Source organism: Pseudoalteromonas luteoviolacea, from assembly GCF_021654285.1.
Classification (GTDB): Bacteria; Pseudomonadota; Gammaproteobacteria; order Enterobacterales; family Alteromonadaceae; genus Pseudoalteromonas; species Pseudoalteromonas luteoviolacea_J.
In genome coordinates this window covers 1-57,671 of the sequence record NZ_JAKFZS010000024.1, presented here as the reverse complement: position 1 = coordinate 57,671, position 57,671 = coordinate 1, and the positions used below count along the sequence as shown (strand labels likewise).

Annotated in this window: 44 protein-coding genes and 1 other RNA gene (1 of these 45 running past the window's edge); 17 read left to right on the top strand and 28 right to left on the bottom strand. The window is 42.3% G+C overall.

Annotated elements, in window-relative coordinates; translation table 11 throughout:
- From L1077_RS19960 to L1077_RS19945, 4 genes are all read left to right on the top strand, one after another.
- Positions 1–364: the 3' end of a serine hydrolase domain-containing protein gene (locus L1077_RS19960; protein ID WP_237138668.1), read on the top strand. Its footprint begins 1,460 nt before the window's first position; the window shows 364 of its 1,824 coding nt (coding positions 1,461–1,824); its start codon lies beyond the left edge, outside the window; it ends in the stop codon at positions 362–364.
- 342 nt (positions 365–706) lie between these two features.
- A complete protein-coding gene (locus tag L1077_RS19955; RefSeq protein WP_237138667.1) occupies positions 707–1,567 on the top strand; it encodes a hypothetical protein in 861 nt (286 codons plus the stop codon).
- Positions 1,568–2,082: 515 nt separating this feature from the next.
- Positions 2,083–2,631: a hypothetical protein gene (locus L1077_RS19950; RefSeq protein ID WP_237138666.1), complete on the top strand. Its 549-nt coding sequence runs from the start codon at positions 2,083–2,085 to the stop codon at positions 2,629–2,631.
- Positions 2,632–2,888: 257 nt separating this feature from the next.
- On the top strand, positions 2,889–3,203 hold the full coding sequence (locus L1077_RS19945; protein WP_237138665.1) for a hypothetical protein: 315 nt from the start codon (positions 2,889–2,891) through the stop codon (positions 3,201–3,203).
- Between the two features lie 353 nt (positions 3,204–3,556).
- Here L1077_RS19945 and L1077_RS19940 read toward each other — a convergent pair whose 3' ends face one another.
- Positions 3,557–5,092 carry a serine hydrolase domain-containing protein gene (locus L1077_RS19940; RefSeq protein ID WP_237138664.1) on the bottom strand — a complete coding sequence of 512 codons (1,536 nt, stop codon included), beginning with the start codon at positions 5,090–5,092 and terminating at the stop codon, positions 3,557–3,559.
- A gap of 67 nt (positions 5,093–5,159) precedes the next feature.
- Positions 5,160–5,936, bottom strand: a complete 777-nt coding sequence (locus L1077_RS19935; protein ID WP_237138663.1) for a helix-turn-helix transcriptional regulator — start codon at positions 5,934–5,936, stop codon at positions 5,160–5,162.
- Between the two features lie 442 nt (positions 5,937–6,378).
- On the opposite strand from L1077_RS19935, the gene L1077_RS19930 reads away from it, so the two are divergent.
- The 3 genes from L1077_RS19930 (at position 6,379) to L1077_RS19920 (ending at position 10,746) form a co-directional block, all read left to right on the top strand.
- Positions 6,379–7,146: a S1 family peptidase gene (locus L1077_RS19930; RefSeq protein WP_237138662.1), complete on the top strand. Its 768-nt coding sequence runs from the start codon at positions 6,379–6,381 to the stop codon at positions 7,144–7,146.
- A 61-nt stretch (positions 7,147–7,207) separates the two neighbouring features.
- The gene (locus L1077_RS19925) at positions 7,208–9,298 is read left to right on the top strand and encodes a S8 family serine peptidase (protein WP_237138661.1); all 2,091 of its coding nucleotides are present in this window, start codon (positions 7,208–7,210) and stop codon (positions 9,296–9,298) included.
- A gap of 329 nt (positions 9,299–9,627) precedes the next feature.
- Positions 9,628–10,746: an MBL fold metallo-hydrolase gene (locus L1077_RS19920; RefSeq protein WP_237138660.1), complete on the top strand. Its 1,119-nt coding sequence runs from the start codon at positions 9,628–9,630 to the stop codon at positions 10,744–10,746.
- Between the two features lie 25 nt (positions 10,747–10,771).
- Here L1077_RS19920 and L1077_RS19915 read toward each other — a convergent pair whose 3' ends face one another.
- The 10 genes from L1077_RS19915 to L1077_RS19870 all read right to left on the bottom strand — a co-directional run bounded on the left by L1077_RS19915 (position 10,772) and on the right by L1077_RS19870 (position 24,448).
- Positions 10,772–12,619, bottom strand: coding sequence for a winged helix-turn-helix domain-containing protein (locus L1077_RS19915; protein WP_237138659.1), 1,848 nt, complete (start codon positions 12,617–12,619; stop codon positions 10,772–10,774).
- Positions 12,620–12,849: 230 nt separating this feature from the next.
- On the bottom strand, positions 12,850–13,275 hold the full coding sequence (locus L1077_RS19910) for an acyl-CoA thioesterase (protein WP_237138658.1): 426 nt from the start codon (positions 13,273–13,275) through the stop codon (positions 12,850–12,852).
- A gap of 159 nt (positions 13,276–13,434) precedes the next feature.
- On the bottom strand, positions 13,435–14,430 hold the full coding sequence (locus L1077_RS19905; protein WP_237138657.1) for a fatty acid desaturase: 996 nt from the start codon (positions 14,428–14,430) through the stop codon (positions 13,435–13,437).
- Positions 14,431–14,594: 164 nt separating this feature from the next.
- Positions 14,595–16,580, bottom strand: coding sequence for a hypothetical protein (locus L1077_RS19900; RefSeq protein WP_237138656.1), 1,986 nt, complete (start codon positions 16,578–16,580; stop codon positions 14,595–14,597).
- The gene (locus tag L1077_RS19895) at positions 16,577–17,089 is read right to left on the bottom strand and encodes an ABC-three component system middle component 4 (RefSeq protein WP_237138655.1); all 513 of its coding nucleotides are present in this window, start codon (positions 17,087–17,089) and stop codon (positions 16,577–16,579) included. The genes L1077_RS19900 and L1077_RS19895 overlap by 4 nt, the downstream gene beginning before the upstream one ends.
- On the bottom strand, positions 17,082–18,317 hold the full coding sequence (locus tag L1077_RS19890) for an ABC-three component system protein (RefSeq protein WP_237138654.1): 1,236 nt from the start codon (positions 18,315–18,317) through the stop codon (positions 17,082–17,084). Before L1077_RS19890 ends, L1077_RS19895 begins: the two co-directional genes overlap by 8 nt.
- 832 nt (positions 18,318–19,149) lie before the next feature.
- Positions 19,150–22,047 carry an aminomethyl-transferring glycine dehydrogenase gene (gene gcvP / locus L1077_RS19885; protein WP_237138653.1) on the bottom strand — a complete coding sequence of 966 codons (2,898 nt, stop codon included), beginning with the start codon at positions 22,045–22,047 and terminating at the stop codon, positions 19,150–19,152.
- A gap of 179 nt (positions 22,048–22,226) precedes the next feature.
- A complete protein-coding gene (gene gcvH, locus L1077_RS19880) occupies positions 22,227–22,616 on the bottom strand; it encodes a glycine cleavage system protein GcvH (RefSeq protein WP_046355903.1) in 390 nt (129 codons plus the stop codon).
- A 62-nt stretch (positions 22,617–22,678) separates the two neighbouring features.
- Positions 22,679–23,761, bottom strand: coding sequence for a glycine cleavage system aminomethyltransferase GcvT (gcvT, locus tag L1077_RS19875; protein ID WP_237138652.1), 1,083 nt, complete (start codon positions 23,759–23,761; stop codon positions 22,679–22,681).
- 114 nt (positions 23,762–23,875) lie between these two features.
- Positions 23,876–24,448: a hypothetical protein gene (locus L1077_RS19870; RefSeq protein ID WP_063362522.1), complete on the bottom strand. Its 573-nt coding sequence runs from the start codon at positions 24,446–24,448 to the stop codon at positions 23,876–23,878.
- Between the two features lie 129 nt (positions 24,449–24,577).
- Here L1077_RS19870 and L1077_RS19865 point away from each other — a divergent pair, with 129 nt between their 5' ends.
- Entirely contained in the window at positions 24,578–25,423 is an 846-nt protein-coding gene (locus L1077_RS19865; RefSeq protein ID WP_063362521.1) for a LysR family transcriptional regulator, read from the top strand.
- A 2-nt stretch (positions 25,424–25,425) separates the two neighbouring features.
- On the opposite strand, the gene L1077_RS19860 is transcribed toward L1077_RS19865, so the two are convergent.
- Genes L1077_RS19860 through L1077_RS19845 form a run of 4 tightly spaced genes read right to left on the bottom strand, consistent with a single transcriptional unit; the run spans position 25,426 to position 29,686 of the window.
- Positions 25,426–26,592, bottom strand: coding sequence for an FAD-dependent monooxygenase (locus L1077_RS19860; protein ID WP_237138651.1), 1,167 nt, complete (start codon positions 26,590–26,592; stop codon positions 25,426–25,428).
- An 11-nt stretch (positions 26,593–26,603) separates the two neighbouring features.
- A complete protein-coding gene (ubiH, locus tag L1077_RS19855) occupies positions 26,604–27,782 on the bottom strand; it encodes a 2-octaprenyl-6-methoxyphenyl hydroxylase (RefSeq protein WP_237138650.1) in 1,179 nt (392 codons plus the stop codon).
- 24 nt (positions 27,783–27,806) lie between these two features.
- The gene (gene pepP / locus L1077_RS19850; protein ID WP_237138649.1) at positions 27,807–29,120 is read right to left on the bottom strand and encodes a Xaa-Pro aminopeptidase; all 1,314 of its coding nucleotides are present in this window, start codon (positions 29,118–29,120) and stop codon (positions 27,807–27,809) included.
- Positions 29,121–29,122: 2 nt separating this feature from the next.
- The gene (locus L1077_RS19845) at positions 29,123–29,686 is read right to left on the bottom strand and encodes a UPF0149 family protein (protein ID WP_046355896.1); all 564 of its coding nucleotides are present in this window, start codon (positions 29,684–29,686) and stop codon (positions 29,123–29,125) included.
- A gap of 272 nt (positions 29,687–29,958) precedes the next feature.
- On the opposite strand from L1077_RS19845, the gene ssrS reads away from it, so the two are divergent.
- A non-coding RNA gene (ssrS, locus tag L1077_RS19840) (6S RNA) lies at positions 29,959–30,141 on the top strand.
- Between the two features lie 110 nt (positions 30,142–30,251).
- Here ssrS and L1077_RS19835 read toward each other — a convergent pair.
- From L1077_RS19835 to zntR, 3 genes are all read right to left on the bottom strand, one after another.
- A complete protein-coding gene (locus L1077_RS19835; RefSeq protein WP_237138648.1) occupies positions 30,252–31,349 on the bottom strand; it encodes a 1-acyl-sn-glycerol-3-phosphate acyltransferase in 1,098 nt (365 codons plus the stop codon).
- A gap of 94 nt (positions 31,350–31,443) precedes the next feature.
- The gene (locus L1077_RS19830) at positions 31,444–32,925 is read right to left on the bottom strand and encodes an SO_0444 family Cu/Zn efflux transporter (RefSeq protein ID WP_237138647.1); all 1,482 of its coding nucleotides are present in this window, start codon (positions 32,923–32,925) and stop codon (positions 31,444–31,446) included.
- Positions 32,909–33,325, bottom strand: a complete 417-nt coding sequence (gene zntR / locus L1077_RS19825) for a Zn(2+)-responsive transcriptional regulator (RefSeq protein WP_063362582.1) — start codon at positions 33,323–33,325, stop codon at positions 32,909–32,911. Before zntR ends, L1077_RS19830 begins: the two co-directional genes overlap by 17 nt.
- 289 nt (positions 33,326–33,614) lie before the next feature.
- Here zntR and L1077_RS19820 point away from each other — a divergent pair, with 289 nt between their 5' ends.
- The gene (locus L1077_RS19820; protein WP_237138646.1) at positions 33,615–34,562 is read left to right on the top strand and encodes a D-2-hydroxyacid dehydrogenase; all 948 of its coding nucleotides are present in this window, start codon (positions 33,615–33,617) and stop codon (positions 34,560–34,562) included.
- 234 nt (positions 34,563–34,796) lie between these two features.
- Positions 34,797–35,159, top strand: a complete 363-nt coding sequence (locus tag L1077_RS19815; RefSeq protein WP_237138645.1) for a DUF3192 domain-containing protein — start codon at positions 34,797–34,799, stop codon at positions 35,157–35,159.
- Positions 35,160–35,213: 54 nt separating this feature from the next.
- On the opposite strand, the gene L1077_RS19810 is transcribed toward L1077_RS19815, so the two are convergent.
- From L1077_RS19810 to L1077_RS19800, 3 genes are all read right to left on the bottom strand, one after another.
- A complete protein-coding gene (locus L1077_RS19810) occupies positions 35,214–36,116 on the bottom strand; it encodes a diguanylate cyclase domain-containing protein (RefSeq protein WP_211035705.1) in 903 nt (300 codons plus the stop codon).
- Positions 36,117–39,857, bottom strand: a complete 3,741-nt coding sequence (locus tag L1077_RS19805; RefSeq protein WP_237138644.1) for a hybrid sensor histidine kinase/response regulator — start codon at positions 39,855–39,857, stop codon at positions 36,117–36,119.
- Between the two features lie 150 nt (positions 39,858–40,007).
- Positions 40,008–41,408: a PhoH family protein gene (locus L1077_RS19800; RefSeq protein WP_237138643.1), complete on the bottom strand. Its 1,401-nt coding sequence runs from the start codon at positions 41,406–41,408 to the stop codon at positions 40,008–40,010.
- 411 nt (positions 41,409–41,819) lie between these two features.
- On the opposite strand from L1077_RS19800, the gene rapA reads away from it, so the two are divergent.
- Both rapA and L1077_RS19790 read left to right on the top strand, forming a co-directional pair.
- Positions 41,820–44,717, top strand: a complete 2,898-nt coding sequence (gene rapA / locus L1077_RS19795; RefSeq protein WP_237138642.1) for an RNA polymerase-associated protein RapA — start codon at positions 41,820–41,822, stop codon at positions 44,715–44,717.
- Positions 44,718–44,888: 171 nt separating this feature from the next.
- The gene (locus tag L1077_RS19790) at positions 44,889–46,370 is read left to right on the top strand and encodes a hypothetical protein (protein ID WP_237138641.1); all 1,482 of its coding nucleotides are present in this window, start codon (positions 44,889–44,891) and stop codon (positions 46,368–46,370) included.
- 30 nt (positions 46,371–46,400) lie between these two features.
- Here L1077_RS19790 and L1077_RS19785 read toward each other — a convergent pair whose 3' ends face one another.
- Positions 46,401–46,688, bottom strand: a complete 288-nt coding sequence (locus tag L1077_RS19785; protein WP_237138640.1) for a hypothetical protein — start codon at positions 46,686–46,688, stop codon at positions 46,401–46,403.
- A complete protein-coding gene (locus L1077_RS19780) occupies positions 46,682–47,335 on the bottom strand; it encodes an HAD-IA family hydrolase (protein WP_237138639.1) in 654 nt (217 codons plus the stop codon). Before L1077_RS19780 ends, L1077_RS19785 begins: the two co-directional genes overlap by 7 nt.
- Before the next feature lie 139 nt (positions 47,336–47,474).
- Between L1077_RS19780 and L1077_RS19775 the strand changes: the two genes are divergently transcribed.
- Complete coding sequence (locus tag L1077_RS19775; protein ID WP_237138638.1) at positions 47,475–48,239, top strand: DeoR/GlpR family DNA-binding transcription regulator; 765 nt, start codon at positions 47,475–47,477, stop codon at positions 48,237–48,239.
- 69 nt (positions 48,240–48,308) lie between these two features.
- Positions 48,309–48,962: a bifunctional tRNA pseudouridine(32) synthase/23S rRNA pseudouridine(746) synthase RluA gene (rluA, locus tag L1077_RS19770; protein ID WP_237138637.1), complete on the top strand. Its 654-nt coding sequence runs from the start codon at positions 48,309–48,311 to the stop codon at positions 48,960–48,962.
- Between the two features lie 16 nt (positions 48,963–48,978).
- Here the strand turns inward: rluA and L1077_RS19765 are convergent, their stop codons facing one another.
- Positions 48,979–50,271 (bottom strand): amidohydrolase, encoded by a 1,293-nt coding sequence (locus L1077_RS19765; protein ID WP_440589554.1) that lies wholly within the window; start codon positions 50,269–50,271, stop codon positions 48,979–48,981.
- Positions 50,272–50,466: 195 nt separating this feature from the next.
- Here L1077_RS19765 and L1077_RS19760 point away from each other — a divergent pair, with 195 nt between their 5' ends.
- A complete protein-coding gene (locus tag L1077_RS19760; protein WP_237138635.1) occupies positions 50,467–51,660 on the top strand; it encodes an HD domain-containing phosphohydrolase in 1,194 nt (397 codons plus the stop codon).
- Between the two features lie 31 nt (positions 51,661–51,691).
- Here L1077_RS19760 and L1077_RS19755 read toward each other — a convergent pair whose 3' ends face one another.
- Positions 51,692–52,792: a general secretion pathway protein GspB gene (locus tag L1077_RS19755; RefSeq protein ID WP_237138634.1), complete on the bottom strand. Its 1,101-nt coding sequence runs from the start codon at positions 52,790–52,792 to the stop codon at positions 51,692–51,694.
- Positions 52,793–52,801: 9 nt separating this feature from the next.
- Positions 52,802–53,716 carry an ExeA family protein gene (locus tag L1077_RS19750; protein WP_063362504.1) on the bottom strand — a complete coding sequence of 305 codons (915 nt, stop codon included), beginning with the start codon at positions 53,714–53,716 and terminating at the stop codon, positions 52,802–52,804.
- Between the two features lie 172 nt (positions 53,717–53,888).
- On the opposite strand from L1077_RS19750, the gene L1077_RS19745 reads away from it, so the two are divergent.
- A complete protein-coding gene (locus L1077_RS19745) occupies positions 53,889–54,992 on the top strand; it encodes a tRNA nucleotidyltransferase (protein ID WP_237138633.1) in 1,104 nt (367 codons plus the stop codon).
- A gap of 205 nt (positions 54,993–55,197) precedes the next feature.
- On the opposite strand, the gene L1077_RS19740 is transcribed toward L1077_RS19745, so the two are convergent.
- Positions 55,198–57,549 (bottom strand): hypothetical protein, encoded by a 2,352-nt coding sequence (locus tag L1077_RS19740; RefSeq protein WP_237138632.1) that lies wholly within the window; start codon positions 57,547–57,549, stop codon positions 55,198–55,200.
- Positions 57,550–57,671 lie beyond the last annotated feature (122 nt).

Genomic DNA, 57,671 nt, shown 5'->3' with positions numbered 1-57,671 from the left:
ACTCGGCCTCATAGGCTTAATGGGCTTATTACTCGTGGGCATCGCCACCTTGATTAGAGATAAACATAGTAGGTATGCCAATTTAAAACTGAGCTTTTATAACCTAATCATGTTTGCTATACCTATCACTTTATATACACAGCAAAACTTTATGCAATTTGGAGAACTGACAGTAGCATCATTCTGCCTTGCGCTAATATCTGGGTTATTACCTGTAAGCCTTACTTGGTCTGCTTACAAAACAAAACCATTTCTAAACCAAAGTAAAGTCTACTGGCTTGATATGGCATGCTTGCTCTGTGCTTTACAATTTTGCCTTGTATTATTGATTAATAAGCAATTACCTATTATTTTTTGGCAATGACGAACACTGTAAGTGCGTGTCTAATTACAACTTATCACGACTATAGACAACAATAGCAAATTACTTAAAACCCCGATTAAATCGGGGTGCTTATTCATAATTACCTGTACGTCTTCAATCTACTCAATAAACACATCCACTAACTAGGGGCCAAAGTGCCTCTACCTCTTTTCTAACAACAGGCCAAGACTTTATCCAGAGTCCGCACACCTTTTTAACATTGCATGAACAAAGAATCGTCAAAGCCCTCTCTCGTGATCAAGAGTAAAAAACCAGATGAACACCACGCATGTCAAAAGATGCACTACGCTCGTAGTATTGGGCAACAATGATGAGAGACCAATGTACAAGCTCATACTTATTTGGCTTTTACTTATAAGCCACACGTCCATTGCCACTGAGGCAATTCGCGTTCGAGGCAGTCAATCAGAGCATGATAGTACACACAATTACTATGTTGGGCTCATAGAGCTGGCTTTCGATAAAATCAACAAACCAATTAGAATTCAATTTGCACCTTATATGGTGCAAGAGAGAGCGCTACTAGAACTGCAGTCTAATCGTTTAATTGACTTGTACTGGGCAGGTACCGATCAGCAAAGAGAGTCTGAGTTAGGGGTGGTGCCTATTCCACTGATAAAAGGGCTACTCGGCTATCGCGTTTTTACCATTCATCAAGATAAAGAACCGCTATTCTCTCAAATCAAGTCTTTAAAATCGCTAAAAAATATCACTTTATGTCAGGGACAGCACTGGCCTGATACAGACATCATGCTAGCCGCTGGCCTTAGCGTGATCACCAACGTCGTCTATGAAAACATGTTTAAGCAAGTTTATGTCGATAGGTGTAGAGCTTTTCCCAGAGGGATTAATGAGGCCTTCTCCGAAGTAGAGAGCAGAAAGCAAATCATGCCTAAGTTACAGGTATTTGATGATGTGATTTTGCACTATCACTTCCCAATGTACTTTTTTACCCATAAAGACAATTCACAGCTCATTGATGATCTGGAGTCGGGTTTAATGCTGGCAATCAAAGATGGTAGCTTTGATGAATATATGCAAACGCACCCTACAACTAAGCACTTGTTTCCTCTGAGCAAGTGGGACAATAAAACGATATTAACCATAGATAATCCGTTTTTGCCTCAGTCGACACCAATTGAAGATAAAGAGCTATGGATAACACTTGGTAATAACAAGTAACGGCCAGTTGTATGAGTCTTTGAGATAAGAGTTGGGGTGAATACAGATGAGCTTAAGCATACTAAATCGGTATTTAGTTTAGCATACATTACTGAGCAACAGTGTCATACGATCACGCCAGAAACGCGCTGCACACTTCTCAAAAGTAAAGCGCTCATATACCCATATAAATAAGAAATAACATGCTCAAACATCCAATATGACAGTAACTGGAGCGCCCTAAAAAACTAAAATCATGGTTTTGTAATAGCATGCCTTTAGTTCACACCATGAACAGATATGCTATGGCCAAGCTCACGAAAAGCGAGGATATTATTGCAAGCTGGTCTTACGTGAACCAGCGCCAACGGCCACTGTTTATTACCACCACTTATTCATTAAAATCACTAATAATTAGTATCAAAATTCCCTCACCTTGATTTAAAAACAAATAAAACATTGAAAAATAACGCTTTTATTTTGTGGCTTGCTAATTACTGAATAAGGTCATACTCTACAAGATAAGGAACTGTATTTTGGATATCAAAAAAATAAGAAACTACTTAATGATCGCGGTTGTCGCATGTCAAATTGCCCTACTCACTTGGGAGAGCTTAAATGGCGGTGTTGTTACACATCACTTTTTAGCGCAAGAGGACATGCCCGGTTTATCCAATTGGTGGGGACTATTAATATTACCTACGTTAGTGTGGCTTACCGCTTATAGTATTGAACACAGAAGTAATCAGATAGAAGATGAGCAGAGCCGCTTAGCTTTTCGCACCGTAGCCGCACGCAGCTTTGTCGGCATGTTACTGATAAGTTTGATTCAATCGACCATATTTAGTCTAGGCTACCCTTCCATTGCGGCCTCTTTATTGCTGGTCATTACTTTTATAGCGCTGTTTTTGCCTTTATATCGTATTGAAGCCATCGTCGGCTATGTTTTGGGCGGTGCCTATTTTACCGGTCCGATGATCCCATTTGTTGGCGTAGTGGTGTTTGTATTGGCATCGGTGGTCGCACATTTTGCTATCAAACCTCTGATAGTGCGCTTAAAAAACCCAAAAATCATCAGCGAATAGTTGACTTCAAAGACGCCAGAGCAATTGGTCACAAGGTAAACGTTGGCCTTTAAGAGCAATTGCTCAGCCCCCTCTACTAGAGAAAATACATCTAGCAAAAAATTGACACCTTAGGTGCCACTCACCTCGAATTAAAATATTTTACCCACTACTTTCAAGGCCTAGCAAAGTAACCTTGTGCAACTTAGAAAGTTTGGTTTGAAAAATGCATTAGAAATTCACTTGGAACAAAACTACAATTTAGTGGTGTCACAACTATGAATGAAAGCACAAATACAGTGTATGTACTGAGCGGTTACGCAAAATGCTCGACCACAGACCAAGACAAATACAAACTTGGCAACAAACACTCTATCGGCTTATTAACGACCGATAAAAATTACAAAGAGAATATCAACAACCTTAAAACCTTTATCAAAGATTTAGGCTGGGACTCCATCACTTTTTGCATGGTTGAAGAAGTTGACGACATCAATGTTTTGTCTAATGACGTGTTAATATCCAGCTTTCTGCGCGCCCAAAAAAATGGCCAATCTTTAGTCGTCAATGACCACCCGATCACTGTGCATTAGAGTGCAAAGGGTTAATGACTGCGAGCGCAGCGAGGACATTCTCTTTGCGCAAGGTGAGTTCGTGCAAAATACATCTTGCGGAGCAAGATTACTTTTGCGCAAGGTGAAATGAGCTATTTTAACCACTTTCACTACTGAGTTGGTCTTAATAAAAAAGTAATAATGACCACAAGCGCAGCGAGGACATTCTCTTCGCGCAAGGTGAGTTCGTGCAAAATACATCTTGCAGAGCAAGATTACTTTTGCGCAAGGTGAAATGAGCCATTTTAACCACCCCCACTACAACCCCAATAACCACATCAAATGATTTATTGCTATGCCCAACACATCACGCTTAACCCGCTTGGTGCGTTTTAGTCGCTAATTTTCACATACTCTGTACCAAACCAAGTCAAGCTCTTCACTTGTTTTGAGTTGTTATCAAACTTAATCTTAATCGGCCTTATCGTGCTAAATGGACTGCTTCGCTCTGCAAATAAGTCCATAGATATAGGCTGAATAGTAAACTCATAATCGTATATCTGCCCGGTTAAAACACCGTGTGAAGTCATGGATATGGCCAATTTACTGTACTTGTCTTCACCTTGATAATTGCCAACAAGCTTAACCAACTCAGCTTTGGTAGGCTGGTAATCATCTACACCTGACTGCTTTACTAACGCATTTATCCCATCAGCTTGTCTTTGCTGCCTTCTATCTAACAGCCACTGCACTCGCTCAGGGTAATCACCTTGACGCTGTTCAGCCATCTCATCGGCTCTTTCATGTGCTGTTAAATACTGAAAAAACTGCACCATGGTTTTTCTGCTCAGCCAACCTGTCATGTTATCCGAATTAGAAAAAACACCGATCCCCACACCTAAATCAGGCGAAAAGGCCATCACAGTGCGTGCACCTGTATAGCCACCACCATGGGTATACACGGTATGACCATCAATATCACACACAGTCCAGCCTAATGCATATCCATGACAGGGAAGCTCGTAAGGGTTTCTTGCTGTGGGGTCAAGCTGAGCAACTGATGTATGAGCTAACTTCATCATGTCATCACTAAACCCTGATTTACGCGCAAGTTCTTGGTTTAATTGTAACTGCAACCACTTACCCATATCTCGGGGTGATACCACTAAGCCACCTGCAGATTGCATTTTTCCATCGGTTTTTGGCGGCACGATATGCCAACCTTTCTCCTCGCCTTGCCAGATATGATTCCAAGATAAGTGCTTCATTGAAAAGTCAGATGTGCGGGCCGACGTGTTTACCATTGCCATGGGTGTAAAGATTTCATCCTGCAACCAATCTTGCCATGCTTTACCTGTTACCTTGTGTAAAACAGCGCCATAAATGTTATAGCCGAGATTGGTGTAGTCGAAACCTTCATCACGCTTAACGCTATGTTTAGCCAATAACGCTGGATAGTCTTTATGATCGACCTCCGTCATATAAGCTTCTAGTGTTGTAATGCGCTCAGCCTCGACGGGAAACTGATGCGTAAGCAAATCACTCAGCGTCCATTGATTAGAGTCAACGCCTTCAGGTAGTTTTATATGCGGCCAGTGCTTAGCAATTGTATCATCCAGCTTAAGTATGCCCTGTTGATCTAACTTCGCTGCAAGTAGTCCCATGTAAGCTTTAGTTTGAGAGGCAATATATATGGGTGTATCCAGCGTCAGTGGCAACTGAGTATCGATATTGCGAATGCCCTGCACATGATTTAAAAGCACCTCATTTTTAGTCACAGCAACAACGGCGTAGCCTGGTTCTAGACCTGGCACATCCTCGATAAATTGCTTTAATTTTGCAGCGGCCTGTTGCGGTGTTACCGCATAGCTTAGCTGACTCACACCGATTAAAGAGAGAAATAAAATCGCCTGCACTTTTTTGCCCATAACTGGCTCCTAACTGTAAAAATAAGCAATAGCATAGCCACACACCAAGCTATTTTATTGTATGGATTTAACCTGTAATGAATTGCTTGAGTTGGCGCGGTGTAAAGCCAATTTCTTGCTTAAACAATCGTGTTAAATGGCTTTGATCGCTAAACCCGCTGTCGTTTGCCACCTCTACTAGCATTTTGTTTTTTGAGAGTAGCTGCATCGCGCGCGAGACCTTGCAACGCTGTTGATATAAGCTGGGCGCACAGCCAAAGTGCTTATGAAAACTTCGCGAGAAATAAACAGGATGCACACCAAGTTCTACTGCCAGTTGCGTTAAATTAAGATTATCGGGGGAGCATTCAATAGACTGCTTAGCTTTTAATAGCCAAGCTACTTTTTGCCGCTCAGTTGTGACGGTACTACCTTGTCTAATGGCGAGTAAATCCCACAAAAACTGCTGTTGGAATGGATCATTATTTATCATTATCCCTTTGACTGATTGCTTGATCATTTGCAGTAAAGGTTTGGTTGTGAGCGGTTGCCAGTGCCAATCTAGCGCAACACCCTCAGCATATTCATCAAAAGCTTGTTTGCTAAAGTTTAATGCAAATATCAGAGTGCCCTGCTTGCCATATTGGTTAGCATGGCCAAATTCAGCCGGCTTGGTACAAAGACTAGGTGTGTACACTTGCTGCTGCACGCCGCTGCTAGACTCAGCCAAAGCGCCTGACAGCACAATAGACAACTGATGTCCCTCATGCTCATGCATCGCCATCGTGCTATTCGCAGGGTAGTAAGTTAAACACGCATTTAGCCCAGACGAGATATCTACCCGCCTTTGCTTTATATCACTCATTATTGTTTTTATTAGTGTATATATGATTGCCCTAGCCTAATCAAAAACACATTGAGCGACAACCTCAACTAGACCAAAAGGCTAACAATCAATTAATTTTCATACACTTGAATCTCTTATCACCAAAAGCACTTTGCTCTTGGTCAGGCTAAAAGTTAATAAAAGTGAGGTCGATTTACCCCGCCCTCTTTGATTATTTTTTAAAACAAACCTTTCCCTTTGTTTTACATACCTTTACCAACATAAAAAAAACAAAAAAAACACAAAAATAAAACATTTTCAACCCCGATTGTTATTTTAATTTTTTTTGTTCGTTCTTTTATATGTGCAAAAAAATAATTTTATAAATGGTTATAAACACATTTTAATTTTAAAAAAATAAAACTTTAAAATTAAAAATAACTTCATTTAAATTAATACAAAACACAAAAAAGGATACAACATGAAAAGAAATATTTTAACTTCAATAATTTCAAGCACCATTCTATTTAGTAGCGTTGCAAGCGCAGATATATCTAACAACAACGCTCAAACTAATTCAATCTATGACGGTTTGATTACTAATAGTATTGAAATCAGTAATAACGTGTACCCTGAAATAGTAATGTTTGGATTTAATGGCTATATTTGTACAGGTACATTCGTTGATTCAAACACTATTCTTACGGCAGGCCACTGTGCTGCCTCGTCAGAATATAACCCAAATAACATAGAAGTATTAACTGGGGAAGCTAAAGGTCAAAGCCCTTCAAATGTCTATGTGCACCCTAATTATAATGATTCAAATTGGCATGGTACTTATCAATATGACTTAGCTGTTCTGAAGTTTGATTCGCCTGTTTCTTCAAGCTACAGAGCATTAGCACCGCAATCAGCCAGAGCAGTAGCACAACAAAGGGCTGCAATCATTGGCTTTGGGAATAATAACCAAGTAACGAAAACAGGTGCAGGCGTAAAGCGCCTTGGTATTGCTACCGTGAGCTATGTTGATGGCGCAATGATATATGCGTACGGACATGATGGTAACAGTGGCTCAAATCAAGATTGGACAAGAGGTACATCCTTAACGGGTGGTGGTGACTCTGGTGGTCCTATTTTTGCTGCTCAGGGAATTTTAGGCGTAACCAGTGGTGGCTCTGTCGGTAGTGCATTTTGGGTCGATATTCATTCTAACGCCTCAAAAGCATTCTTAAATCAATATATTCAATAACAAACAGCCCCCAAATGGGGGCTTTTTAATTATACCAATATAAAATATAGGAGGGTTAGTTTTGAAAACGTTAAAATTTATAACCTTTATCTTGTCACTATCTTGTATATTTGATGCAAGCTCCATGACCGACAGGAATTACAAGGATCGCTGGATTAATCCAAAAGGCGACCCTCTTTTAAAACACCAATGGAACTTACTAAATCAAAACTTCTCGCAATATAATAATTCACCTAGCGACTTAAACCTTTGGCAAACACATATATGGGGACATAAAGGAAAGGATATAAAAATTGCAGTCATCGACTCTGGTGTTGACGTTAAACACCCAGAGTTAGTTGATAACTTAATTATTTTTAGTGATATTAATTCGTCGGCTACTAATGACGCTCATGGTACCAAGATGGCAGGAATTATCGCTGCTGCAGAAAATGACATTGGAATTCGTGGCGTAGCGCCACAGAGTCAAATAGTTTCGTTTTCTGGTATTAATGACTTAGACGATTTTATGGTAAGTCATGGTCTGCATGAAAGCTCATACGATGTTCAAGTGTTCAATCAAAGTTATGGTTTAGCATGGTCACATAGTGTGCCATATACGTTAAGCACACCTGAGTTAAATTATATCGAAATGCAATCCGTGTTAAAAAAAGTCTCTCTTGAAAACCCAACAGACAAACGGAGCGCGCTATTTGTAAAGTCAGCGGGCAATGGGTATTTACAAAGCAGTGTTTTTTATCTTGATGCGAATGACAATAGAGTCAAAAAATATCCAAAAAACAGTAAACCCATTGACGATAATTATTTTTTACCTTGGCAAAATGCTAATTCAGACCATGAAAATGCCAACTATTGGAATATGGTTATTGGCGCCGTCAATGCTTTTGGTGAAAGAACGTCTTATTCAACACCTGGCAGCAGTGTATTTATTTCAGCGCCAGGCGGAGATTCATTTAACACAGGTGTTAAAAATCTTTCAACGACCTTTACCTGCGAACACTTGGAAAAACAAGGCCTTCTAGAACCTAGCATGTTTATCGGTGATCTAAGGAATGCGCCATTTATCTCATGTACTCATAGTAGCCTACTATTAAAGCTACTTGATGTTGAGCAAATTTATATGCAGCGAACTGGCGCAAAAAGCATTGATTTAGGGCTGATCTACACATTACCAGAGTTTAAGTCGATTGAAGCGACATTAACTGCTCAAGAACACCAAGTGATTGAACAGTTGATTTTGATGCAAATAATAAATCAGCAATTTAGCAGTGTGCAAGGTCGTAGATCACTGCTGTCATATATCGCCGAACAGTCAGATTTTAGCTATGCAATAGATGGGACTTCTTCAGCTGCTGCTAATGCAACTGGTGCGGTTGCTTTGTTAATGTCAGCAGCGAATATGCAAAATCATCAGTTATCATCTCGTGATATACGCCATTTATTAGCAAATACAGCTACAAGAATAGACCCTAATCAGAGTGCTATTTCGGTTAACGGTATTGTTGGATTAGAAGGTTGGTCTAAAAATGCTGCTGGTCATTGGTATAGCCCTCATTATGGATTTGGGTTAATTGATGTCGATAAGGCTGTGGAATTAATTAGACGATATACCATCGAAAATTTACCCAGTGACTTAGTTGAATCGAGTTGGGCCGCTTCAGCCTTGAACGGATCAGAGATTAAAATACCGGATTCTGGAAAGGCGGTGACATCGGTCATTACTGTAAATGATGAACTGTTTATTGAAGCGGTGCAGGTTAGGTTAGATATTGCCCACAGCCGTATATCAGATTTGAAAATAGAGCTGGAATCGCCCAGTGGAACCCGCAGTATTTTAATGTCGCCCTTTGGTAATTTAAACGGTCAAGCTTTGAGCTCTGCCATTAATGGCATGCAAAGTACGCAGGGCTATGACGATCATTTGATGCTGAGCTACAAGTTCTGGAATGAGAAGGCCAATGCCGAACATGGTCAGTGGAAGTTGCATGTGACGGATATGAGCGCTGCGCATCGCAATTTTCAATTATCAGGTCGCCATGGCATTGAGGATGTCGTTATGGATAATAATGAGCAAGCAGGCAGCTTAAACAACTGGTCAATTCGCATCATAGGCCATCAAGAAAAGATCAGTAAAAATAAAAGATTAGATTAACTATCTTAGGTTAACCTTAATCAGTAAGAGCACCTTATCAGCACGTTGGCGGTTTGAGTTATTCTACCGCCAACTTTTTGTATATCTACCTGAATTGATGCCTGTAATCATGATGAACAGAGCGAATGATTTTCTATATGCACTGCGCTCTATCCGCCAATAACGCTTTGCCCTAGATTAAGAAAAAGTGCACAGCCACCCTCTTAACTGTTGATTTTTAAGGATAAATTTTCTATCCATTTTCTATTTAGCTAAAAATAGGTTTTAAATAAGACCCAATTGGCACTGGCATTTAAGATGCTGCAAAACTAAAACAGGGCCTCTTATTTATGAAACTTAAAACACTAACACATGTTATTTCTCTTATGTTGATAACAGGTTGCACAACACAAATAGAACGTATAGAAAACCCTGAACTTCAAAAGAATAAAAAAGGCGCTTATACCAACTTATTCCCAAGTCATTTTACCGATAATGGCCCCCACCATATCAATGATGATTTAGACCTCCTTAAGCCTGAAGAAAAAAAGGTGATTGAAAGAGCATTTTTAGACCCAGTCCCTTCGCATAAATACAGTAAGAGCTATGGTTACAGCTACAATGATTTAGTTTATTCAAATATTGAAATTAGCCCAGATAGAAGGGGTGAATTAACCTGGTTAGGCCATGCCAGCTTTTTAATCCAACAAATGAATAATGACGCCTTAGTTACCGACCCTGTATTTCATGAATTCGATGGCTTTTTAGGTTGGTTAGGACAGCAATTGAGCACCTCATTTGTTCGATTGGGAGAAGCCCCTGTCAACGCTAAAGAGCTGGACTTTGTATCTGGCGTACTGATCTCTCATGACCATTTTGATCACTTAAGTAACACCACGCTTAATGAATTTAGTAAAAATACACAATTATATTTGCCTTTGGACAGTGCCAGCGATATTGACTACGAAAATGGGCCAATAACCGAAATGGACTGGTACACTCATACTCAGCACAATAAAACACAAGTACACTTTTTACCAAGTAACCATAACTCCTCTAGAGGAATGTTTGATACCGATCACAGCTTATGGGGCAGCTGGATGCTAGATGATGGGAAATACAAAGTATATTTTGCTGGTGATACCGGTTACAGCGACGTATTCAAAGATATTCGAAAAAAAATGGGCCCAATGGACGTTTGCTTGATGCCAATCGTCGCCTATCATGAAAGTAAAAGGCGGGTACACATGTCACCAGAAGATGCTATAAAAGCTGCCGATGATTTAGGCTGTAAGGTATTTATTCCATGGGGCTATGGCACATGGACTTTAGGGTGTGAACATGTCCATGAACCTCTTAGACGACTCTCGTTGGCAGCAGAGCAAACGCCACCCAACTTCATTATAAAAACGCTAAAAATGGGAGAAAGCTTTAACTACCACACCCTACTTAACACAACCAAAAATTAATTAAAAACCGTCATACTTTGATGACTTAGTTAACCTCTAAGTCATCAAAATATCCAACTTCACTCAGCTCAATACGGTGTTTCTCAATCCAAAATTTTGAGGCATGTATTTTAATGTAATTTTGATATTCAATGACTTTAAGTTCATTCATATACGGCTTCATTTGATAAAGTAACAGCGCACTATGTAGGGCGTTATTATGCTCATAGCTTAATCTCGCACTATCAAATGCCTGCTTCGCAGCTTGTATTGCTCCGCTGAAATCTTGCTGAGCACGTAATACCCTCGCTTTTTGATTAAGGTTAAAACTACTTTCTGGCTGCGTTTTGAAAAGACCAATAGCCTCTTTCCACTTCTTTTGTTCAATATACCAAGACAGTAAATCTTCAATACTGCTCTCATAAATCCACTGATATTTGGCAAGTTTTTTTAGACCAAGTAATTTTAAAAAATAAGATTCAGCTTCAACCTCATTCGGTGAAAATAACGCCAAGTGATAATGAATAACCGCAAAGTGTGCTTGTTCAATTTCATGCGCAATCAACAGCGATTTGGCAGTATTTAAGTATTGATAACGATTTACCAAGTCGCCTAGTTTATGAGATAAAATCGACCCCGTCGTTTGTGCTTTTACCTCCGACAATACATCACCACTTTGCCTCGCATGCTCACTCGCGTTACTAATATGATGTTGTAGCTGGCTAGTATTATGCTGCGCATAAGCCAACCACGCCAAGGCTAACTCTATATTATGAGCAACCTTTGAATAGGGCGTTTCAGCTAATAATGCCAATGCTTGTTTATAGTATCGTTCGGCATGCAGGTAAGCCTGTTGCTGATGAAAAATGCCACCTTTAAGGTATAAAGCTAATGCAGTATAAGGGGAGTTTTTTTGCAGCTTGGATTCAATAAGCAGCTTTTCAATCAATGCCCTAGCAACATCAAAGTTTTGATGGGTTATTTCTTGCTTTATCAAATGGTAAATAACTGATAAATCATCTGGTTGACGCTCTAAAAGCAACTGTAGTTTTGCAGCCAATAATGCTGAGTTGGGCTCGTTTAGGTATCCCGATTTTTGTACATTATCAATGGTTTTATCAAGCGCATTCGTCATTAACGCTTCATTTTTTGCAAAAATATAACCGTGCCACTCACGCTCTGCACCCAGCAACTTATATTCAACCACCATGTGCTCATCTAATTGTGATACATATCCGGATAGTAATATTGATGTATTATTGAGCTGGGTCTGCTCTCTAACCTTATCTGAATAGCGAAATACAGCGTCTGTATCTATGGTAGCTAAATCATGATCATCGCTTTGAAAGGCCTTATTGCGCGTGAGCAAAGTGTCAATACGATCAACTTGTAACTCATCCAAAGCATCTGAAAATGAAAAGGGAATAACGTAAACCTGCCCCTTCAATTGTTTACTAGAAAGAGAACCGTCAGAAGACAATCCAAAAAATAAAACAAAAATAATAACTAAGAGCAACGTAATAACAGAATAAAGATAATATGACGATGTATACCATTTATTCATTAACTGAACTGGGGCTTTTTCTTCATTTTTCAGTTCTTTGGGCTCAAATGACAACTGCCACACGTAACCCTTTTTTGAAAATGTTGTTATCGCACCATTTCCAAAAACACGGCGAAGATGACTAATATTTTGAAAAACAACCTGTTCAGAAACAACCTGCTCGCCCCAAACCTCATCGAGGATCCTGTCTTTACTTAAAATTTTATCTTTATTGTTAATAAATAAAGCTAATAACTTAGCTTCATTACTTTTTAAATCTATCGGCTTATCGTTGTGGTAGAGCGTAAAAGTATCATCATCAAAATAGTACTTTTCAAAATAATAGTGCATAAGTAATCATTATTTTTATCGTATATGACTTATCACAAAGGCAGGAAGTACCCTGTGGACTCCGCATTATCAACAATTAAACAATAAATTACTAGGATAACTATTAAGCTAGTGGTGATTATTAAATGAGTGGTAGAGAGAAGAGCAAGCCTTAAAAACAAGGATCCTGATCTGCGTCAGGATGACAAATTATGAATGCACAACCTATAAGGGGCGTCTGTCCCCTTTGCTCACATCTCGTATTGCTTCAAAATCGCGAGCATATCACCTGGAATGGCCGCTTTTTGCCCTGTTTTCATATTAAACATCACCACAGTGGCATACCCCGTTGTACAAACTGCTTGCTGCGACTCACTAAATGCCTCATAGCGCATAGTGAAACGATCTTCTTTGATGTCGGTAATGTATGAGCCAATATACAGAGTGTCAGGGAAGGTAACGGGTCGTTTATATTGCGCGTAGGTATCACGCAGCACAGGACTATGACTGGGCTCAGATAAAATAGAGAGCAACCCGGTTTGCTTTAAAAAATCAATTCGCGCGGTTTCAAAATAACGGAAATACGACACGTTATTCACATGCCCCAACGCATCCATTTCGCCCCAAACCACATTAATTTTGGTGTTAATTGCAAACTTTTCGAAAAACTCCTGCATAATCTTGCCTCAAATTATGATTATTTAATTCGAGAGTAGCAACTCATCGTACCAGCTGCAAGGTGGGCTCGTGCAAAATACATCTTGCGAAGCAAGATTACTTTTGCGCAAGGTGAAATGAGCCATTTTAACCGTTGCCCACCTGAACTCCCACCCCCCTCACTCTCCCTTCTCCAAATACCTATTTGCATGCCTTAAACTATGTAAATCATCAAAGCGAACGCCATGTTTTGCCATCACTGGACGTATTTTGTGGCTGATCACTTGTCGAATATAAAAGGGCTGATTTGGCACAAAATGATGGATGGTATGTGTGCGACCAAAATCAAAGCAAAATAATTGAAAAGGTAAAAACCAACGGCTGGTGATCACATGGGTTTGCTCTAATACATTCGTCACACCACCATAATAATGCATTGAAGAAGTGATCAAATTCAGCGACGCTGAGCGGAGCATATTCGGTAATATCAGTACCACCATTAAAAACTCAGCCACCGCCAGTAACTCAGCCCCCCATGTTGGTAATGTGAATGACATCACAAATTGCAGCGCATAATAAGCTATCACCCCATACAAAATCCCAAAGTAAGCCGTTGCTAGCGGCGCGCCTGCATTAAAGACTCGAAAAAACTTAAAGCCACGAATTTCTTTACTAAAGCGCTTTGAATTAATAAGTAGCCCTAACAGGCCATCGAGGATCACCACAGCCCGTAAAAAAGGCGATTGAATGCCATTGCCCACTAAACGCTCTTCTAAATCCTGCGAAGTCCCCGACACTTTATGATGGTGCAGGTGTATCTTCCTACGATACCAAGGGTTCACCGTATTTGGCCGCATCAACCATACGCTTAACATCATAAAATTATGCACAAACGGGCGCTGGCTAAAATACTGTTTGTGGAGCAAGTCATGCTCAAGCTCATGGGCAATAGAGGTGATCAAAGCCACTAAAATTATACACACCCACGCAGGTACCACCGCAACATAATACAGCGCCGCAACGCCAATGAATGCACACAATGACAACATCAAAATGACCATGGCAATACCGTTTTGCCATTTAAGAATAGGGTAACGCGCCCTAAGCGATGCCTCTTCGGCTTTTATCGCCGTCACGATTGCATTGATGTTCTGCTTCGCAGTTAATTTTGACATGGATAGCTGTGCTAAATAGTTGATATCAGGATGATACATGAAATGGGGGGTGGTGGGGTCAGAGTGAGTGGATGAGTATGTGTGGTGTTTTTCAAGGGCAGTGTTGGGAGAGTAGGTTTTTTAGAAAAGAGAGCAGATGACTCTGCTCTCCTTGGTCAGCCTTCTTACTTTTTATCTTGTTCCCAATCATCAATTAACCCAATCGGCAGATTATTTACTCCATTAGAACGGTAATGAGCTATTTCAAACCCACTGTGTTTTTTAGCTACTTCTGGTGGTAAGTCATTATCAACCAATATTATTTGGCAAAGCTTTCCATTTTCTTCAAATCGCTCAGCTAAATCTAAAAGAGATTCAAATAAATTCTTATATTTGTCTGGATCAGAAACACCTTCTCTTTCATCTGCCTTTAAATCTGTATCTACAGCTCCATCCTCAGGTGTTTTTCCTAAAAACTTTCCGACAGTATCAATCATCATCAAGCTAGGTAAATTTGTATTGGTATTTAATTTAGCTCCCATGATTGAAGCTAAATAGCCTATTGATGTAATAGTTCTTAAACCACCAGAGTTAATATTCCTGTACTCAATATTTCTTACTATTGGTAAAAAGCTCTTTTCACTAACTGATACACCAAATTGATTATTAATTTTAACGTTTTGTAAGAACAAATCTAAAGACGTTGCCAAACCAGATAGAACTGAAGACATAGAAGGGGAATTCATCAACATTTCCTCCAACCTTCCCTTTAATTGAGTAATGTTGGATTCAAGACGACCGATATGCTCAGCAATACTTCGCTGTCTGTTTCTTACTTTTAAGGCATTTAAGTATTTCTCTCTTCTCTCGCCAAGTTTTGCGTTTTCCTTTACTAGTACATCTCTCTCAGCTAAAAATGGGGTAACTGAACTTGCTAACTCCTCATCTATATATTCTTTCGCTTTAAACTGTTCTTTATAAAGCTCGCTCAAGGTTTTATTCGTTTCTTCCAATTCCTTTCTATTGTCAGCAATTAAAACTGTTAAGTCTTTAGAACGTCTAACTATAGAGTTTAACTCTTGCTTTAGTTTATTTTCTTGAGAAATATCAAACTCTTCTGACACATCACTTAGGTCTATTGTGTTATCACAAATAGGGCAATTTGAAGTAGTATGTTTTTGCTTCCCGATAGCAACTTTTGCTTGTGCAGCTGCTTTCAATTTTTGAATATCATTTAGATAATCGTTACTTAAGCGAGAAAACCTTTCTATGTTTCTCTCGGCATTACTCTTAACACTTTCAAACCTCTTGATATCCAGATTAATAGTATCTAAGGCTTCTTTAAGACCGCTATATAACTTATTGTTGGAAACCATTTTATTGTTTAAGTCTTTAAGCTGCCTTTCTAAATCTTCTTTTAACTCATCAATCAAAGTTATCTCCTCATCTATAGCAGAGGTTTGATCGAACTCTATTTCGGATAAGAATTTTGAAATAACTCTATATTGACTCTCCAAATCCGATTTTTCCTTTACCCTCGTAGATATATCAACTTCAAGATCTGAAATATTTGTGTCGAGAACATTAAATATATACTTCAATACCTCTCTATTCTTTACTTCGACAACGGGATTGCCAATGTTAAGCATGTGAGTACTGCCTACATCATCCTGATTTAAATACATATACTTAAACAAATCTAAAAAGCTCAATCTAGCAGTTTCTGAGTTATCTTTTGTAGGCGCTTGCTTTAATTTAACTATTGGAAAATTAAGCTCTTCTAGAAGAAAGTCAGACAGGCTTTTCTTTTCATTTGTACTCTTTGTAACTGACGATGCATACTTTTCAGGAAAGTTCTCTTCTAATTTGGCGTAAGGACACGAATACACATCTACATCCTTAGAGGAATTATATAAATCTCTAATAATACAGTATGGTGCTGAGTTAATTTCTATTTCTAATACGGCGTACTTTACAGATGAAGTAATTTCATGATCTAACTTACTCGTCTTTCCGCCTAACAAATAATAAACAACTCTGAGGATACTAGATTTACCAGTGTCAGCATCCCCATAAATTATATTAACCCCCTGATTAAAAGTAACTGTATAATCTTTTCTGTGTCCAACTAAAACCAGCTGCTTAAGTAATAATCCTTGCTGAGTAATCATGCCTCTCCTTGTTTCAAAATTGAGTTAATATAGGTACTGATCTTTGACGAGTTTTCTGATTGCAGTTTAGCTAAACTATCAACAAAATCTTTAATCTTTCTGTAATAACCATCACTTAATTCTTCAAGCACTGAGAGGCCACTTTCGTTTAACTCGAACAAAAAACCATCTTTCTCATTAAACGAAGCTTGAATATAACCTTTAACCGACAACGCCTTTATTAACTCAGTAACTTTATCTCGGTTGAATAACTCATCAACATTTAGTGCTATTGTATCTACAGTAAAATAGTCTGTTTGATCAATTAAAAATTGTTTTTTCCCAGCTTTTGAAAGCACTTTATTTAGAAATACTGGTCGAGTAACTAAGAAGTAGAATGTCTGAATTTTATCAAGCGTTAAAACTGCTTTCCCACGCTTAGTTCGAGCTAACTTACCGATAATCAGCATTAGAATTCCAGCATTGTAATAAAAGTCTCGCTCTGGCTGTAAATAAGGTAGGCTACTCATAGCCTTTTTCCTTTAAGTTCTCTTTCATAGACTCAAAATTTGCATCTTTATCCCACCAAATGGTTTCAGCTTCACTGTTGGCTAATTGATGCAGCATTCCTTGTTTATGAATTGCATTTAAAAATGGAATCAGAGTTTTTAAAAACTCTTTATCTTCTTTCATTATTTGCTCGTGAACATCAGCTAATAACAGTCCAGAGTTAGTAATACCATCATGAATATATTTGGTATAACTGCCTTGATAAACTTTCTTAATTTTCTTGTAGAGTTCGGCCAGTCGTTTTTGATCTGAGGCACTACTAAAAATTTTTCTAATATACTCAGCGTTTAAGAATACTTCTTTTGCATCACGTATTGATGTTCTATGGACGTCAGCGGCCAATAACTTCAATACAAAAAGTTCATCACTATAATCATCTTCATTGGCTAAACACTGAATAGCAAAGTCACTGATTGCTGGGTCACCATTTCGATAGTCTAAAATCAGTTTTTTAACAGCTACAACAATCGTAGAGTTTTCATTCTCTGGTTTAGTAATACTAGAATGATTTTCATCTACACTAATTACATCTGATACTTCTTTATCTGCTGGAACAGCACTAGTTTTATCTACTATTTTGTCGCTTGTTCCATAGAAATACTTTGTTGTTGGCCTTAATGAGGTTTTTAACCAGTAATCATTTAGTTTATGAATAAACCCATTCAATGGTTCTAATCCTTCTATTTGTAAATTACTACTAATTAAACTCCCATATGTAGCTAACTTAGCTCCTTGATGGGGTACAGCCAATGACAAGAACATTTTAACCTTTGAAACTGACTTCTCTTCGAGGTCTTTAGTTATTAAGCTTTTAGTAACAAGCCCTCCCATACTGTGAGCAATAACAAAGACGGAGTCATATTTTTCTAACCTAAACCTAAACTCAGTACGTAACAGATTAGAAATTTCTTCTATGCTGGAATTGTTTCTTAATTTTCCATGTGATGTACCGAAAAGCATTTTCAATAGCCTAGCAGTATTGCTTGCTTTAGCGAAAAGGTTCGTTAATTTAGTGAAATAAGTGAACTGTGCAACATCAAAATGCTTTGATATTTCTTTATCTTTAAGTAGTAATTCTGGAAAAGATACATCACAGTCAAAGCTCCAAGTATCAGAGCCTCCAGTGAATCCGTGTATAAATAATATTAGATTTGTACCATTACTCTTTTCGGAAATGAACTCGATCATCTTCACTTTCCTTAGTATTTAGTTGGTACTCCAATTCCCAACACTGTAATTTTTTAACTTACCCGTAACAATATCAACTTTTTCCAATAATTGATACAACATGTCTTGACCTAGTGAAAAAGTGAGTAAAAAGCTTACCTCTTAAATTTTTGCGAATAAAAAAGTTCAAAATCAATAGTACTCCAATCTTTATAAACAACCCCAAAGACAGCTCCACTCCCCCTTCTATCGCGCCTGAAAATAAGCAATTGATGAGTAATGTGCTCGCATGGATGCGAGCCAAGCCATGACTTCGCCAAGGATGGCGAATACATGGCGGTTACGTTCACATCAATGGCTTATTTGAAGATGAACGTGATAGCGGGGCGCCGAGGGGTTCCAAGGGGAGGCCGGCGTCAGCCGCCCCTTGGTTGTCGTCGCCAACGCGACAAAATGTTTAGTTGAAAGCTGCTGTCGATATCTTAACTGTTGTTAAACTGATAACCCTAATAAAAATGGATCCTGACCTTCATCAGGATGACGAAGGCGAGATTGCAGCTGAACCTAATACCTTTGCAAAATGGGTCCTGACGTTCGTCAGGATGACAAACGCGAGATTGCAGCTGAACCTAATACCTCTGCAAAATGGATCCTGACCTTCGTCAGGACGACGAAGGTCAGATTACACCTGAACCCAGCACCTCTGCAAAGTAGATCCTGACCTCCGTCAGGATGACAAGGGCGAGATTACAACTAACCCCAAGACCCACTCACAAAAAAACCGCCTTAATCTCTTAAGGCGGTTTTCAAATCAAAATCCATGTCAGGACTTCTCCCGACAATCAGATATCAATTACTCTGCATACGTCTCAACAGCTGGACATGAACAGATCAGGTTACGGTCACCGTATACGTCATCGATACGCGTTACCGTTGGCCAGAACTTGTCTTTTGCGACCGCAGGTACAGGGAATGCCGCGTAGAAGCGATCATATGCACGCTCCCACTCATTACCTAGCACATCAGCTTGTGTGTGCGGTGCAAATACAAGTGGGTTGTTCTCAACAGACCACTCACCAGACTCAACCTTTGCAATCTCTTTACGGATTGAGATCATCGCTTCGATAAAGCGGTCGATTTCAACCTTAGACTCAGATTCAGTCGGCTCAATCATCAGTGTGCCAGCAACTGGGAATGACATTGTTGGTGCGTGGAAACCGTAGTCCATAAGACGCTTAGCTACATCCATTTCAGTGATGCCAGACGCGTCTTTAAGTGGACGTAAGTCAACGATACACTCGTGCGCAACACGGTCGTTACGGCCGCGATATAGCACTGGGTAGTGGTCCGCAAGTTTTGCCGTTAGGTAGTTCGCATTAACAATCGCAATTTCAGTCGCTTGTTTAAGGCCTTCACTGCCCATCATCGCGATGTATGCCCATGAGATAGGTAAAATCGCCGCTGAACCGTAAGGTGCAGCAGATACCGCGCCGTTACCTTCTGTTGTGCCAGCAACATTGATAACGCTGTGGTTAGGCATAAATGGTGCAAGGTGCGATTTAACACCGATAGGACCAACACCAGGACCGCCACCACCGTGTGGGATACAGAATGTTTTGTGTAGGTTTAAGTGCGATACGTCAGAGCCGATGAAGCCTGGGCTTGTTACACCTACTTGCGCGTTCATGTTCGCGCCGTCCATGTATACTTGACCGCCGTGCTGGTGAACGATGTCACATACTTCACGGATAGTCTCTTCGTATACACCGTGTGTAGACGGGTAAGTAACCATGATACAAGATAGGTTCTCAGACACTTCTTCCGCTTTAGTGCGTAAGTCGTCAAGGTCGATGTTACCTTTATCATCACAACCAACAACCACAACTTTCATGCTTGCCATTTGCGCAGACGCAGGGTTAGTACCGTGCGCAGAGCTTGGGATCAAACAGACGTTACGGTGCGCGTCGCCACGTGATTCATGGTATTTACGAATCGCGATAAGACCCGCGTATTCGCCTTGTGCACCTGAGTTTGGCTGTAGTGATACGGCATCGTAGCCTGTGATATCTACAAGCCAGTCGTGCAGCTCAGTCATCATAGTTTGATAACCTTGTGCTTGCTCAAGTGGACAGAATGGGTGAAGCTCAGCGAATTCAGGCCAAGTTACTGGGATCATCTCCGCTGTCGCGTTTAGCTTCATAGTACAAGAGCCCAAAGAGATCATTGAGTGGTTCAATGCTAAATCTTTGTTCTCTAAACGCTTGATGTAACGCAGCATTTCAGTTTCGCTGTGATACTCATTAAAGTTTGGATGGGTTAGGATCTCGTCATCACGTACCAAGCTTGCTGGGATACCTGTGATGTCGTTTGCCGCAACCTCTGCGTCAAGCGCAGCCACATCAAGACCGTGGCCTTCGCCAAGGATGATGTCGAATAATTCTGTGATGTCAGCGCGTGTGGTTGTCTCATTCAGTGCGATTGAGTACTCACCTGCGTGGTTAATTGCAAAGTTCACTTCGTTTGCAACAGCACGTGCAACGACCGCGTTTTTGTCTGCGTCTTCAGCCACAACCGTGATGGTATCAAACCAAGTGTCGTGCTTCAGTGCAACGCCTTTTGACTTAAGGCCAGTCGCCAAGATGCTTGCAAAGCGGTTGATGCGCTGTGCAATAGTTTTAAGACCTTGAGGACCGTGGTACACCGCGTAGAATGCAGCCATGTTAGCTAGCAATACCTGCGCTGTACAAATGTTTGAGTTCGCTTTTTCACGACGGATGTGCTGCTCACGCGTCTGCATCGCCATACGCAGTGCATCGTTACCTAAACGGTCTTTAGATACACCAATGATACGACCAGGTAATGAACGCTTGTACTTGTCGCGTGTTGCGAAGAAGGCTGCGTGTGGACCACCGTAACCCATAGGTACACCAAAGCGCTGTGCCGAACCAAGTACCACGTCTGCACCTAGTTTACCCGGTGCTTTCAATAGCATTAAGCTCATGATGTCTGCGGCAACACAGGCAATCGCTTTTTTGTCTTGTACTTGTGCGATTAGGTCAGTGACGTCAACCACTTCACCTGATGTTGACGGGTACTGGAATAGTGCACCGAAGATCTCGTGATTTACCACATCACTTGCAGGCGCGACAACTACGTCAAAACCAAACTGTTCAGCACGAGTGCTTACTACGTCAATTGTTTGAGTATGTACGTCATCTGCAATGAAGAATGTATTTGCTTTTTTCGCTTTTGCTACACGCTTAGCTAGGGCCATAGCCTCTGCCGCTGCGGTAGACTCATCAAGCAAAGATGCACTTGCCAAGTCTAGGCCTGTGACATCCATAGTTAGTGTTTGGAAGTTAAGAAGAGACTCCAAACGCCCCTGTGCGATCTCTGGCTGGTATGGCGTATACGCTGTGTACCAACCTGGGTTTTCTAACACGTTACGTAAAATAACATTAGGTACGTGTGTTGGGTGATAACCTTGGCCAATGTATGATTTAAATACTTTGTTTTGACCCGCTACTGACTTTAGGTAGCTCAGCGTTTCAACTTCTGTACGGCTTTCACCAATCTTAAGACCTGTTTCTAAACGAATAGAGTCAGGTACCGTTTGACCGATCAGCTCTTCAACACTTGATACTCCAAGCTCAGCAAGCATTTCGCTTACTTGTGCGGCATTCGGGCCGATATGGCGACGAATAAAGTCTTGCTTTTGCTCTAACTGTTCAAGAGATTTGGCGTTTGACATTAGTCCAGATTCCTATGATCCAAATAAAATGGGTGTTCCTGCATTGATGCCTAGCAATGTTGCCAGACAAAGGCCTTGGTAACGCAGTCACAAATAATGCTTTGAGAGTAAACCAAACCAAAGCGGTTTGATTTAACAACAAAAGCCCCAAAAAATGGGGCTTTTAGTCATTCAACGAATTAGTCTTCGTCGATTGAATTTGAATAACCTTCAGCGTCAAGTAGGTTTTCAAGCTCAGACTCGTCAGACGCCTTCACTTTGAATAACCAACCGTCACCGTATGGGTCGTTGTTTACAGACTCAGGAGAGTCTTCTAGCTCTTCGTTGATTTCAACGATAGTACCAGTGATTGGTGCGTAGATATCAGAAGCCGCTTTTACAGACTCAGCAACTGCACAGTCTTCGCCAGCATCTACTTCGTCATCCACATCAGGTAGGTCAACAAATACCATGTCGCCTAGAAGTTCTTGTGCATGCTCAGTGATACCTACAGTGAATACACCGTCGCCTTCAGCGCGAACCCATTCGTGTGAAGATGCGTATTTTAACTCGCTAGGAATGTTGCTCATTTTTTGTTCCTTTGGTCGTTTTAATTGGGCAACCGCCCATTATTCTACTCGTTACAATGATTTTAGATCACTGACTTACCGTTGCGTACGAAGCAAGGCTTCACTACTTTAACGTCTACCAGCTTTTTGCGCATTTCAACTTGTGCCGTTTCCCCAGTTGAACGAGGTACACGTGCCAATGCTACGCTGAAACCTAAAGTCGGAGAGAATGTACCAGAAGTGATAACACCTTCGCCACCTTCTACGATAACTTTAGAGCCACCGCGTAAAACGCCTTTGCTCTCAAGCACCAAGCCAACTAGCTTATCAGTGCTCTTGTCAGCACGTTGTTGCTCAACCACTTTACGACCGATGAAATCACGATCTTCTGGTTCCCAAGCAATGGTCCAAGCCATGTTAGCAGCCAGTGGAGATACAGTTTCATCCATATCAGAGCCGTACAAGTTCATGCCTGCTTCTAAACGTAGCGTATCACGTGCACCTAAGCCAGCCGGACGCACGCCCGCGTCTAGCAGTTGCTGCCAAAGCTCAGCAGCATCGTCGTTATGCACAACAATCTCGTAGCCAGCTTCGCCAGTGTAACCTGTTGTTGCAATAAATAGTTTTCCAGCTTGCGCACCAAAGAATGGCTTCATACCTTCAACCGCAGCACGCTGCTCGTCGTTTAAGATAGTTGCTGTTTTTTCTTTTGCACTTGGACCTTGAACGGCAATCATCGCGTACTCTGGACGCTCAGTCACTGTCACGTCAAAGTCAGCCGCGACTGCGCCGATGTGCGCAAGGTCTTTTTCACGCGTTGCTGAGTTAACAACTAAACGATAATCTGTTTCTGTGAAGAAGTAGATGATAAGGTCGTCAATTACGCCGCCTTGCTCATTCAACATGCCTGTGTAAAGCGCTTTACCTGCAACTGTTAGCTTAGCAACATCGTTTGCCACTAGCTTGCGTAAAAACGCCTGTGCGTCAGCACCTTTTACATCAACAATGGTCATGTGAGATACGTCGAACATACCTGCATCTTGACGCACTGCGTGGTGCTCTTCGATTTGTGAGCCATAGTTGATTGGCATTTCCCAACCGTGGAAATCAACCATTTTAGCGCCAGCTTCTAGGTGCTTAGCATGTAGTACTGTTTTAGAAGTCATACTTGTCCTTCACTTTTTTGGTTTATGTAAGCAAGTTAAGTTGCTCACATATAATCGAGCACATAGTCTCGATGGGGTTAATCATGAGCTGATAATCAGCTCAAATGCACGGAATTAGTTAATGCAAAAACCTGCATCGCTTAACTTCTTTTGCCACAGTGATAGTGGCTCTGGCTGCGCGATGAGTTGATGCTGCTGCACACCGTCTTGCAATAGTGTGGTGATAAAGACATCGCCACTTTGCTTGCCATAGCAAGCCTGCAGATCAGAAATACCTAAGCCCGGTGTGAGCGAAAAATGGGTTAACAATGATTCAAATGCTGCCGCACCACTGAGTTGTGCAATGGCCAAATCATCACGGCGCATCAATTCGATGTCATAATCCTGCTCATGTTGGTCAACCAGCGCTTGCAATGTATGTGCTGCGTCTTGGTCCAAAATGAAGCGATAAGCGGTTTCACTAAAGTAATAAACAGCATAACGATGGCCATTTGCAAACGACCCTTGAATGCCTAAACCCGGCGCAATTAACTTGTTTAAGTTAATGCCAAGCTCTTGATTAAGAAAAGGAGTTGTTTCAAAGCCACTAAAATCCAATACCACCTGACCGGCCAATGCACTGTAGGCATTTTCAGCAGGTACCGTCCCTTGACGATGCTTGGCAAAAATTATTGGAGAAAACGTCATACAACCACCTTAGTGAAATGAAGATAGGCAAAAGTATAGGGGGGGTGAATGGCAACAACAAATTGTAATTATTTATCAATTGATAAATAATATTAATGTATTCGACTTTTATAAATAGCTTTTTTAAATATGAAGAACTTATCAATTGATGGCCTACGGACACTCGTCACGGTTGTAGAGGTCGGAGGTTTTGCAAAAGCAGGCGAACTACTGGGCTTATCGCAACCCGCTGTGAGTTTACAGATCCGCCGCTTAGAAGATTTGCTTGGCTGTAAGCTGTTTAAAAAGCAGGGTCAGCGCCAAGTGCTTAATCAATATGGCGAGCTACTACTGCCCCAAGCCAAACAAATGCTGCAATACAATGATGCTATTTTACAGCAATTTACTTCTGAGAGTGTCACAGGACGTGTACGTCTTGGGATCCCCAGTGAGTTTGCCGCACGCATTCTGCCCGCCATTATTGGTGACTTTGTCTCTCTTTACCCTGATGTAGCGTTAGAAGTGAAATCAAGACTAAGTAAGCATTTACTTTCGGTATCAAGACAAGATCAATTTGACTTGGTATTGGCACTCAACGAAGAGCTTGAGTCTGTCAGTCACCCAATCTTTATGCGTGACCAACTGGTCTGGGTCGGTGACTTAAGCCTCGCAAAAAAAGAAGTCATCACGTTAGTGGCTGCACCGGAGGGCTGTATTTATCGTCGCCGTGCCATTGAAGCACTACAGCAAAGCGGGCGTTCTTTTCGCATCGTCTACAGCAATGCCGATTTAACCGGTTTAACCGCTGCGCTTAAAGAAGGCTTAGGGATCACGGTACTGGCCAAAAACACTGTGCCCGCAGAGCTGACCTATCAGCAGCATACGCCAGAGCTGCCGAAACTTGGGGAGATTGGGATCAGTTTAATCAAGAATACTCAGGAGTCTGCCCATGCGGTGAACAAACTCGCTGAGTTTATCGCGCTGCGTTTGGCGTAGCGCTATTGCCCGACTGCTTGCTTTACAAACAAGCTTTTAATTGGGCCTAGATTATCTACTAAGCTCAATCCTAAGCCGCGGATCAGCTTTTTAGCCGGATGGGCACCTTCAAATAAATCTTTTAGGCCCTGCATCATCGCGATGTGTTTTTGCGCATCAAGCTTGCGCGCTCGCTCATATTCTCGCAGCACTTTATGCGCGGCGAATTCTTGGCTTTGCTCACCCAGAGCTGTGATCAGATGCGCCGCATCCTTTAGGCCTAAATTCATGCCAAGCCCTGCCAGTGGGTGAATGGTGTGCGCAGCGTCGCCCATTAACACCACGCGACCTTTGAGCCACTGCTGGGCATAACGCATGGTCAATGGAAATACCGCTCGCTCACTTTGCACTTCACACAAGCCACATTGCATATCAATGGCCGTAGATAATGACTTATTGAACTCACTAGGACTTTGCGCCATTAACTGCTCAGCATGCTCAGGAGACGTAGACCATACGATAGAATGCATATTTTCTTCAGCCAGTGGTAAAAACGCCAATGGGCCAGTAGGTAAAAAGACCTGACGGGCGGTGTGCAGATGTGTGCAATCTGTTTTTACTGTCGCCACAATGGCATGGTGATCGTAATCCCAAAAGCTCAGCGGCATATCAAATAATTTGCGTACACCTGAATTCGCGCCATCTGCTGCCACCAGCAGTTTACTCATCACGGGCATGCCTGAGTCCAACGTGATCAACACATCCGTTTCGGTTTGATGAATGGCTTGATAACGGCTTTCAAATGCCAAAGTGACATTGTCAAAAGCCTGCAATTTATTGTAGAGCGCATAGCGGATCCCATCGTTTTCGATAATGTGACCTAGTTGTGGTAGCTGCAAAGACTGCGCGTCAAAGGCGATTTTACCAAAGCTATCTGCATCTCTGACGTCCATCGCGGTATAAGGTGTAGCGCGACTGGCAAAAATGTCCTGCCATACATCTAGCGATTCAAATAGCTGCTGACTGGCCAAACTAATTGCACTGACACGCATGCTGTAGTCCTCAGCCAATGGCTTAGGTGCACTGCCCGCATCTAACACCATGACCGACACATCTTGCTGTGCTAGTCCAAGAGCCAACGTTAAACCGACACAGCCACCGCCAACAATACATACTTGCACTTGCTGCATGAGAGCTCCTTTTATTGCACTCGACCCATTAGCTGTCTGGCCAATGGTGCTTTTAAATTAGGGAAGAGACTGATCATCATCAGGCCACAGCTGCGTCCAAACGCCACGCTGCGGGATTCATTAGAAAAGAGTCGTACCAGAGCGTCAGTGAGTGTCATCACTCGACCAATATCGCTATCTCTGGCGACCTTATACGCCTGCGTAAATGCATGACCGCCCCAGGTTGCAATGTCCGAGGATTGTAGTTGCGATACTAAACATTGAATATCGCGCATACCCAAGTTAAAACCTTGCCCCGCAATGGGGTGAATGGCGTGCGCGGCATTACCGATGACCACCACGCGGTGGTGCACAACACTAGAGATCCGCCCATGCACCAATGGATAGCGACTGCGCTTACCAACGGCTTCAAACAACCCACCTCGGTAACCAAATTCTTGCTGTAATCGTGCTAAGAAGGCGCTGTCATCAAGTGCGAGCACCTCTTCCAAGGCATCTTTGTTCATACACCAGGCAACAGAAAAGCGCTCGTCACTCATGGGTAACAGTGCGATGGGCCCTTGCGATGTAAAACGCTCAAACGCTTTCCCCTGATGACCCGGTGACACTTTCACATTGGCAATTAACGCCCCTTGCTCATAGGGAAAACTATCAAACTCTAGATTTAACAATCCTCGAGTAGGCGAGTGCGCGCCATCTGCTATTACCAAGAGCCTTGCTTGTAAAACAGGTGATTGCTCCGCATCGAGTTCAACTTCAACATACTCGGTGTGCTGCGTGACAGCTTTGACCTTTGCAGGACAAAACAAGGTGATATCTTGGCTTTGTAATTGCTGATGTAAAAACTGACCATATGGATTTACCTCAACCACATAGCCAAGCGCATCAACTTGATATTCCTCAGGTGTGATGGAGGCTTTTCCAAAGTGCCCTCTATCAGACACGTTGACCTGCGAGATCCGCTCAGCGAATGACCATGTTTTATTGAATAGATTCAGTTTGCTCAGGTAATCAACAGATTGCTCAGCCAAAGCGATACTGCGATCGTCAAAACTAGGGTGGCTGTTAGCTTTCGGAGCGAACGCTTCTACCACCGCAATACGGCAATCGGGAATTTGTTTTTTAATACTGACGGCAGCAGTGGCACCCGCCATGCCGCCGCCGACGATAAGGACGTCGAATTGTTGCAAGCCTGATACTCCCAAATCTTGCAGTTAGGCTTTGTGCATCAGTGCTTCAATCTCAGCGATAGATTTTGGCACATCAACCGTTAAGTTTTCATGGCCATCTTGAGTGATCAGTAAATCATCCTCAATGCGCACACCAATGCCTTTGTATTTTTCTGGTACTTCAGCATCTTCGTCAAAATATAAACCCGGCTCTATGGTCAATACCATGCCCGCTTCAAACGGTCTGTCTGCCTCATCCAGTTTATATTCACCAACATCATGTACGTCTAAACCAAGCCAGTGGCCCACTCCGTGCATATAAAACGCCTTGCACGCTTGTGTTTCTATTAGCTCTTCTAAGGTGCCAGAGAGAATGCCAAGCTCAATTAAGCCTTCTGTTAATACACGCACAACCTGCTTATTGGCTTTGACCAGCGTGCCGCCGGGCTTCACTTCTTCAAATGCAGCCAACTGTGATTTTAATACCAGATTATAAATCTCTGTCTGTGCTTCACTAAACTGCCCGCTGACAGGAAAAGTACGTGTAATGTCCGCAGCATACCCTTCCAATTCACAGCCTGAGTCGATCAAGATCAAATCGCCCTGCGTTAATACATCACTGTTTTCAGTGTAGTGTAATATGTTGGCGTTATTGCCTGAGCCAACAATGGTGCCATACGCTGGGTATCTCGCTCCATTCATCGCGTAGTGGTGATGAATTTCAGCTTCTAATTGATACTCAGTGGCATCCGCCTTGGCAAACTGCATCGCGCGAATATGCGCTTGTGCACTGATCTTTGCGGCTTTGCGCATTACAGCGATTTCGTCTGCGGATTTAAACAGACGCATTTCATGTACGAGCGGACGAATATCTTTAATGGTCTCTGGGGCTCTGTAACCTTTTTTAGGTGCGCCGCGCAGCGTGCTCAGTAATCGCCACACTTTATCATCAAAATCTGGATAAGTGCCTTGGCCAAAATACAGTGTCGCGGTGCCATTCACTAAACTTAACAGTTCATCATCAAGCTCTGTCAGTGCATGGGTGTCATCCATGGCAAACAAGGTTTTCGCTTGCTCAAAGCCAACGCGCCTGCCGTGCCAAATTTCAGCCAACTTATCTTTGTTACGACAAAACAAGGCGCTCAGCCCCTTACCTGCTTTGTCTTTGCTCAGCACAAGTACCGCATCCGGCTCTTTAAAGCCGGTTAGGTAAAAGAAATCACTGTCTTGGCGAAATGGAAACTCGGTATCACGACTACGTGTAATTTCAGCCGCCGCCGGAATAATGGCAACTGAGTTATTATCCAGGTTGTTTAGCAGTCGCGCGCGACGTGCTACAAACTCTTCATTTTTTATCATAATTAATGCACTGTTTTTGATGTCGCGCCATTTCCTTGCTCTCGGCCCATCTCCGCAAAGCATAATAGCGCAGAAACTCGAATATACTCGACCACTTCGTGGAACGCTTGTTGGTCTTCCTCTGTATCATCGAAATGCGTATCAAGGCGAGTGATCTCGCTGAAGTCGCTGATCACTTCTTTTACATCAGCTGACAGCTTGCCGTAATCTTTTTGCTTTAAGCCAAATCCAAGTAAAAACCCAGATACCCAAGATACTAAGGCATTGGCTTGGTCGATAAGTGCTTCATCATCATTGGGTAAGTACACTTCAAAGGTGTGTTCAGGATCGTTAAAGCGCTCTACCACAAGCTTGTATAACTCAGCTAAAAAGTCTTTAAGTTCAACGCCAAATGCTTGGCCATCGTTGAATACATCGCTGAGTAAACCTAGGTATTCTTTGTCATCAATACTCAATCCACAGGCTAAAATACCGCTGATGGTGCCATGCACTTCTGCTGGTGCGACAAAGATGCCGTGTTTTTCGAGTAATAACTGGGCTTGTTGGTAATCTTTTAATTCGATCATAAGGCTTAATTCTCATTCACTTGATAAGGTTAATGCTACCACTCGAAGTATAGCAACTACAATGCATTGTCTTATTCTGCTGGAAAAAACCCGTCTTTGGCTGGGCTAAAATACCGTATTGGTTTACTCAATTTATAAAGTGGATATCTGCTGTGTATGGAAAAAAAGCAAAAGCTGCACAGACAATACTCAGCAGGTGAATTAGCCAGCAAATAAGTAAGATTTTTTCATTTTAAGGTTTAAGCATTCGATGTTGTCTTATATACTGAAGGTGTTCCCTAGCTCGCTGGACCGTGGATTATGTCCCTGAGCCGATAAACTTTTTTTAGGAATGCAGTTTATCCACTTTTGCGCAAGCTTGGCATGTACCGAGAAGCCTACGGTGGGTTGTTGCCTTCCGCCTTGAACCTTAGGGTTCAAGGACTTATATCCGCATCCACGCAGCCGGGGACACCTTTCATACCTATCGAACCGCCCACTTATTCCTTTGCGTTACCGCAGTTAGAAAAATAAAAAACCCACAGAACATAGTCCCATGGGCTTATCAGTCGTATTTAGCTATCGTTTATATTGTCGATTTTCGCTTCACAGGCTGCGCATACATAGACAAAACAAACTCTTTTAGTTCATTTGGCAGCGTTTCAATACTTTGATTAAAGCGCGCTGTTTCTTCACTGCTGCTGTTTGTTTTATCGCCCGCCGCTAAATAATTGCTTGAATGCAGATAGTAATTATCAATAATTTGCTTATCGATGATCTGCGCCAGCTCCTCAGGGGTGTCAAAATCATCCTCAATCGGCGTACCAAATGCAACGTGCACGTTTCCTTTGTCTGCACTAAAGCCATCAATGATGCTCTTGATGTCTTCGCCTTCTTCCTTTTGATATTCACCAAATTGCTGTTTATGGTAAAGCTCCTTGGCTTTAGCTAACGCACATGGCTCATATTGATAAGAGATAGAAACAGGTACCACTTTAAGTTTGCGCACATAATCAGCAAATGGCTCTTTCAAACGTCGCCCTTGCAACTGCAACATTTTCAGCAAGGCAGGATCGGTATAATCAATGCCATCTTTGGCACGGCCTTCTTTTTGCGCAATCCAAATAGAATTACCTGATTGCAATGAATCATAGATATAACCAGACAACTGAGATAGCGCTTTGAGCATTTCTTTTGGCGCTTTTGCTGAACGTTTAACAATGAAACTCTTGTTTAAACGCATCAGCTCAGTGATATAGGGTACTTGCAACAAGTTATCGCCAATCGCGATACGCACTGTCGGCAAATTATTCTGGTGCAATCCCCAATTTACCAATGCTGGGTCGAGTACAATATCTCGGTGATTTGAGATAAATAAATACGCAGCGTCTTTATCTAAACGGTCGAGTCCCGAATAGGTTACTTTTGACGTGGTACGCTCAACCAACATAGATAAGTACTGCGCCACCTCATTTTGTACAGCGTCAACATTATTAACCGTCTTCCATTTAGACTTTAGTTTTGCCTTCACCAAAGGTCTGCTAATCGCAGAAAAGGCTGCAAGCCACTTTGGTAAGTTATGCTCGGCAATCACATCTAAAAATTGCTCATCGGCCAATAACCTCGCTAGGGCTGCGGGCACTTCATCATCATTATATGGTCTGATATCTGCGTATTTATCCACTAAATTACTCTTACTGATCTGGGCGTATGACAAAAAAACGGCTCATTCTATCTCGCTCTTTATTCGGATGCTAAGAATATCAAGTCTGACCACACTAAGCGGCCCGGCGTTTCATAACATCTATTGCAAACAAGCGTAACATAAGCATCACCAACACAAGCGCCATAAGCTGGCTCATCCAGCTAGGAAGCAGTTGATGTTCATGTCCTGCCATAGCTGACACTTCAAAGCCAAAGTGAGAGACTAGGTAATCCGTTAAAAATCCAAACACAATCGCGACGCCAATGACAGCCGTGATATAGGCAACAACAGCGCGGCGCCCAAGCTCTTTTGCAACAACACCTATGGTAGCGACATTGGTTGCCGGACCTGCCAGCATAAACACCAACACAGCACCAGGAGACACCCCTGCCAACAGTAAACCTGCGGCGATGGGCGTCGATGCCGTGGCACAAATGTACATGGGAATGCTGATCAAAATAACCACTATCATGGCTAAAATGCCATCTCCCCACTGTGCTAAAAATGCGGTGGGCACAAATGTTTGGACTAATGCTGCGAAGAATATACCAATTAAAAGCCAAACCATAGTATCAGATAACAGCTTGTTACAACTAAATTTTACTGCTTGCCAAAGTTGACTCAGCAAACTGTTTTCACGCTTAGCTTTGGAAGAACAGCAAGTGCTCACTTCTGGCTCGAATTTTTTATTCTCAGATGCACAGCAACTTACTGGTTCACGTTCAAGTTTTGGCGCAACGACAGGCTCTTTACTACAGCAAGAAGCGTTATTCTCACTCTCATCTAAACTCTCAGGTTGTGTCGCACATGAAGAAGCCGCTACTTGAAGCTCTTTAGCGCAGCAAGAAGTCTTATTTACATCCTCACCTAAACTCTTAGGTTGTGTCGCACATGAAAAAGCCGCTACTTGAGGTTCTTTAGCGCAGCAAGAAGTCTTATTTACATCCTCACCTAAACTCTTAGGTTGTGTCGCACATGAAGAAGCGGCTACTTGAGGCTCTTCAGCACAGCAAGAGGCCTTATTATCATCCTCATCCAAATTTTTAGGCTGAGACGCACATGACGAGGCAGCTACTTGAGACGCTTTAGCACAGCAACTAGATTGATTGGCAGAAGGGCTTTCTGATGCCTCTTTACCGGCTTCATCTTGACCATCTTGAGCATCTCGACCAACTAGCACCCCAGCAGTAATGGCACTGGTTACCGCGGCAATGGGCCTGATAATCGCCATAAATGGCCCAAGTAACGCATAAGACACTGAAATTGAATCCACACCCGTTTCTGGTGTTGATACCAAAAATGCAGTAGTTGCACTTTTAGATCCCCCCGCACGCCTTAGTCCAATGGCAGCCGGAATGACACCACAAGAGCACAGCGGCATCGGCGCGCCAATAAGCGCCGCTTTAATTGTGGTCCAAAGCCCTTCTTTACCTAGATGACGCTGTAAAAAGTCTTTCGGAATAAATACATTTAACAGCCCAGCCAACAATAACCCTAGCATGAGCCAAGGTGCAGAAATCACAAATAACTGCCAAAAATTACTGATGAATGTCATCTAAATCCTCCAATGCGGTCAAAATTGAGCACGTATTTGCAGGTTCATCGCCACCACAACATTGGCTTGCCAATAACGTTAATGAGCGCTCAAACATACTCAATTGTGCAATCTTTTCTCTTACCCAATCGCGCTTTTGTAATGTAAGTGTTTTTACCTCTTCGCAGCTGTGCATTTGCTTTTCAATTTTAATACTCAGTAATTCATGAATATCCTTAAGATTGAATCCAACTTCCTTGGCGCGCACTATAAAGCGCATTCTATCGACAGCTTGCTTATCATATAGACGATAACCAGCTGCACTTCTTTCACTGGCAGTCAATAATCCTTGCTGCTCATAATATCTTAACGTGTCAGTCGACACGCCCAAGAGCTTAGCTAATTGTCCTATTCGAAACATCGTCATTGCTTTCCAACTAAGTATTAAAACCAACCAGCAAACCGGTTTTATCCCACCTGTATTCATCGCCATATTTAATAAAATTTAAGCGCTAAAAGTGATACACTGGTGTTTGCAATTTGCTGAACATACACAAATGAACTCTGCAAATGGTGCTGTAAAGTAGAGATCTTTAATCCGCCTTGTTCAAAAAAGGCCTAAAATCCAACATCACCGTTTCGTCAAATTCATCACTAATACAGAGTATAAACCTTGGAGTTTACTCCAAAGTCAATAACGAGATAAAAATATGAACATTGTTGTTTTGGATGCTGCTACTTTGGCAGGTGTCGATCTTTCTCCACTGCACGCTTTTGGTACAGTGACTACCTATGAATATACCCAGCCAAGTGAAGTTGACAGCCGTATCCAGCAAGCAAACATCATTATCTCAAACAAAGTACAATTAAATGCCACGCATTTTGCCATTGCCCCTGCTTTGAAATTGATTTGCGTTGCCGCGACGGGCACCAATAACATTGACTTGGTCGCCGCAAAAGACGCCGGTATTGCGGTTACCAATGTAGCAGGATACTCAACGCCATCTGTAGTTCAGCATACCTTTACCTTACTTGGTAATTTAATGAGTAATATTCATAGATATGCTGCTGATACCAAGCAAGGCGCTTGGCAAAACAGCAAGATGTTTTGTCGCTTAGACTACAGCATTAATGACATTGCAGGTAAAAACTTCGTGATTGTTGGCTATGGCAACCTCGGCCAAGCAACCGCTAAAGTCGCAGAGGCGTTTGGTGCAAAAGTCATTATTGCTGAACGCCCAAACAGCAAGGCGACACGCAGCGGCAGAGTAACGTTTGAAGAAGCCATGCAAATAGCCGATATCGTCTCGATACACTGCCCGCTTACCCCCCAAACGGAAAACTTATTCAATGCACAGACGCTCGCCCTTTTGCCTAAACATGCCATTTTGATTAATACAGCCCGTGGCGGTATCGTCAATGAGCAAGCCCTTGCAGACGCGCTTGCAGCAAACCAAATTGCTGCCGCTGGCGTCGATGTACTGTCCATTGAACCAGCAACCACAGATAATCCGCTGATCACATACCAAGGTGATAACCTCATGCTTACCCCGCATACAGCCTGGGCCAGCCATGAGTCTATTACGCGCCTAATACAGGGTATTGCAGACAACATCACCAGTTTCTTAGACGGTGGCCAGCACAACCGCGTCGTGTAATCTCACACCTTTCCTGCAAATAAAGCCACTTCATATTCAAGTGGCTTTATTCACTACATATTGTTCATTATTGTTATTTATTAGTGAAAACTAACACAACCCGAAACATCAAAAACCCGCAAACCATTGTTTTTATTAAACAAAAAATTCTGGCAAAGCAATTGCAACCTCTAAGCTAAGTAAAGAATAAAGAGCTTGATGATGGGTCACACATCAGGTCATGAGGATAACAAAATGAAAAAACTACTTGTCGCTACTGCGCTTTTGAGCACAACTTTATTATCTGGCTGTATCGTTGCTGTTTCTGATGGTGAAGCACGCCACCACAGCGCCTGGAATAGCACGCACAAAGAAAACAGAGTAAAGATCAGTAAACTTGAACTAGGCACAAGTTACCAAGCAGTCACCGGTAAATTTGGTACACCTGACTTTAATGAAGCTGTTTCTAAAGATGGTCACACTTATCAAGTGCTTTATTTCGCCACCAACAGAAAGCACTCTGATGGTCAAATTACCAAAGATGAGTGCACGCCACTGGTGTTTAAAGATGATCAGCTTATCGGTTTCGGTCAGGCCGCGGTAGACAATTACCTATAAACAGATTTGACATACTTCCCTACTTAAAGCCGCATTATGCGGCTTTTTTCTTAGTCAGCGGCTCACTAAAACAACCCGCTCTTGCTGATGATGTGCTTGTAGTAGAGCTTCATCTGCTAACTCCAAGCTGTCATTTTGATCACCAGAAAAGTCCTCATGTACATGCACCACCCCCATACTGATGGTCACATGTGCGCAAATCGGTGAACTCGGGTGTGGAATAGACAACGCATCGACAGCCTGATGCATGGCCGATGCCAATGACATGGCTTGATCTGCACTGCGCTTATTCATCAAAGCAACAAAGCGCACGCCATCGTATCTTGCAACAAACCCTTCTACTTTCTGCGTCATGCTTTGCAACACTTTCGCTATTTTAACCAAGCACTCATCGCCCGCACTAAACCCGCAGCTATCGTTATATTCTTTAAAATAATCGATATCTACGAGCAAAATAGACAGTGGAACTTGCTGGTCACGACTTTGATACCAAAGCTGAGCTAAAGTCTCATCAAGGGCTCTGCGGTTAGGGACCTCAGTTAAGCCATCAATATTGGCCAAACGCTCAAGTAAATCATTTTTTTGCTTAATCGCTAAATGTATTTTCACCCGAGCTTTGACGATATTGGGGCTAAATGGTTTCACAATATAGTCAACTGCGCCAAGCAATAGCCCTCTCGCTTCATCTTGATAGCTGTTGCTCGCTGAGATAACAATCACGGGAATTTGATAACAGCTTGGATCAGCCTTAAGTTGCAGTAAAAAATCGAGCCCTTCATCATCAGGCATGAGGATATCAACAATGATCAAATCAATTTGTGTTTGTAGTAGCCGTTCAAACGCCTTGTCGCTGTTAGCACAGCTGATCACCAAGTGCTCATCAGATAACGTATTTTCAAGCACAACACGATTGAGAGGATCCCCATCTAACACTAATATATTGGCCGATTTTTGCATTTAACTTCCTTTTGTTTCCAATAAAATAAACTGCTGAGCTTGGCGGATAAGTATGATCAGCTCATCTCTCAAAGAGGCATTTTGCGGTATCACACCTTGATACTCCACTGGTGCATTCACAGCAGTGTCTAAACGAGAATTCGCTTCTACCAATTTGGCATACTCGGCCAAGCGTGTTAACCCTATGCCTGCGGATGCGCCTTTGATGCTATGTGCAATATCTGCCAACTGCTGGTTACTCTCTATTGCGAGTAGTTCACTCACATATTCATCACATAGTTTAGCAAACTTATTCAACATTGTTTTTACCAGACTAGGGTTGTTCATCAACTGCGTCATTGCAAAGGCTTTATCAAAAACACATGGCTGAGTGCCTACATAAGGCAATAATGCTGAACACAGGTCTTGAGGAGAGATAGGCTTCACCAAAAAAGCATTCACACCATGCTTAAACGCTTTTTCCTTTTCATGCTCATGTGCATTCGCCGTCAAGGCAATAATGGGGAGGTCCTTTTTACTTAACTCTTTGCGCAATAACTCAGTCGCTTGGTAACCATCAATGTGCGGCATATAAATATCCATAAGCACCATATCTGGCTGAAGGGCCTGGCATATCTGTACTATATCCTGTGCACTTGAAAGCGCTACGACAACCGCCCCATGCTGCTCCAATACCGTTTTTGAGATATCTAGATTCAACGCGTTATCATCCACTACCAAACAAAGCGAATTTGCCAGACGTGTTTGACCTTCAACTTCTGTGATACCTTGCTCAAACGGTGCCAAACACAAAGACTGGTAAAACATATGCTGCGGTATCTTTAGGGTATTCAGTGGTGCTTGAAGCGCTGACGCCAATTTTAAATCACTCGGTACCACCAACCCTAAACAGTTCTCAGGCGCGATATCGCTAAAATGATGGCACAAATAGCTCATTTCCTCAGTATCATCACATGCGATATAAGCAAACTTATTCAACTGTGTCAGCGCTTCTCCAAAATTAGCAAAGCAAGTAATGTGATAATGACTTAGATAATCCGGAGGCTGATGTGTCGATATCAAACATATCGTATCTTGATTGGTCATGTGAGTGCGGTTTTGCGTTTGTAGCATAAGCTCAAACTCAAAATTACTGCCAACGCCTTCCTCACTGTGGATCTCAATTTTCCCACCTAACAGCGTTACTTGCTGTTTTACAATCGCCAAGCCCAGACCAATCCCTTCATACTCTCTTGAACTTGACTCGTTACCCTGCGTAAAGGCATCAAATAATCGTGCTTGCTCGTCTTCTTTAATACCGGGACCGGTGTCAAAAACAGAGAAAGACAGCCACTGCTCTCCTTCTTTGCTCCATTTAGACTCAACCCTTAAGCCAACTTCACCACGTTGCGTAAACTTAACGGCATTCCCCATCAGATTAACCAAGATTTGCTTAATACGCGCTTCATCGCCAATGAACTCAGGCCAAACATTTGCTGCAACTTGGAGGTTCAGTGTTAATCCCTTGGCATCACTTAGTGGTTGGATCAAGGCATTTAAGCTATTCATTAAACTCAATATAGTGAAAGGTTTATTACGTACTTTGGTACGACCGCTCTCCAAACGAGCAAAACTCAATATATCACTGAGCATAGTCAACAATTGTTTTGCGGCGGTTTCGATATGGATTAATTTCTCACTGTCTTGCGGCTGTGTCAGACTCGGTTTTAATATCCCAACTAACCCGAGAATCGCATTGAGCGGTGTGCGGATCTCATGACTAATATTGGCAATAAAGCGGCTTTTTGCTCTATTGGCACGCTCGGCTTCTATTTTTGCCTTGGTCAAGGCAGTGACATTTTGTACATGGATCACAAAGTATTTAGGCTGTTTTTGCTTATCCCATACTAAGGATACACTCAATTGCAACCACAAAGATGACTCGCTTTGTGACAAGCTAAGCACTTTAACGCCCTTTCGCTCTTCAAGTAATTGATCTAGTACCCCATTGAGCGTCTCTAACTCCCCTTGAGCAAAAAGCGTACTTAAAGGCTGACCGGTTTCAACTCCGCCCAATAGCTTACGCACAGCACGATTAAACTCTAAAACCATTGCATCAGTAGACACAAGTAAAATGCCATTGGGTGCATGCTTAATCGCCGCTTTAAAGTTTTGCTCCGAAGCCCGAAGCGCATTCATCGCTTGCTGCTGCTCGCTGATATCGCGGGCAATCCCCAAACTACCTATTCTGCTTCCCTGCTCATCAAACAACGGAGACACACTCACTAAATAGGCCTTGTCATCAAATTCTAAGATCTCAGTCAATGGAATACTATGGCTCTCCATAGCCTGCTCAAGATCCAACAGCGCTAGGTACTTTTGACTCACCTCTTGGTGCTCTTTGGCAACCAGATCACTTTGCACTACCCCAATAAAGCGCTCAAATGCTTGGTTACACCCGATAAATGAACCATCAATGTTTTTAAAATAAATCAGGTCGGGTACTGAATTAAGCACGGTATTTAGCAGCGCAGCTTGACGCTCCTTGGCTTCAAAGCTTCGTGACAGCGCTTTTTTCTGTCGCTGTACTTGCTCATCCAACCGTGCATTATGTGTTTCCATTTGTTCAATCAGTGCTTGCCTTTGCACCACAACATCTTTGATCTCTTTAAACCAAGGCTGCCAATCCACTGGTACAGAATAATCAAGCGTTTCTGAGTCGACTCCATCCTGCTTCGTTAGATAATGAACAAAATGTTTAAGCGGACGAATAAAAACCTGCCCGTTAAGCCATAAAAAGGAGCAAAAAGTAAATACAATAAATAGGGCTAAGAAACTAAGTTCAACCATGACCTCTTCGAAAATAGCAGCAGTAAACGCATCTTCAGTTTGCTGAAATCTAAGTACATAAGGTGCATTTTGGATATCCCCGGTCAACTCAATACCACCTCGCCATACTCGAGCACGCTCAGGAGAGTAAGACTTTAACAAGCCCGCTGGCGAGCTACTTTGCACCAGCACTTGCTCATTGTCATCCACCAGCGCCAGTGCTCCACCATCAAAGGTCAATTTATCTAATAAAGCCGTTACTTTTTCAGCGTTGTAAATCAGAATAATATGAGATTTTCCGCCACTGTTAATTGGCTGAGCAATGCTGAAGTAGGTATTACCAAATAGCCTAGCTTGCTTGCTATCTGGGTTACTCAAGACGCCCTTTCTGGGACTAAAACGCCCTTCGACAATGGCAGTTAATAGATGACTTTGTGTTTCATCTCGGCGTTTAACGAATGCAAAGCCATGCTCATTAAAATAGGCCACCGCCTCTAACTCACTGATCAATGCTAACGCCGTATCAAAACTCGGACCCAGCGCCATCACATGCAACCAATGTTCTAGCACACGGGGAGATGCTTTGTACGTCCCCAGCCCAACCAGCTCCCCACCTTGTTCTGGCAAGCGATGATAATAGTAACCTAATTGCTGACGCACCTGTTGCTGGACATCACGACTTAGTTGGTATTTGATGGGAGTATCTAATCCGCGTTTAATACTTCCGATAACTGTGCTTGCGGCACTGGCAGCTTGATCAACTTGCGCCAATACCGCAGCAAACTGCACCTGGTAAACGGCGTACTGACGCTCTAACTTAATATTGAATAAATGAAAACACAGTACAATGGCGAGAATTAAAGGAATTAATAACGCAACACAGATAGATTTTCGATAAGTTTTGAGTGGCTGAAACTCTGACATAATGTCCATTCAATGGCCTGTATTAGTTCTTTCCATCTTTTTTTGAAAGGTTAGCGAGCAGTGTTCAGATAAGCAAGTGATTCACATCGTAACCCCCCTATTTGTAAATGAAAAACCAGTGTATATCGAATACACTGGTTGATATTTACAGGCTACATATTACAAGTTTTCTTCAGCAAATGAGGCCAATCGACTTCTAACAACCCCATTGAGATTGATGGTCGCACTGCCCTCAAAGTCTTTAAATCGCTCCACGATATAAGTTAGCCCCGAGGTCACTGGCGTTAAGTAATTACTGTCTATTTGCGCCAAGTTACCTGTGCAGATAAGCTTGGTCCCCTCACCGCAGCGCGTAATGATGGTTTTAAGCTGTGAAGCCGTTAAATTTTGGCTCTCATCTAAAATCACCACCGCGTTTTGAATACTACGACCACGCATAAAGTTAACCGACTTAAACTGAATATTGGCCTTTTCCATAATGTAATTACGGCTCGATATTGGGCTTTCGTCATGTTTATGCAGCACCTCCAACGTATCTGTAATGGCTGCCAACCAAGGTGCCATTTTCTCTTCCTCGGTGCCGGGTAAAAAGCCAATACTTTCTGCGATTTCAGGGGTATTTCGCGTCACGATCACCTTGTCATATATGCCCTTTTCGATGATCATTTCAAGGGCGCTGGCCAATGCCAATAGCGTTTTACCGCAACCGGCAGGACCGGTTAATACCACCAGCTCAATGTTAGGGTCTAACAGTGCATCCAGTGCCATCCCTTGATATACATTTTTGGGCTTAACGCCCCAAGCTTGCTGATGCAGTAACCGCTCGACACTGATGTCTTTTAACGTCACATGTGCTTCATCATATCCCACTACACGTGCCGCAAAGTGCTCCCCGCCATCAAGAAGGTATTCGTTATAAAATACCTCTGGCATCCGAGATTTTGGTACTTTGTGTAAACTGTATCTCCCTTGCTGCTCAGTTTGGCACTCACCCACACTTGCCCAAAAGTCTCCCTCAAATTTGTTATACCCTGAGGTCAGTAAGTTAATGTCATCAATGAGTTGATCTGTTCGGTAGTCTTCCACAAACTTCAGCCCTACCCCCTTTGCTTTGAGGCGCATATTGATGTCTTTGGTTACCAAGGTTACTTTCTTTTCTGTGTATTGTTTTTGAAGTTGTAGCGCACAGTTGATAATACTGTGGTCGTTTTCATTACCAGGTAGTCCAGAAATACTATCTGGATACAAATGGTCGTTTACGATGATGAGCTTGCCACTGCTGGCAGGTTTATTGGGGTCACGCTGTACTTTTGGTAAATCAACGCCCTCTAGCATTTGCTCTGGAGTCGCATTGGTCAGAACATCATCCAAACTTCTAATAGCAACTCTTGCATCTCGACTTACATCACGTTTTCTATCTTTGATGTGGTCAAGTTCTTCTAACACGGTCATGGGGATCACAACATCATGTTCTTGGAAGGAAAGGTAAGCGAGGGGTTCGTGAAGTAAAACGTTGGTGTCTAGTACATAAATTTTCCGGTCGAGGTCATCTTTTCCCATAGTGCATTCCTATTCGTCTGCAATTTCTATGATTGAACTGTGTATTGCTCGCCACACAATACATCGCTCTAACTTAATTTTAGTCTATTTGTCACAAAAGTCGTTTTCATGACAAAAAACCTTTTGCCGAAATGTCCCTTTTTATTTCCACACTCCCCCTGTACCACTTTTTTTAATGATTCAATTCGTATATTTTATCTCCAATAATAGTGATGTTTGACTATGCTTAATAGCCACTATTGCACAATAAAAAACAATCAACGGTGAGCAAACAACGAATATGAATCAGTTATCTTGTAAAACCCACGCAATACCACGCTGTAAGGCACATTTATTGTGTTTTTACAATCTTGAACAAGGCTTTGCTTCTCGGTAACATAGCCGCCTTTTTTCTGCGAAGATGAGAAAACCATGAATTTTTCCTTAGGTCAGCGCTGGATAAGCGATACCGAATCAGATTTGGGTTTAGGGGCCATTGTCGCCTTAGAAGGTAGACAAGTAACCATTCTGTTTCCCGCCAGTGGAGAAAACCGCGTTTATTCTGTACAAGAAGCGCCGGTGACTCGAGTAGCATTTAATCCTGGGGATGTGATCCGCAGTGTTGAAGAATGGGAAATGCGTGTAGAGAGCATCGAAGAGCAAGGGGATCTGCTTTGCTATCATGGTGTTCGTCTAGACACAGAAGAAACCGTCAGCCTTAAAGAAACCTTTTTAGATCATTTTATTAAGTTTAATAAGCCACAGGACAGACTATTTGCAGGTCAAGTGGATAGGTTTGACCGCTATACATTGCGTTATCAAACATGGCAGCACCAATTTAACCGTCAACAATCTCATCTTAAAGGCCTAATCGGCCAACGTGCCAGCTTAATTCCACACCAGCTGTATATCGCTGATGAAGTGGGACAACGCTTTGCACCACGTGTTTTATTGTCTGATGAAGTGGGCTTGGGTAAAACCATTGAAGCCGGTATGATTTTGCATCAGCAGATCCTAACTGGTCGTGCTAGCCGTGTACTAATTGCGGTACCAGAAAGCTTGCAACACCAGTGGTTAGTAGAAATGTTACGCCGCTTCAACTTACGTTTCTCCATCTTTGATGAAGAGCGTTGCGACGAAGCATTTGCAGACTCACCTAATGTGTTCGAGACCGAGCAATTGGTTTTGGTCAGCCTTGAGTTTATCACTAAGAAACGTCGCTGGTTTGAGCAAGCAACCCTTGCGGATTGGGACCTGCTTGTGGTCGATGAAGCGCACCACCTTACCGTAGAAAAAGATAAACCAAGTACTGAATATCAGCGCATTGCTGAACTCAGCCAAGATATCCCGGGTCTCATCTTATTGACCGCGACACCTGATCAATTAGGCCATCGCAGCCACTTTGCTCGCCTGCAGTTATTAGACCCAGATAGATTCTATGACTATGACGCGTTTGTTGCAGAAGAAAGTAACTATAAAGAAATTGCGGATGCGGCGAATCAACTACTGCAAGATACGCAGTTAGACGACAAAGCGACCGCGACCATTACTGAGCTTCTAAAAGAAACAGATATCTCAGAACTTCTTAAGCGCGTTGCTACAAAAGAACAAGAAGCGAAGCAAGAGCTATTAGGCATGTTACTTGACCGTCATGGTACAGGCCGTATCTTGTTCCGTAACAGCCGCAGTGGCATTGATGGCTATCCCGGTCGTAAAGTCCATGCGCACCCAGTTGACATGCCAAAGCAATATAAAACGGCTATGTCAGTCCTTGGTAGTATGGGCGGTATCCAAACTGCAGAGAAAAGCGCATTACGCGCCCTATTCCCTGAAAAAATCTTTCAGGAGTTTGAAGGTGAAAGCGCCAGTTGGACCCAGTTTGATCCACGCGTTAATTGGTTGATTGAAAAGCTTAAAGAGTTAAAGCACGAAAAAGTGCTTTTGATCTGTGCCGAAGCACAAACAGCAATCAGCCTCGAGCAAACTTTACGCGAGCGCGAAGGCATTCGTTCAGCAGTATTCCATGAAGGTATGTCAATCATTGAACGTGACCGCGCGGCCGCTTACTTTGCTGATGAATATGACAGTGCACAAGTGTTGTTATGTTCTGAGATAGGATCTGAAGGTCGTAACTTCCAGTTTTCACATCACCTCGTGTTGTTCGATCTGCCACTAAATCCAGATTTGTTAGAACAGCGTATCGGTCGACTTGACCGTATTGGTCAACAACATGACGTCAATATTCATGTACCTTACTTTGCCAATACCGCTCAAGAAGTGCTATTGCGTTGGTATAACGAAGCATTAGATGCATTCGAAACCACCAGCACAACCGGTCAATTGCTTTACAAAGAGTTCTCTGAAGATCTGCTTGAATTTATCGCGGCGCATAACTGTGATGAAGAAGAACTAGATCCATTACTTGAGCAAGTTGCCAAGCAAAACAAAGTGCTGCGTGCAAAAATGGAACAAGGTCGAGACAGGCTTCTTGAACTGCACTCAAGCGGCCAAGGTCGTGCAGAGCAAATCGTCACTGAAATTGAGAAACTCGATGATGATGTAGTCTTGCCAGCTTATATGATTAATGTGTTTGATATTTTTGGTGTAAACCAAGAAGACAAAGGCGAGAACACCATTATTCTTAAACCCACAGAGCACATGCTTAATCCGTCATTCCCATGTTTGAAAGACGATGGCATGACAGTAACATTTGACAGATCAACTTCACTATCTCAAGAAGATGCGCAATTCATCAGTTGGGATCACCCAATGGTTGAAGGCGTTATGGACATGATCTGTGATGATGACTTCGGCTGCGCATCCGTGGCGCTATTGAAAAACAACAAACTGCCAGTAGGCACTTTCTTTGTTGAGCTAATTTACGTTGCCGAAACCTCTGCGCCTAAGTCGCTGCAAGTGGGTCGTTTCTTGCCGCCTACACCTATTCGTGTATTGATGGATAAAACAGGTAATAACTTGGCTGAGAATGTCGCATTTGATGCATTTAACCAGCAGCTGTCTGCTGTAGGACGCCAAACTGCCAGCAAGCTAGCCAATGCATTGCAATCGGGGATCCACCCACTTATTGCCAAGGCGACGGATATTGCTAATCAGCAACTAGACACATTGCAAAGTCAGGCTCAAGCAGATATGCAAACACGCTTAGACGAAGAGCAAACTCGTTTAAGTGCACTCAAAGCGATTAATCCAAATATCCGTGATGAAGAGATTCAGGTGTTTGATAAGCAAAAAGCACAGCTCAGTGAGCACATCTCTAAAGCGCAGGTAAAACTGGATGCGATCCGTTTAATTGTGGTTGCTAACCAGTAATTTCAAACCAAAAAACAGGCAATAAGAGTACATTTTATTGCCTGTTTTTAAACCTCTCATGCTTCATTGTGCCTCCCTATTATTAATTTCATATTCTTTTCTGAGTTATTGTGAATAAATCATCTACTTGATAAGTTGGTTAATATTCCAACAATCAAGGAAATGATAATAATGAAGTTAAGAACAATAATATCGCTAGTGATACTCACTGTGCTCAGTTTAAGCTCTGTGCTTGCACATGCCGCTTCAACTCAGTTAAAGGGCCATTACTTTTTACTCGATGAAGAACAATTTAGTAATGCCTATAAAATTTCTTTAAAAGCGGATGGCCACGCTTCGATTTTCAGAACTGAGCAATTAACTGGTACATGGCAAAAACTCCCTAAAAACCTCATACAAGTGCAATTAGCTCAGCCACAAGTGCTTGGTGAAGACTCTCTTTCCAATCAGGAAACACATGTATTAAAATTAGTTGCTTTCACTTTTGAGCCCACTCATTTAAAAGAAAAAACACACTACACACAACATTTTGAGATCTGGCATAAAGAGGCGAATACACGACTAACGACTTTTTCACAGCAGTTCGCGGCGACACTTATTAAACCACACCAACTTCACCCTTGGCATCTTGAGCTCATCGGCAAAACTTGGGTGATAGATTATGTAGATGAAATAACCCGACCAAACGACTCAGATACGCATGAAAAAACAACAGCAAAAGTTACTTTCCATTCAAATGGCACAGGTACAGTTGAGCATTGGAATGGTGTACAAAGCAGAGCCAATTGGCGAATAAGCGATAAACGACTAATTATTAATTTCCAAAATGGTGAAGATAAAACAAGGTATGTTTTACGCATTTTTAACCACATTGATGATATCGGTCTGCGCTTTATCGCCAAACGTACTAATCAGATAAATCAAACCAGTGAATGGCTGCACGGACACATGATAGCGCAGCAAGATACAGTGCTAAATGAAGAGCTGGTCACAGGTCAATGGCAAACACAGTTTACCAAACACCACTTTTACCCAGATAATATTGCTGTCCCAGGGGTTGTAGGCACCGCTACAAACTGGTCTATCAACCAACAAACACATATGGTACGCAAAAAACTGACTCATCCATTAATGGGAGATGTTTACACCTGTCCTGACAATACCTGTTACATCAGCTGCGAGTTCTATTACGAACTCATCGCTAAGCAAGGTAACACCTTGTATCTGAACTACAATATGAATACTGAAGCCTACCCACAAGGCCCATTACAAAATGGGGGTAAATGGATAATGAAAGTCGAGCACAATGATCAATTGGACGTAACTTCATTTGATAGCGACTTTTTACGCCTTGCTCACTTAACACTAGAGATACAAGGACAAAGCAGCACATATTCATTTTCAGCACTGCCTGACATGGACGGTAAAATCGTCAATCAAGTCTCAACTGAACAAGGTAACGGCACCTTTGCAGTGATTGAAGGTAAACTGCATACCTATATCAATCAGCAAGAATACATTTTTGAAATCACCAAGTTTACGCGCAATACACTCAGTGTTTGCCAATATGAGCCCGGCAAAAACTGCCAATCGGGTGTCCCTGGTATATTTAAACTCAATAATGATGCACCTCCCTTTTATCAGCAGTTATAGGGAGTTTTTAGAAGGGGGCTTTCCCCCTTTTTATCCAATGACAACCAGCAGAAGCGAAGCTTGCAATATCAAGCATATGGTATTCGTTATCACAATAGCTGGGCGTTTAAACCTCAAGCCATAAAGCAGCCAAAACATAAAGACCACGACATAACCCAATAAAAAGCTCATAGATAAAGTGCTATCGCCTTGGCGATTAAGTTCATTGAGTAATTGCCCAAGCAGTGCAAAGGCGCCTATTCCCCCAAACAATACGCCAGCCATATCCCAGTGACGTTCACTGCTCATTAAAAAGTGCGCCCAAGTCAATTTCAACATGCTTGCCTCCCATGCAGCAGCTTTGCATTCCAATTTGTATAGTCATTTATCCTAGCCACAATGTTGGGATGTGATAGCTGACAAAACCGCCCGACTACCACCACGTCACACCCGGCAGATAATGCACCTTGAACGCCAGCATCAGAGTCTTCAAACACCACACATTCACGACAGGGCAAGCCCAGCTTACTTGCAGCCGCGGTGAAAGGCTCAGGGTCTGGCTTACCTTGTTGGACATCTTCCGCCCCGATTAAATGCATGGGTTTCGGTAAGCCGCATGTTTGCATCCTTTTCAATGCATTATCACGATCTGCTGAAGTCGCTAACGCCCATGGTAAGTTCAAGTGCTGAAAATGAGTAAGGAAAGTCTTTGCGCCAGCAATCTCTTCAACATACTTTGCAAATGTGGCCTCTGCACCTTCAAAATGCTTAACTTCTTGGTGAAGATCCAAGTGTGGTAAGTGTTGCTTTACATAATCTTCGAAACGAACACCTCGGCCATCTTTTAATACTTGCTCAATATCGAGCTGATGCCGTTGGCACCAAGGCGCAATGGCTTTGGCAATCGCGGTATCAGAATCGACAAGTGTGCCATCCATATCAAAAATAGCACCTCGGTACTTTGACAAATTACAGTAATAATCCATATTTCCCTCCATTTAAACAGGCAAGAACACGCAAATAAAAGTTTAAAGACGCAAAAAAACGCATATACATGCAAATAATACGCTTGCGATCCCCCTAAGATCAAGTAAAATTCGGCAAAAAAGCGCAGGAACATGCAAAATGCTATTGGCAGAACGACATCAATTAATATTAGAGCAACTTAATCTGCATGGCAGGATCACGTCTGTGGAGTTGGCTAAATCACTGGCTGTCAGTGAAGACACGATCAGACGAGATCTCAACAAGCTAGGAGAGTTAAAACTGTTACACCGTGTTCATGGCGGTGCTTTGGTGATGCAAGAAGAGACACCTGATTATTTTGACAGATTAAATACACCGGATCCCTCAAAAAAGCGCTTTTTAGAACCCGCACTCAATATGCTTGAAGCGGGACAAACCATTGTTATTGATTCTGGCGAAACGTGTCGTTACCTCGCACAAAACTTGCCAGCCAACTTACCTTTAACTGTTGTCACCGGTTGCCCGCTGATTGTGCAAGATCTCATGCAGCAACCTCAGGTGCAGGTGATCCAAATTGGCGGAAAAATGTTTAAGCCCGCTATGCGCACTGTTGGCCACAGTGCCATTGAAATGCTCAAACAGATCCGCTTTGATATCGTTTTTATGGGGATCTGTGCATTTCATGCCAAGCACGGCTTTTGCGTCAGTTACCTTGAAGAAGCTGAAGTATTGCGAGCCACCATTGAGCAAGCTGATCGCACCGTTTTAATGGGACCTCATGACAAACTAGATAAAACCAAAACTTACCAGATTGTGCCTGCGCATAAGATCAACCATCTGATCACCGATAAGGGCATACGACAAGATGTACAAAGCAGTATCCAAGCGCTTGGGATTGAATTAACCATTGTGCCAAGCAACTAGGGTTTACTTGGCCTTTTGATCGTAGCCAGTTAGAATACGCCCGTTTTCGATCAAATTTGGAATTTTGCAGTGCTATTAAATTACAACCCACCAACCGATCCCTATCTAGGCCTCTTATATCAGGACGATCATATGTTGGTGATCAACAAACCAAGTGGTTTATTGACAGTGCCAGGCAAAGATCCAAAACATGCAGACAGCGTCATTAACCGCATCAATCGGGTATTTCCAACTGCAAAAATCGTGCATCGCCTAGATATGGCGACATCAGGTATCTTATGTTTGGCCATGCACAAAGAAGCACACCGCTTTTTAAGTATTCAATTTCAAGACCGACTGACGAAGAAGCGCTATGTGGCCCGTATACATGGTCGACTGGAAAGTAAAACAGGCTCAGTTGACCTGCCACTCATTTGTGACTGGCCTAACCGCCCCAAGCAAAAAGTTTGTCATGAATCGGGTAAGCCATCACTGACCCATTACGAAGTACTTGAATATGAACCAAACGCAACACGTGTTTCACTTACGCCCATTACAGGTCGCTCTCACCAGCTAAGGGTACATATGCAATCACTGGGTCATGTAATTCTAGGTGATAGGCTATACGCGACAGGTGATGCCCTTAAAGCCGCAGAGCGTTTGCAGCTACATGCACAAATGTTGGAGATCTGCCACCCTGTCAGTGGCGAGATGATGCAATTTAATGCGCCAGATCCTTTTTAGGCTCTGGCACGGCTCCTTACTTTTGATTAAAGAGATCTAACGCACTGGCCGTCATGGCACGTACCCCTGTTTTTAAAGCCAATGGGTAATCTGGCGCAAACTTGCTTGAATGCAACGAAGGTAAACTAGTGCCATGTGTTTGCGCATCAGCATATGCTTTTGGCTCTACGCCCCCTAACCAGAAAATGGTGATTGGAATATTGTCATCCGTGCGCCCGTATAAACCAAAATCTTCACCCGCCATCACAGGCTCAGCTTTCACCACATTCTCAGCACCCAATTCATTTTTAATACTGACTGTCACCGCATTAGCAAGAGCAGGTGCATTATAAGTTGATGGAATGCTTTCTGATTCGTGCACATGTACAACAGGTGCTTGCTCAGGCGTTAATCCAGCACTTAGGGCGACGCCTTTCGTCAGTCGCCTTAACGCTGCTATTTGCTGATCTCTCACTTCTCTATCATAAGATCTTAAAGTCAGCTGTAATTTCACTTCATTAGAAATAATATTATGCTTAGATCCACCGTGAATCGATCCCACAGTGATCACAGAAGGCTTAAGCGGTGAGATCTCTCTACTGGTAATAGTCTGGATCCCAAGTACAATGCGCGACGCTAACACGATGGGATCAATGGTTGTATGCGGGTAGGCACCATGACCACCTTGCCCTTTTACAATAATATCTACAGAATCAACATTGGCTAAAGCATAGCCAGGAGAGATAGCAACTTTACCTGCTGGCAGCGATGCGCTGACATGTAAACCAAGCACATGATCAGGCTTGGCAAATTTGCTAAATAGCCCTTCTTTGAGCATCGCCTTCGCACCTGCGCCCACTTCTTCTGCAGGCTGCGCCACCATCATTAATGTACCCTGCCACTGATGTTTCTTTTTTACCAACTGCTCTGCAGCACCAATAAAGCTGGTCATATGAATATCATGGCCACAACCGTGCATGACACCGACCATGTTATTGTTAGCATCTTTTACTCGCACTTTTGAGGCATAAGGCTTTCCGGTTTGCTCAATAATTGGCAAACCATCTATATCAGCGCGGATCATCACTGTGGGTCCATCACCATTTTTCATCAGCCCCACAACACCATAACCTCCCACACGCTCAGTGACGTCAAAGCCCAATGCTTTTAACTCTTTAGCCAAACGTGCGCCCGTTTGCTGTTCTTGCATAGATAGCTCAGGGTTCTGGTGTAGATGTAAATACAGCGCTTCTAATTTAGGAAGCGACTGGTTTACTGCGGATTCTAGATTACTGGCAGCAGCGTGATGTACGCAGCACAATAGCGCCATTGATGTGAGCAATGTTTTCATAACGTTATTATTATTGAATTGAAAAAGTCGTTCCAGCTTGCAAACAATTGCTGATAAATGCAACTGTTTATGGCACTCACGCTGGGAAAAAATGTTCATAATCTGTGCACTATTGCGCTTTCATTTTGATATGCCTTTGCTAAGCTTAAATTCTACACAAGGGGTTTTTATACTGTGAAAACAATAAATATCAAAGAGTTGCAACCTGGTATGTTTGTTGTTGGCGTGATCAAACAAGCCGGGCACGTACGGGTAAAAAATCAGGGCTGGGTGAGAGATGAAAAAGGGATCAACAACTTGATCCACTCCGGTGTATTAGAAGTAGAGATCGATCCCGACAAAACATTAGATCAGTCCCAACCCGAACCAGAGATCATAGAAGAAGTGATCACTTCTGCTAAACCAGATCCCTGGCATAAATCTGTCCCAGTCGAAGCTGAGCTTGGCCAAGCTGTTAAGATGTACGAGCAAGCAAAGCAGCTACAAGAGAAGGCGTTCTCCGATATAAAAGAAGGTCGAAAAATCAATATCGCGGAGTTTAAAGAAACGGCCTCAGGTTTTATTGATTCAGTGTTTAGAAATCAAGACGCCCTCGCCTGCATCGCACGGATCCGTGAAAAAGATGGCTACCTGCTGGAGCACTCTTTAAACGTATCCATTTTAATGAGTATCTTTGCCAAGCACCTCGGGTTTGATCGCGAACTCATAGAAGAGTTGGCAACGGGTGCGTTATTGCACGACATAGGTAAAATTAAAATCCCTGATGAAATATTGCAAAAACCAGACAAGCTCAGTGAAAATGAGTTTGCCATCATGCGAGAGCATGCCAAATATAGTCACGATATTGTTAAAGACAGTGGATTAGGTGAAATTGCCGCTGAAATAGCAGGCTTTCATCACGAGAGGCTAGATGGCACAGGGTATCCATACTCAAAAAAAGGGGACGAGCTATCACAGTATGTACGCATGATTTCTATTGTCGATGTTTATGACGCCATGACCGCAGACAGAGTCTACAAAGTGGGTATGGCCCCCATAAAAGCATTCAAAAAGCTCAAAGCAGGATGCCCACATCAATTTGATGAGAACTTACTAAACCAATTTATTCACTGCATTGGTATGTATCCAGTAGGCACTTTAGTTAAGCTCAAAAGCCATCGCGTAGGTATTGTTGCAGCGAGCAACCCAGTGTCGCCTTTACAACCTGTGGTGAAAGTGTTTTACAATGCAAAGAACATGTTTCATGTTGAAGTAAGAGATGTCGACTTAAGTGACAAGCGCATTGATGATGAGTTAGAGGCCGCGGTAAAGCCTGAAGAGTTTGGTTTAGACTTAATCAAGTTTTTCCGCCACTCTATGCTACCTTAGCGCCCTGAGCGCTAAGGTCATCGCCGATAGGTTAAGGGATCCAATCCTGCATGGCATTAAGGGTAAATTCAATGCCATCAAAATCAAACAAAGCTTGCTCTGGTGTGATCTCCACTATGGTCAAGGCACCTAGGTTGTCACCTTCATATAACTCACGGTTATTCACTTTGATCCAACGCTTATCAGGCTCTGTGGCGTAGATATGTGCTTGATAACGCAAAGATGGAATACTATTTTGTAGCTTCAAAGGAAGTAGCTCAACCGGTGTGGCGTGTGCTGTTTCTTTACTACTAGATATCACGTCACTGTCTTCCTCTGAACCCACAGAAAACGTCGGGCGGGTTTCTGCCACAGCTGCTTCAAAGGCTTTTTTCAGCTCATCGGACACACCCGCTAGCTCATCTTCTTCACGACTTTGAGTGCCATTAAACTGATTAGGTTGCGGCGCTCCGGTATACGCTTGTGTCATATTCGGATTATAAACTTGCCCTGTATTAGGCATCGCGACTGGCTGCTGTGTATAAGCCATATTTGGCTGCACAATTTGCCCTGCGGTTGCAAATTGCTGAGTTTGTGGCATTTGCGCTTGTACCGGTACATTAACAATTTGGCCCTGGCTATTCACAGGGACCAACTGCTGAGAATAAACAGCTCGGCCACTGGCATCGAAGCCTACTTGCACTGACATCCACTGGTAGTGAATTTGGTTCTGCACCATAGGCTGCTGCATTAATACAGGTTGTTGCATTTGGTTGGTCATAACCGGTGCGCTAGCTACAACATTGGGGGTTGTAAGTGCAGTGTTTGCGACAACTTGATCAGGCGCATTGGACTCAGCCTGAGTAATCTCCGAGTCCGCTTTAACCGCATCAACCTCTGTATCCCCCTTGGTTTCCTCAGCACCTGATACTGGCTCAACAGCTACCAGTGTTTGATCATTGTCAGGTGTTTGCACCGACTGACCAAGAAAATACCCTGCGCTTAGCGCACAAATGCTAATAAGCCCACCGCCTAGTCCAAGACTCAAGCGTTTATAAAATGCAACCTGTGCAGATTGACGTGCTTGTACATAGTCTTGCTCAGATTTTGATTGTTGTTGTGATTGTTTTAATGCATTAACAAGATAAGACATGGCACACCATTAAAAAATATATGAAAGACCAAAACCGCAGACAAACATTGCGGCCACCCAACCAGACACTAACATCGGCACATTGAGTTTTTTGGTTTGTTGTTCTGGGATCAAATTAAGCGGCAAGGCCTCTTTGGCAGCTTGTTGCGCTATCTGCTTAGTGACTTCTTGTTGCTGCGCAGAATAAGCGCCAAGTAAACACCTGTCCGCCAGTAAATTGATAAGCCTTGGGATCCCAGCAGTGACTTGGTGAATATAGGCAACTGATTCATTACTAAATAGATGGTTTTGACAACCTGCTTTATTCAGCCTGTGCTTGATATAAGAAAACACTTGCGACTCAGTCAACGGCAGCAAGTGGTATCTCGCAGTGATCCTTTGTGCTAACTGACGCAACTCGTTGCGTTGCAGTAACTGCTGGAGTTCAGGCTGACCAACCAACACAATCTGCAGAAGCTTTTTATGATCCGTTTCTAAATTAGTCAATAGACGAAGCTGCTCTAACACTTCTGCAGCCAAGTGCTGTGCTTCATCAATAATCAGCATAGTGTGGCCACCTTGCTCATGATTATCTAACAAACGCTTTTTGATCACATCGGTTAATGACTTCAGCGTTGCTTCTTTTGCATCATAGTCAATGTGCAGTTCATCACAAATACTGGCTAACAATTCCATTTCGGACAGTGCTGGGTTTAAAACAAACGCAACCTGCGTAGACTCGGGTAATTGCGCCAACATGCTGCGCGTCACGGTGGTTTTACCTGTGCCCACTTCCCCTGTCAATAATACAAAGCCGCCGGCGTCACCAAGTCCATAGGTTAAATGCGCCAACGCTTCTTTGTGGCGATCACTTAAAAATAGAAACTCAGGATTTGGCGCAATTGAAAACGGTTTTTCCGTTAAACCAAAATAGCGTAAATACACGTGCTGTCTCTTTATTGTTAGAATGCTGCCTATAATGGCAAAAAATCACTTTAAGTTAAAACATTGTTTGCTTAATCGACACTGAATTTTTCACAAATTTAGGAACAAACATTTTAAACTCAAGATGATAGTGCCATAGTGAAACATGAAATAATGACGTATTAGGATAACTATGAAGGTGTATTTGGTCGGTGGTGCCGTCAGAGATGAATTACTCGGCAGACCTATATTAGAAAGAGACTATGTTGTAGTAGGTGCGACAATCAGAGATATGCTCAAATTGGGTTATCAACAAGTTGGCAAAGACTTCCCTGTATTTTTGCACCCAGAAAGTAAAGATGAGCACGCCTTAGCACGCACCGAACGCAAGCAAGGACAAGGCTATACGGGCTTTATTTGCGACTTTGCACCGACCATTACCCTAGAAGATGATCTGATCCGCCGTGATTTGACCGTCAATGCCATTGCCAAAGATGATCAAGGTAATTTGATCGATCCCTATCATGGCAAAGCAGATCTAGACAATAAGATCTTGCGCCATGTCAGTGACGCCTTCAGCGAAGATCCACTGAGGATCTTACGTGTTGCGCGATTCGCTGCGCGCTATCACTACTTGGGCTTTACCATTGCCGATGAAACCATGCAGTTAATGACTACCATGGTTGAAGCTGGTGAGCTTAAAACGCTCACTAAAGAGCGGGTATGGATGGAGATAGAAAAGTCACTCAAAGATGGTGCTATCCACATATTTGCCAATGTGCTTGCGGATCTGAATGCCCTGCCATTTGTCACACCTTGGCAAACCAAATGGGATCAAGAAACCGCTAAGACATTAGCGGATCAACTCGCGCGCTTATCTCCAAGCAACGATACCTATTTAAGATCTGCATTTAGCCTTTGGCAATATCAAGCTGATCTGAGTGAATACAATCTAGAGCAAGATCATAAGATCCCAAAAATCTATGCTGATAGCTTACGTGATTTACAGGCAAACTTACCATTATTGCAATCAGATACTTGGCAAGCTGACACCATCATGACCATATTAAATCAGCTCGATGCATGGCGTCGTCCAGAGCGCTTATGTGTGTTTATAAGCACTGTACGAGTCATTGATGATCACTGTGCCGACAAAGCCATTGAACTCAACAAAGCATATAAAGCGGCCAGTAATGTTAAAGCACAAGAGGTGATTGCATTGGGTGCAAAAGGACCAGAAATAAAAGTAGAGATGGATAAGCTGAAATTAAAACGTATTGCGCATTTATTAAGTTAACCCCCTCATCAGTGAATGCTAGTAAAAATACTAGTATTTACTAACTTCAATCAAGCCCATGCATAGCTAATTCTCTGAGCCGTATTACGTGTGAAACAGCACATCAATAAAAGAATGTTTTTAGTACTTGTGGGATTTCTATTGAAAAGAGCAAAAAGCAGCCACATAAAATGTAGCTGCGATTAAAATAAGTTATACAACAGGGCTATCGTTGAGCTTTTTGTTGTATTCTTAGCTGATTAGAACCCAACTCCCACATTACTGTAAACAGTGTTCCATGCTGAGAATTCATACTCGCAAAAATAGGTGCAGAATATACTTTCATATTTTCATAATGTTGAAGATGATCATCTCTCACAAGCTCACTATTATATGTTCTTGCAACAAGATAGTTATATGAAGAACCTTCATCAATAAAGAGCTTGATTGTTCCGTCTTGCGCCAACTGCATCGCATGATGGAACTCAGCATTGAATATAACATAGTCACTTGAATTCGCAGTAAGCTGTAAATCGTTACTTGATAACTTAAAATAATGAGCATTTACCTGGCTCTGATCCAAACCAGTGACTACGATTGACTCCTGATTTACAATTAAGCCCTCAAGACTACTGGTTGAAATATCATCAGGACTGACCCATTCTTTTTGGAGCTGTAAAGCAGTATTAAAACTTCTCACAACCAACTTTGAACCCACATGGCCAGCTATCGCAATATTACCCTCGCCTGTTACATTAAGGTATTGAGCATTCAAAGTATTACCATCATGAGAATCAATAAGTACAAAATTACTTATATTTTGAGCCTTAATTTCAGCTATAAAGTTACTATTGGTGTCTGAAAGCTGGCCCAATACAAATACACGGCCATTGGCCTCTACAACATCAATAAAACGATAATTAAGCTTACCTTCAATTAATGTGCTAGTAGTATATTCAGAAACAACATCACCATTGTTATCAAATTCAACTAGCAGGCCTATTGAATGCCCATTTATTGCATTAATTGTATGACCAATAGAAAGTAACTTATTCTCTGAAATCTGTATTAGCTTAACTAACTTTTCACTATCAGAGCGGTCAATAGATTTCTCAATTACAGTTTCGCCCAATACGTTAACTTTGAAGAACTTGCTAGAGTTTTGGCTGATATTACCACTAAAAACAATATGCTCATTATTATCTAACGCAATGACGCTAGGTAAGGGTGAATTAGAATCTCTGACTTCTGGTACAACAAGCGCAATATCAAATTCGCCAACCGTAAATTCATATGGAGTAGACCAAGCAGAAGTATCACCAGCCATATCAACCTGCTGAATTTCTACCGTATACTCACCAGCATCCAAACTCTGTGTAAGTGATAAACCGGGTTCTGAAATAGCAATAATATCTTGAGAGCTACTATTTCGAATTTGCAAGTTATAGCTTTCTGCATCATCTTCAGAACCCCATTCTAGCTGAGCAAAAAATTGCCCGCTCTCTTCAGTAAATGTTACCGAACTGATAGTAGGAGTATTTGGGTTAGGTAGAACAAGTTCTTTTTCTACAGACCGAAGTGATTGATGGCCATACTGATTTGTAATTGATGCACTCCAACGAAAATTACCTGGCTTTAATCCATTAAAGCTGACTTTATGATTTTCTTTTACCGATGCATCAATAGGTTCTGATACTTCATTTATTAATGAAATATTCAATTCCGTGTCAGTACTTAAATCTGTTTGCTCAAAAACAAGCTGATAACCTTCATTAGATTTAGTAAATACTGGATCTGAGAGAACTGGTAAATCTGGTGGCAATATTGATATTTCAGCAGCATCAGACCATGGACCAGCTTGATTCTCTGTATTGATAGCCCTAAACCTGAGTGAGTAATTTCCAACTGCTAAATCAGATATTGTGGCTCTCACGGCTTCTGTTCTAACGTGCTCTGATTCTCCTTCAGCATCTGTATATTCAATTTCGTAAGAAGCAGCCCCATTAACAGCGACCATTTTTACGGTTACTTTATCAGTGTCTTTTAAGGATGCGTCACCTAAACTTTCAAACTTTAATAACTCAGCTATTTTCTCACTCATATTCACTTTAATAGCATCATCTAAAGTGTACGATTTTCCATCCTTTGCAATTGCTTTGACAGACAGGTTCAGTGAAGATGAATTTGCCCAATAGTAATTATTCCAATCAAAAAACCAAGGAGATTGAGTTAGCTTTTGAACTTCTACACCGTCAACTAATAGAATCAACTCTTTTATAAGTGCACTTGGATCTGTTACTTCAACAGAGATCTTTGTAGTTAACTGATCAATGTCTGCATCTTGCGCAAGAGAAAGAACAGTCAACTCAATTTGCTCTGAGCTTTCTGGTTGCTGTTCAGGTTTTGTAGAAGTATCTGTAGATGCTTCTGACACAGCAGTTTGGTTATCAGCACTTTGAATAGTTTCTTTATTACCGTCAGAGCTGCCGCAACCTACTAATGCCATACCAACGAAGGTATATGAAAATAAATTTTTCTTGAACGGGATCATATTTTTTCCATTTAATATCAAGTCCATCAGAGTCCCAATTATAACAACGATAATTATATAATAAAGCAACACAAATAAATCAATAAATTAATAAATCAATAAACCCGAATTCAACTCCGAAGTACGCACTCTTTAAATGGCATAAGCAT

What these genes read in the sequence shown, in the direction of transcription:
- L1077_RS19740 (WP_237138632.1), bottom strand. Translation starts at nt 57,549, where the DNA reads ATGGACTTGATATTAAATGGAAAAAATATGATCCCGTTCAAGAAAAAT.
- L1077_RS19930 (WP_237138662.1), top strand. Translation starts at nt 6,379, where the DNA reads ATGAAAAGAAATATTTTAACTTCAATAATTTCAAGCACCATTCTATTT.
- L1077_RS19830 (WP_237138647.1), bottom strand. Translation starts at nt 32,925, where the DNA reads ATGACATTCATCAGTAATTTTTGGCAGTTATTTGTGATTTCTGCACCT.
- rapA (WP_237138642.1), top strand. Translation starts at nt 41,820, where the DNA reads ATGAATTTTTCCTTAGGTCAGCGCTGGATAAGCGATACCGAATCAGAT.
- L1077_RS19915 (WP_237138659.1), bottom strand. Translation starts at nt 12,619, where the DNA reads ATGCACTATTATTTTGAAAAGTACTATTTTGATGATGATACTTTTACG.
- L1077_RS19810 (WP_211035705.1), bottom strand. Translation starts at nt 36,116, where the DNA reads ATGCAAAAATCGGCCAATATATTAGTGTTAGATGGGGATCCTCTCAAT.
- L1077_RS19890 (WP_237138654.1), bottom strand. Translation starts at nt 18,317, where the DNA reads ATGATCGAGTTCATTTCCGAAAAGAGTAATGGTACAAATCTAATATTA.
- L1077_RS19845 (WP_046355896.1), bottom strand. Translation starts at nt 29,686, where the DNA reads ATGATCGAATTAAAAGATTACCAACAAGCCCAGTTATTACTCGAAAAA.
- gcvT (WP_237138652.1), bottom strand. Translation starts at nt 23,761, where the DNA reads ATGACTTCTAAAACAGTACTACATGCTAAGCACCTAGAAGCTGGCGCT.
- L1077_RS19935 (WP_237138663.1), bottom strand. Translation starts at nt 5,936, where the DNA reads ATGAGTGATATAAAGCAAAGGCGGGTAGATATCTCGTCTGGGCTAAAT.
- L1077_RS19940 (WP_237138664.1), bottom strand. Translation starts at nt 5,092, where the DNA reads ATGGGCAAAAAAGTGCAGGCGATTTTATTTCTCTCTTTAATCGGTGTG.
- L1077_RS19800 (WP_237138643.1), bottom strand. Translation starts at nt 41,408, where the DNA reads ATGGGAAAAGATGACCTCGACCGGAAAATTTATGTACTAGACACCAAC.
- L1077_RS19765 (WP_440589554.1), bottom strand. Translation starts at nt 50,271, where the DNA reads ATGGCGCTATTGTGCTGCGTACATCACGCTGCTGCCAGTAATCTAGAA.
- L1077_RS19860 (WP_237138651.1), bottom strand. Translation starts at nt 26,592, where the DNA reads ATGCAGCAAGTGCAAGTATGTATTGTTGGCGGTGGCTGTGTCGGTTTA.
- L1077_RS19820 (WP_237138646.1), top strand. Translation starts at nt 33,615, where the DNA reads ATGAACATTGTTGTTTTGGATGCTGCTACTTTGGCAGGTGTCGATCTT.
- L1077_RS19785 (WP_237138640.1), bottom strand. Translation starts at nt 46,688, where the DNA reads ATGTTGAAATTGACTTGGGCGCACTTTTTAATGAGCAGTGAACGTCAC.
- L1077_RS19905 (WP_237138657.1), bottom strand. Translation starts at nt 14,430, where the DNA reads ATGTCAAAATTAACTGCGAAGCAGAACATCAATGCAATCGTGACGGCG.
- L1077_RS19745 (WP_237138633.1), top strand. Translation starts at nt 53,889, where the DNA reads ATGAAGGTGTATTTGGTCGGTGGTGCCGTCAGAGATGAATTACTCGGC.
- L1077_RS19920 (WP_237138660.1), top strand. Translation starts at nt 9,628, where the DNA reads ATGAAACTTAAAACACTAACACATGTTATTTCTCTTATGTTGATAACA.
- L1077_RS19865 (WP_063362521.1), top strand. Translation starts at nt 24,578, where the DNA reads ATGAAGAACTTATCAATTGATGGCCTACGGACACTCGTCACGGTTGTA.
- L1077_RS19955 (WP_237138667.1), top strand. Translation starts at nt 707, where the DNA reads ATGTACAAGCTCATACTTATTTGGCTTTTACTTATAAGCCACACGTCC.
- gcvP (WP_237138653.1), bottom strand. Translation starts at nt 22,047, where the DNA reads ATGTCAAACGCCAAATCTCTTGAACAGTTAGAGCAAAAGCAAGACTTT.
- L1077_RS19945 (WP_237138665.1), top strand. Translation starts at nt 2,889, where the DNA reads ATGAATGAAAGCACAAATACAGTGTATGTACTGAGCGGTTACGCAAAA.
- gcvH (WP_046355903.1), bottom strand. Translation starts at nt 22,616, where the DNA reads ATGAGCAACATTCCTAGCGAGTTAAAATACGCATCTTCACACGAATGG.
- L1077_RS19815 (WP_237138645.1), top strand. Translation starts at nt 34,797, where the DNA reads ATGAAAAAACTACTTGTCGCTACTGCGCTTTTGAGCACAACTTTATTA.
- L1077_RS19900 (WP_237138656.1), bottom strand. Translation starts at nt 16,580, where the DNA reads ATGATTACTCAGCAAGGATTATTACTTAAGCAGCTGGTTTTAGTTGGA.
- zntR (WP_063362582.1), bottom strand. Translation starts at nt 33,325, where the DNA reads ATGTTTCGAATAGGACAATTAGCTAAGCTCTTGGGCGTGTCGACTGAC.
- L1077_RS19755 (WP_237138634.1), bottom strand. Translation starts at nt 52,792, where the DNA reads ATGTCTTATCTTGTTAATGCATTAAAACAATCACAACAACAATCAAAA.
- pepP (WP_237138649.1), bottom strand. Translation starts at nt 29,120, where the DNA reads ATGATAAAAAATGAAGAGTTTGTAGCACGTCGCGCGCGACTGCTAAAC.
- L1077_RS19895 (WP_237138655.1), bottom strand. Translation starts at nt 17,089, where the DNA reads ATGAGTAGCCTACCTTATTTACAGCCAGAGCGAGACTTTTATTACAAT.
- L1077_RS19910 (WP_237138658.1), bottom strand. Translation starts at nt 13,275, where the DNA reads ATGCAGGAGTTTTTCGAAAAGTTTGCAATTAACACCAAAATTAATGTG.
- L1077_RS19870 (WP_063362522.1), bottom strand. Translation starts at nt 24,448, where the DNA reads ATGACGTTTTCTCCAATAATTTTTGCCAAGCATCGTCAAGGGACGGTA.
- L1077_RS19790 (WP_237138641.1), top strand. Translation starts at nt 44,889, where the DNA reads ATGAAGTTAAGAACAATAATATCGCTAGTGATACTCACTGTGCTCAGT.
- L1077_RS19780 (WP_237138639.1), bottom strand. Translation starts at nt 47,335, where the DNA reads ATGGATTATTACTGTAATTTGTCAAAGTACCGAGGTGCTATTTTTGAT.
- L1077_RS19805 (WP_237138644.1), bottom strand. Translation starts at nt 39,857, where the DNA reads ATGGACATTATGTCAGAGTTTCAGCCACTCAAAACTTATCGAAAATCT.
- L1077_RS19775 (WP_237138638.1), top strand. Translation starts at nt 47,475, where the DNA reads ATGCTATTGGCAGAACGACATCAATTAATATTAGAGCAACTTAATCTG.